We start from the raw sequence: 56,039 nt of genomic DNA, 5'->3' as shown, positions 1-56,039 counted from the left end.
TCGATATGCTCGGCGCCATTGACGGCGTTACCTGCCCGACCCCCGAGGGCGCGTTTTATGTCTATCCGTCGATCTCGGGTCTGATCGGCAAGACCACCCCTGCCGGAACCGTCATCGAAAACGATGAGGCTTTCGCAACCGCACTGCTGGAAGAGGCCGACGTGGCCGTGGTGTTTGGCGCAGCCTTCGGCCTGTCGCCCAATTTCCGCGTCAGCTATGCGACCTCGGACGAGGCACTGAAAGAGGCCTGCACCCGCATCCAACGCTTCTGCGCCGCCCTGACCTGACCGGAGCCGCAGATGTCCACCGAGTTGCCCGAATACTATTTCCGCGTGCGTGAGAACGGGGCCGCAGTGTTCCGGATCGACACCGAAAACCGGTTTCGGCGCATCGAGATGGACCAGATTGCCGTCATCAACATCCGCAATGGCGAGGTCAAGCCCCATGGTCAGCGCACGCTGACCGAGGCGGACAAGGCCGAGATCGCCCGCTGGATGGAAGACCGCAAGGCGCTTTTGGCGCAGCGGGATATCGACGATATTCACCGCGCGGTCGACTACTTGAACCTGACCACGCAATGGGCGCAGTCCAAAGCCTCGGACGCTCAGCTCGAGGACGTGACCGACCGTTTGCTGATGGCGATGCACGATCTGCGGTCGGTTCTGGTTCGAAAAAAGGCGGACCGGCTGGAGAAAGAATAAGCTCTATTCGGCCGGAACGCCAATTTCCCGCACGGACCGCAGCCAGAAGCGGGCCATCAGCAGCACCGCGGCGAAGGCCAATCCAAGCACAAGACCCATCCAGACGCCGATCCCGTCCATTCCCCGGACGAACCCAAAGTAGTACGAGGCCGGGATACCGATGACCCAATAGCTGAGCGCCGCTATGACCATCGGGATCTTGGCGTCCTGCAATCCGCGCAGCAGCCCCAGCGCAATGACCTGCGCCCCGTCTACCAGTTGGAACAGGGCCGCCAGGGCCAGCAGGCCGGTGCCAATCGCCAATATCTGCGAACGCTGCGGGTCGTCCGGTTCCATGAACAGCGAAATCAACGGCTCGGCGCATGTCAGAAACAATATGATCGTTATCACCGACACCACCAGCGACATCCCGGTGACCGCCACCGCGCCCTTTTCCAGATGGGCACGATCCCTGCGACCCAGCGCATTGCCCGCCCGAATGGTGGCCGCATTGGACAGGCCCAGATGTACCATGAACATGGCAGAGGCCAGGTTCAATGCGATCCCGTGCGCAGCCAGCGGCACTTGCCCCAACCATCCCATCATCACAGCAGAGGTGGCAAACAGCGTAACCTCGGCCAGCGTGGTCAGCCCAATGGGCACACCAAGGCGCAGAACGCTGCCGAACATCTCCCAATCCGGGCGCCAGAAGCGCCGGAACAGGCTGTGTTCAGGCAGGACATAGACCGCATAGATGATCACGGCGATCAACGAGACGAGCTGGGTCACGATCGACGCAATTGCGGCGCCGATGACGCCCAGTTCCGGCGCGCCCCAATTGCCGAAGATCAGCGCATAGTTCGTCACCCCGTTGACCAACGCGGCAACCACCGTGATCCACAAAACGATCTGCGTGCGCTCAAGCGCGGCCAGATAGGATTTCAGGACCATCACCAGCAACGCGGGAATGATGCCCCATCCGGCGACACGCAGATATTCCGACGCGGTTTTGGCGACCTGCGGGTCCTGCTTTGCGGCGATCAGGATCGGATAGGACCACCACAGCAAGGGCAGCACCAGGGCCGCATAGAGCAACGACAGCCACAGCCCCATGCGGGTGGACCGGCGAATGCTGGTTTCATCCTCTTCCGCTGCGGCAGTTGCCACCATTGGCATGACGGCCCAGCCGAATCCTGCGCCAAACAGAAACAGCACAAAGTAAAAGCTGCCGGCCAGCGTCACGGCAGCCAGAGCCTCGACCCCGTACCAGCCCAGCATGATCGTGTCGGTCAGACCGATGGCAAACTGCGCCAGATGCCCGCCGATCAACGGCAGGCCCAGCACGGCAATGGCGCGAAAATGGCCGGGATATGTCATCACTTTCGTCATCGGCACAGCCATATGCGCGGCCCGATGCCGGGACAAGAGGGGAAAGGTAAAATTTCAATATGAGACAAAAGGCCTCCACGCCGGTATCCCCCGGCGTGGGGCAGGTGCCGTGGCCGGTTAGCGCGCTTCCGGATGCAGGGCCGTGCCCAGAATGTGTTCCGAGCGGTGGATCACATGATGCGCCTGCCCGACGATCAGGGGATCGGGTTCGCCCACGACCTGATAATTCTTGCCGGGATAGTCCAGCGTGGACAGGAAGTGGCGCATGCAGTTCAGGCGCGCGCGCTTCTTGTCGTTGGACTTGACGATGGTCCAGGGCGCGTCCGCCGTGTCGGTGTAGAAGAACATCGCTTCTTTGGCTTCGGTATAGTCGTCCCACTTGTTCAGGCTGGCCTTGTCGATCGGAGACAGCTTCCACTGTTTCAGCGGATCGGTCTCGCGGCTCTTGAACCGGCGCTGCTGTTCGTCCTGCGTGACCGAGAACCAGTATTTGTAAAGCTGGATGCCCGACCGCACCAGCATCCGCTCAAGCTCGGGGGTTTGGCGCATGAATTCGAGGTATTCGTTCGGCGTACAGAACCCCATCACCCGCTCGACCCCGGCGCGGTTGTACCAGGAGCGGTCGTAGAACACCATTTCACCAACGGTCGGCAGTTCCTGAACATAGCGCTGGTAGTACCACTGCCCCTTCTCTTCCCAGGTCGGCTTGTTCAGCGCAACGATCCGCGCTTGACGGGGGTTGAGGTGTTCCATGAACCGCTTGATCGTACCGCCCTTGCCGGCGGCGTCGCGGCCCTCGAACAGCAGCACGAAGCGCTGTCCGGTCTCTTGCGACCAAAGCTGAACCTTCAGAAGCTCGGCCTGAAGCTGCGCCTTCTCGGCCTCATAAACGGCGCGGGCCATCTTACGCCCATAGGGGTATTTGCCGCTTTCGAAAGCCTGCCGGATTTTTTCCAGGCTCGGCGGCACGGGCGCGGTTTTTCTGACTGGTTCGGCGTTGATTTTCTGGGATTCTGGCTCGATCTTCGCAACTGCTTCCATGCATGTTCTCCTGGCTTTCACTGTCCTCAGTGACGGCTAGCAGAAATGCCCTGAACGCGCTTTGATTGGCATCAAACCTGAACCTGACACCGACAAAAAAGCGGTGGACCGATCCCACACATCCTCTGTTCAAAAACACCTCGCGAAACGCGAGGGGCCGCCCCTACCGATGCCCCCAATCGTCAGGATTGTCCGAGTTGTTGGGCGACAACCCCAACACATCCCCGTCGGTCGAACACCCCAACCCCAGCACCGTCCGGTTGGCATAGGAAAAATACGCGCAGACCTGATTGATCTCGAGTAACTCTCCGTCGTCCCACCCGGCCTCGCGCAGTGCGATCACGTCCTGTTCCGTCAAATCCGCCGGGGCCTCGGTCAGCTTGCGCGCATAGTGCATCGCCGCGACCTGCGCCGCATCCAACGGGGCCTGCCCGGGTGTGCGCGCCTCAATTGCGGCGCGGATCGCATCCCCGCGCGCGGTGTCGCCCAACAGCCGCTGCAACCCGCTGAAATGATGTTCGACGCAGTAGCCGCAGCGGTTCAGCGAACTGACCCACACGCCCAAAACCTCGAGAAACCACTTTGGCACCCGATTGGCCGAGTGGTGCAGCACAGTCTTGTAAATCGCCATGTGGCCTTCCATCGAATGCGGCCGCAGAGAATGCGCCATCATGATGTTGTCCACATTGTTGTCGGGGCCGGTGACCCGCTCGTACAGCTTTCGCAGCCTGCCGGTGGCCTGGTCGAACGGAATGGTTTTGATCCAGCTCATGAAGTTCCCGCTATTTGTCTCTTTGAGTTGCGATCACTCTAGTTACGATCTCACCCATCCGCGAGACGAAACCGCGCCGTCCCGAACAACTATTGGTGCCCTTGCCTATTTTGGTACGTACAATCAAAGCTATGACGCCGCAGCACAACCGGGTAAGCTTCCAGAAATTGGGGGAGGAACCAAGCCGGTGAACAAAGCGGAAGAGAGAGTCGCGAAATTCTACGCCAACCACCCAATTTCAGCGCCACACATACTGACAAAGCTGGAGCAAAGCCGTGGCTCGCTGAAAGACGTCGAACCGCAGGAACTCTACCCATTCGATCAGGATCACTATGACGGGTTGAACGCGAACGCACGGCTAGCCAAAAACACCGGGATGCACCCCGGTGACAATGTCCTTGATGTGTGTTCCGGCCTGTGCGGACCTGCAAGGTGGTATGCCGTCCAGCGTGGCGTTCAGGTCACAGGAATCGACCTCAGCCCGAACCGCGTGGAAGGCGCTAAGGAACTGAACACTCTTGTCGGACTGCAGGATCAGGTTCACCCGGTTCTGGCCAGTGCCGTGGACATACCCTTTGAGGACGCGCGCTTTGACGCTGCGGTCAGCCAGGAGTCGTTTCTGCATATTCCCGACAAACAAAAGGCGCTTCACGAAGTGTTTCGCGTTCTTCGTCCCGGCGCCCGCTTTGCGCTTACTGATTGGGTGATGCACAGCCCCCTGCCGGTGGAAGAACTGGACCATTACAGACAACGCTTTGCCTGCCAGTCCATGCTGAGCATCCCCCAGTACCAAACCCAATTGGAAAACGCCGGTTTTAACGTGGTGTTAGCAGATGACCTGACGCATTCATGGGGGGACATTCTGGCTCAAAGGCTCAGGATGTATCAAGATCTCGACGCCGAAGCGGAACGCGCCGGGAATCCATCCAAGGGGAACGATTTCCTGATCATGTACGCCAAGTTTGTCGACGATGTTCAGCAGCGCCGTATCGGCGGTGCCCGCTTAACCGCTGAAAAACCAAACTAACCTCTGGGATCAACGTTTTTGCTGATGTGCGACGTGGGCTTATCCGGCATCTGCGCCGTTAAAGACAGAACACAACACCTCGCGCCCCTCTTCCCCCGGACCACATCACCTGCCATAATGGGTCAAACTCAAAAACAAGAGCAGCACCCATGCCCGACGATCTGTTGACGCCCAGCGCCACCACTGCCTATGACGCCTCCTCGATCGAGGTGCTTGAAGGGCTGGAACCGGTCCGCAAACGCCCCGGCATGTATATCGGCGGCACGGATGAGCGCGCTTTGCATCATATGGTCGCTGAAATCCTCGACAACTCGATGGACGAAGCCGTCGCAGGCCACGCCAACCGGATCGAGGTGGAACTGCATTCCGATTACGCCCTGACCGTACGCGACAACGGGCGCGGCATTCCGATTGATCCGCATCCCAAGTTTCCCGACAAATCCGCGCTTGAGGTCATTCTGTGCACCCTGCACGCGGGCGGCAAGTTTTCGGGCAAGGCCTATCAGACCTCGGGCGGTTTGCACGGTGTGGGCGCATCCGTAGTGAACGCGCTGTCGGATTCGATGGTGGTGCAGGTTGCGCGCGACAAACAACTGTTCGAACAACGCTTCTCGCGCGGTATCCCGCTGGGTCCGGTGGAAAAGATCGGCGCGGCCCCGAACCGGCGCGGCACCACGGTCACCTTCCATGCCGACCCGGACATCTTCGGCCATCATCGCTTCAAACCGGCGCGGCTGTTCAAATCCATCCGCTCCAAGGCCTACCTGTTCTCGGGCGTTGAAATCCGCTGGAAATCCGCCATCGACGATGGCGAAACTCCGACCGAGGCCAGCTTCCACTTCCCCGGCGGCCTGTCCGATTACCTGAAGGAAACGATGAACGGCTCGTCCACCTATGCCGAGCAGCCTTTCGCAGGCACCGTGGACTTTACCGAGAAATTCGGCACCCCCGGCAAGGTCGAGTGGGCGATCAACTGGACCCCCTCGCGCGATGGGTTCATCCAGTCCTACTGTAACACCGTCCCCACGCCCGAAGGCGGCACCCATGTGGCGGGGTTCTGGGCGGCGATCCTCAAGGGGATCAAGGCGTATGGAGAGCTGATCAACAACAAGAAGGCCGCGCAGATCACCCGTGACGACCTGATCACCGGTGGCTGCGCGCTGGTGTCGTGCTTCATCCGTGAGCCGGAATTCGTCGGCCAGACCAAAGACCGCCTTGCCACGGTCGAGGCGCAGAGGCTGGTCGAAAACTCGGTCCGCGACCATTTCGACAACTGGCTGGCCGCCGACACCAAGTCCGCAGGCGCAATTCTCGACTTCCTCATTCTGAGGGCCGAGGAACGCCTGCGCCGGCGGGCCGAGAAGGAAACACAACGCAAGTCCGCCACTAAGAAACTCCGTCTGCCCGGCAAGCTGGTGGACTGTTCTAGTTCAACACGCGACGGCACCGAATTATTCATCGTCGAGGGCGACTCGGCGGGCGGCTCGGCCAAAATGGGCCGCGACCGCAAGACACAGGCCTTGCTGCCCCTGCGCGGCAAGATCCTGAACGTGCTGGGCGCGGCCAGTTCGAAACTGGGCACCAATGCCGAGATCAACGACTTGACGCAGGCGCTGGGTGTGGGCCTTGGCACCAAGTTCAACGTCGACGACCTGCGCTATGACAAGATCATCATCATGACCGACGCGGATGTGGACGGGGCGCATATCGCGTCCTTGCTGATGACCTTCTTTTTCACCCAGATGCGGCCGATGATCGACGCGGGCCACCTCTATCTCGCCTGCCCGCCTCTGTATCGCCTGACCCAAGGCGCCAAACGCGTCTACTGTCTGGACGAGGCCGAACGCGACGAGTGGCTTGAGAAAGGTCTGGGCGGCAAGGGCAAGATCGACGTTTCCCGCTTCAAGGGTCTGGGCGAAATGGACGCCAAGGACCTGAAAGAGACCACGATGGACCCAGCCTCCCGCAAACTGATCCGCGTTACGATTGATGAGGACGAACCCGGCGAGACCGGCGACCTGGTCGAGCGCCTGATGGGCAAGAAGCCCGAACTGCGGTTCCAATACATTCAGGAGAACGCGCGGTTTGTGGAGGAGTTGGATGTTTGAGGCAAGGTATTCCAGCCTCAAATCGTGAAATTGCAGAACTTAGCTGAATAATCGACATTTCCCGGGAATTCGTAGCAACAAAACTGCCTATTTTAGTTCCCTTACGATGCGAAATCCGGTGTCATTCTTGCGCCGATGTTCGGGTCTACTCGCGCGAGCCGACGGGCGTAAATAATCCATTCCAGTTGCAAAGCTGCCACCTTTTGCTACCCGCTCACATGTAGATTGTGATTGAGCATTCTTTTGGTACTTGCGATCACTGGATAACCCTAAGTGTTCAGACGACCAGCAAGATAGAGTCAGCTCGTATAAATTCCCGGACATATGCCTCAAACCCCAACCGTTTCCAGAACTTAGGTCATTCACTAAAACAGGTATCCGCCGGTTTGTAAGCTCAGGCATTTCCTTGCCACGCATCTGTTCCGTACCAACACCGGAAAAGTTGGCCTGTTGAGGTGTCAGTTCCTCGCCCTGCCCAAATCTGGCGTCTGACCCACCTCTCGCGGCATATTCCCATTCGGCCTCAGTTGGGAGGCGATACACTTCGCCGCCAACCAAAGAATTTAGCCATGTGACGTATTCCAGCATATCAAGGAAAGAAATGTTGATTGCGGGGTGGCTGTCCTCAAGTGGGACATAATCCAAACGACCGCTATCGAGTTTTGCAAACACACGATGATCCGGACTGTGCGCACATCCACCGGCGTCAACGCACTCATTCCACTGTGCGTATGTGATTTCGTTGCGACCTATTGCGTATGGCACATCCATTTCCACGCGGTGGCGTGGATGTTCATGTGGAATAATGTTTATCGCATCAGGTGCACGCCGCGTCATCGTGGCACCTTCACCAAAAAAATCGAACGGGTTCCGTGACTCTTCTTGTGTAGCACCCATCATAAAGGAACCGAGTGGCACCACGATCATCTCTGGGCACTGATCGCATTCCTTGAAGACGTCCAGCGGGGACAACACCTCCCCATTCGAACTTCGCAACGCTTCAGTAGTTTCGGCTGAGCCTGGATATGAAGGCACTACATACGCCAGCCCGCAAAGCAACCCGAATGCCAATGCGCGTTTCAACCACTGTGGATTTGGGGGCGGGACCTTCGATCTTGCAGTGAAACCTAGACACAACCACATTTTGAAGTTTCCTTTAAGATCACAATCTCAGCGAGCTCAAACTATCTCGTGACAAGTCGAAGTTCTACGACAAAAGCTACCAATTTCCAAATTTTTTCCGTTGCCTAACCCGTTGATCCCGTTCACACTTACCCTCAATCCGTCATCCAAGAACGACATCTGAGGTTCCGGGCCCCAAGACCCAATTCGAACGACAATTTCCGAACGGGAGGACGACATGAAAACACTAACCCTCGGGCTGGCGCTGACGCTGCTTGCCTCGACAGCCACAGCGCAGCAGACGTTAAGCCTCGCCTCACCCATTCCGGACGGCGCGGAGAAGCGGTTTTGCTATTACGAAGGTCTGGCCTATTCCGAGGACTCCTTTGTCCTGCTGACGGGCGACAATACCGTCACCAGTACGGTCAGCACGGTGCAGGAACGCCTGTTGCGCTGTCATCGCGAGAACGACGATACGCTCAAGTGGAAACCGCAAAGCACGTTTTCGACCAATAACTGACGTAGGGCCGGTTTAGCCCAGCTTTTCGTCCAGCCAGTCGGCGATCTGCCCGGCGGGGCCTTCCCAGCCGGGTTCCATGAACAGGAAATGCGCGTGGTTTTCGACCGGCAAAAACGTCGCGCGATCCCCGTAGAGGTTCGCCAGCGCGCGGCAGGTGTTGGGGTTCACGGCCCGGTCCTCGGTGCCTGAGACGATCAGCACCGGGCAGTCGACCTTGTCGATCTCCACCTTCATCGCGTGGTGGTCGTCGAACATCCAAAAGAACATCTCGAACATCACGCGCCCGCTCTCAGCGCCGAGTTGGTCGAACACCTCATGCTGCTGCGCCTCGGGCATCTTGTTCAGCGCGAAGGGGGCCATCAGGTCGAAATCGACGCGCATGGGCTGTTTCCAGAACGCCCCGCCCTCCATCAGCGCGCGGGGTACGGCGCGTTCGTCGTCGGTTTCGGGCAAAGTGCCCCAGGGCGCGTTCGGGTTAATCAGAACGATGGCGCTGGCCAGACCGCGCGCGGCCACCTGCTGGGCGACAACGCCAGCGATGGCATGGCCCAGCAGCACCGGTTTGCTGTCCAGCCCCTGCACGAAATCCGCGATGTCATCCGCGTAATCCGTGACGCTGGTGTCGGTCAGGCCCGGATCGGGCTCGGCCTTTGGATCGCCGCCATGAAAGCGCAGCGCGGGGGTGTGTACCGTCCAGCCCCGGTCGCGAAAGAACCCGGCATAGTCCCGCATGCACCACGGCCCGGCAAAGGCCCCGTGGATCAGAACGATTTCTTTGGTCATGGGCCTCTCCCCCCTCTGCGCGACCCCAGTATGGCCATCCTTCAGCCTGTTACAACTGAACGTGATCACTGTTGCGTCACGGTTTGGACTTCTTACACTTGAGAGCATGAGTTTTGTGACGGACAATCAACTGCCTCTGCTGATCCTGTTCTTTCTGATCGGATCGGTGGGCACCGGTTTTCTGTTCCGCAAACCGGCGGGGCACCGGGCGTGGAAGGTGGCCGATCTGGTCTGGGTCGTGCTGGGCGGCATCGGTGCGCTGGTGGCGGTTCTCGCGGGGCTCTATTCGGCGGACAGTTCGCGGCTGGACCGGCAGATTGACGTGGCCTATGCCGCCTCGCTGGCCTTCGACCGCGACGCGGCCCGGTTCCGGCTGCGGTTCTGCGACCCGGCCTATGATCCCGACACCGCCGTCCTGTGCGACAAGGTCGAATTCCTGTCGGCCTCGACCGCCAGCAATGCCGATCTGCCCCTCTTCATCGCCGTCACGAATGAGGTTGCGCCTCTGCAAGGTCTGCACTTCCTGTTCGGGCGTCAGGCCAAAGATGACATGGAGGAAATCCGCGACATGGCCGCCAAGGCAGACGCGTTCAACATCGATCAGTTTCTGGTCTTTACCTCGCTGGATGAGCCAACGCAGACCGCCATCGACAACATGCGCCGCAAGGTGCCGGCGATTGCGGGCGATTATCTGATCCTGGCGCAGGCCTATGACGATCTGATCGATCAGGTCGGCAAGCTGAAGGATGAATGGGAATACCTGCAGGCCAACGCGCATATTCTGGTGCTGCAGATCATTGCGCTATGTCTGGTCAGTTTCGCGGCCCCCTTCCGGCTGGGTAAATCGCTGGTCGAATTGCGCGGCGCGCGGCTTAGCGCCGGTAGGACTGCGCCAGCGCCTTTGGGTCGGCCCCAAGAAAGTAGCGCAGCAGAGTCCAAAGATTCCGCGCCCCGCGCCGAAACCAGCCCGACCGTTCATAGCGTTCCGAACTCGTGATCGCCTGCGACGCCAGCAAGGTGATGCGGGGCAGTTTGCGGGCCAGTGCCACATCCTCCATAAGCGGTTGGTCGGGGTATCCGCCTGCGGCCAGATAGGTCTGACGGGGCAGCAGAAGGCCCTGATCCCCGTAGGGCAATCCGAAGACGCGGCTGCGCAGGTTGGCCCAGCCCGCTACCCACGCGGGGGCCAAGCCCTTGGCGCGGAAGGTCAGCCGAAAGGCGGCGGGTTTGCCCGTTTGCAGATGGTCCGCGACAGCTTTGGTCCAGCCGTCCTGCAGCACCGTATCGGCGTGCACAACCAGCAGCCAATCGCCCTTGGCCTGCGCGCAGCCTCGGCGCAGCTGACCGCCACGCGATGCCGGACCGGTCAGGAATTCGGCCCCGGCTTCATCCGCGATCTCGGGTGTCTGGTCTGTCGAGCCGCCATCGCTGATCACCAACTCGCGGATCAACCCGGCGTGCAGCCCCTCCATCAGCGCCTGCAGGCAGTCCGGCAAAGCCGCATCCGCGTTCAGGGTCGGGATCACGATGCTGATGGGCGCGGGCACGTCGGATAACCTCTGGTCTTGGCGGCGAGACTTCCTATATCACGAGGCCTGAGGAAATGACGAGGACCAAGCCATGCCCACCCGCCGCATTCTGCGTGTGACCGGCTCGAACGCCGACAGCTTTTTGCAGGACCTGATCACCAATGACATTCGCGGGCTGGACAACGGGCTGGTCTATGCCGCGCTGCTGACGCCGCAGGGCAAGTATCTGGCCGATTTCTTCCTGAAACGCGACGCGGGGGCGATCCTGCTGGACGTGGCCGAAGAACTGGCCGATGGGCTGTTTAAGCGCCTCAGCATGTACAAGTTGCGCGCTGATGTTGCGATTGAGGCAACCGATCTGAACCTGCAACGCGGCACCGGGCCTGCGCCCGACGGGGCCTTGCCCGACCCGCGTCATCCAGATATGGGCTGGCGTTCGTACACGCCCGCTCCCGAAAGCGATGACGGAACCGATTGGGAGGCGATCCGCGTGCGCCACTGCATCCCCGAAAGCGGGATCGAACTGACCCCCGACAGCTATATTCTGGAATCCGGATTTGAAACCTTGAATGGCGTCGATTTCAAGAAGGGCTGCTATGTCGGGCAGGAAGTCACTGCGCGCATGAAACACAAAACCGAACTGCGCAAGGGCCTGCGCCGGGTGAATATCGACGGCAGCGCCCCGGTGGGAACGGCGATTCTGTCCGGCGGGAAACCTGCGGGCACGTTGTTCACTCAGTCCGGGGATCAGGCGATTGCCTATCTGCGCCTCGACCGCACCGGGGACGAGATGCAGGCCGAAGCCGCCAGGATCACCCTGACCGACTAGGCGCAGTTTGTTGCGCGCGCGGCACGCTGGATCTTCGGCGGCGATCCCGACCATTTGAACCGCGCCAGCGGTCCTGTCACAGTGCGGGCACACGAGCAACACGGGTGCCTGCATGTTTCAGTTATACGCCGCCATCTGGCGCGCCAGCGCCGGGCGTCAGATCATCCTGATCCTGCTGTCGCTCGCTGTGGCGGCGCTGGCTGCTGCGCCGCTGGAGTTTCAGCGCAATATCATCAACCAACTGACTTCGGACGACATAGATACAAACCGCCTGTTTTTGATGGGCGCGGGCATGCTGGCGGTTATTCTGCTGAGCCTGGCGCTCAAATGGCTGTTGGGCTACCGCGCCGGAACGCTGGGCGAAGACCTGATCCGGATGATACGGCTGCGGCTGCTGGCGCGCTCGGCCGATATGGGGCAGACCGGCGAGACCGTTCGCAAGGGCACCATGACCACCGCAATCTCGGCCGAGGCGGAAGAGCTGGGCAAGTTCGCAGGCGGCGCCTTTTCCGATCCGGTGGTTCAGATCGGCACACTGATCTCGGTCATTGGCTTCATCACCTCAACGCAACCGGGGCTTGGCCTGATCGCCCTGTCGATGATCGCGCCACAGATCGTCATCGTTCTGGTCTCGCAGCGCAAGGTGAACATCTTTGTTGCCGAGCGTGTTCACATCCTGCGCAGCGCCACCGACACGCTGACCACCGAAGATATCCAGAGCACGGTCGCCGATGTCGAAGCCAAATTCGATGACATCTTCGAGACGCGGCGGCGGATGTTTGTCTGGAAACTGTCCACCAAGTTCCTGCTCAGCGCAATTAACGGCGCCGGCATGGTTGGCGTTCTGATGATGGGCGGCTGGCTGGTTCTGCAGGGCCGCACCGATGTCGGTACCGTGGTGGCGGCCACCAGCGGGCTTGCCCGGATACAAGGGCCAACCGCCTTTCTGATCGCATTCTACCGTCAGGTCAGCGCCAACCGGATCAAGTTCGACCTGATGCGCGGCCTGTTTGGCCCCGATCCCACGCGATACCGCACCTATACCAGACACAAAAAATGACCGCGCAGCCCTGCTGTCACGGTCATTTTGGGACGTTGCACGGCGTTACGCGCGTTCGGAATATTCCATGCTTTCGGTGTTCACCACGATCATCTCATCCTGACCGATGAACGGCGGCACCATCACCTTGACGCCATTGTCCAGAACGGCGGGTTTGAACGAGTTCGCAGCAGTCTGGCCTTTGACCACCGGCTCGGTCTCGACGATCTTGCAGGTAACCTTCTGCGGCAGCGTCGCGTTCAGTGCCTCAGATTCGTAGAACTCGACCACGATGGTCATGCCGTCCTGCAGAAACGGGCGGCGTTCACCCAGCAGGTCAGCGGGCAGTTCGATCTGCTCATAGGTCTCGGCATCCATGAACACCAGCATGCCGTCAGATTCGTACAGGAACTGCTGATCCTTCTGCTCAAGGCGCACGCGTTCGACCTTGTCGGCAGAGCGGAAGCGTTCGTTCAGCTTGGACCCGTTGCGCAGGTTGCGCAGTTCGACCTGTGCAAAAGCGCCGCCTTTACCGGGCTTTACGTGATCGACTTTGACAGCGGCCCACAGCCCGTCGTTATGCTCAAGCACATTGCCGGGGCGAATTTCGTTCCCATTTATCTTGGGCATGACATAAATCCTTCACAAACGGTTGATGCGTCAGTTGCCGTCCCTATATCTGGCGGGACCACACCTGACAAGACAACGACACCTAGTGCTGCACATGCAGAAAGCCATGCAAGTGACGCAACGCAACTATGCATTTTAGCTGTATCCGAATCGCACCTAATAGGTCATAAGGACCGTCACGCCGAAAATGCAAGAGCAAGAACAACAAGGAAGACGAGATGAGAGATTTCGTTGACGGCACTGCCTTTAACAACGAGCAAGGCAATCGTGCACGCAAACTTTTCGCGGCCGTTGTGCTGGCCGCACTAGATGACGCCATCGCCGATGACAAGAAATACGGCAATGGCCCCGAACAGATCGCCCGCTGGGCCCGTTCGCGCGATGGGCGCGAGGTGCTTTCGTGCGCGGGCATCGACCCGAACGAGCGGGTTGTCAGCGGACTGATGGAGTTCGTCGGCCGTGGCGTGCGCACCTCGGTCGCGCTGTCGCGGGAAGAAAGCGAGCGTCGCAATGCCGCTCAGCAGGCAGAAGCCGCCTGATCCAGGGCGACCTCTGAACGAAAAAGCGCGCTCCTCAGCAGGAGCGCGCTTTTCTTTTTGCCCCGCGCTCAGAAGAACAGGAACCACTGCCGCGCGACCCAAAGCTCGGCCAGCACCAGCACGCCAAAGAACGCTTTGGCCCAGACGGACATGCCGCGCTGCCACAGGATGGCATAACACGCGATACAGAGTGCTATCGACACAGGCGCCACCCACAGGGCGTGATGGCTGCTGTCCCAATAGCTGACCGGGCTGTGAAACACCCAGTCGCTGAACGGCCAGAACTGAGGCCGCCCATCCCCCGCATGCAGCAGGAAATCCATCCCAAGGTGCAGCATCCCGGCGGATGCGCCGACGGTCAGAAGTTTCCAGCCGCGCCACAGCCCGATCAGCAGGGCCAGCCCCCACAGAAAAAAGGAATTGTCGATCGCAAATACGGTCTGCCAACTGCCCGAGAAGTAAAGCTGATCGAACACAACATGTTCGGGGATCCCCAGAACAAAAAGCGACGTGCCCGCCATCACGTATAGCGACAGGTCCGGCAGCAGCGATCCGAACAAGGCGGCCCACAGGACCGGTCCTCGGGCCGGGCGGGCAAAGGCGGCGGCTCCGATCAACAGATGCGCTGGTGTATTCAACTTTGGCTTTTCCTTTGCCCGCAAATCAGGTCATCTGAGCGCCAACATAGGAGACGGGGCATGGTTCGGTCCATCATGATTCAGGGCACCGGCAGCAATGTCGGGAAATCGGTTCTTGTGGCCGGTCTGGCGCGGGCCTTTACCCGGCGCGGATTGCGGGTTGCGCCGTTCAAGCCGCAGAACATGTCGAACAACGCCGCCGTCACGAAAAACGGCGGGGAAATCGGCCGGGCACAGGCGCTGCAGGCCCGCGCGGCGCGGCGCGCCACGCATACGGATATGAACCCGATCCTTTTGAAGCCCGAAACCGATACCGGTGCCCAGATCATCGTGCAGGGGCAGCGCGCGGGCACGATGAAGGCGGGCGACTACCGCAAGGACAAATCCAAACTTCTGGCTGCGGCGCTTGAAAGCTTTGATCGCCTGTGCAGCGATGCCGATCTGGTCCTGATCGAAGGCGCGGGCAGCCCGGCGGAAACCAACCTGCGCAAGGGCGACATCGCCAATATGGGCTTTGCCTGTGCCGCCGGAGTTCCCGTGGTACTGGTCGGAGACATTCACCGTGGCGGCGTGATTGCCCAGATCGTGGGAACGCAGGCGGTTTTGGACACGAATGATTTGGCGATGATCCGGGGCTTTGCGGTGAACCGCTTCAAGGGCGACGTATCGCTGTTTGACGAGGGCCGCGACGACATCGCCACGCGCACCGGATGGCCCTGTCTGGGCGTTGTCCCGTGGTTCCACGATGCGTGGAAGCTGCCGGCCGAGGATATGATGGACATCCGCTCTCATACGGGCGGTGCCTGCAAGGTTGTCGTGCCTCAGCTTGAACGGATGGCCAATTTCGACGACCTCGACCCGCTTTCTGCCGAGCCCGGCATCAGCGTTGAGGTCATCCCCGCAGGCCGCCCCCTGCCCGGCGACGCGGACCTTGTGTTGCTGCCCGGCAGCAAGTCCACCATCGGCGATCTGGCCAATTTCCGGGCGCAGGGGTGGGATATCGACCTTTACGCCCATGTGCGCCGGGGCGGGCATGTTCTGGGCCTGTGCGGCGGGTATCAGATGCTGGGCAAAACCATCTCGGACCCGGACGGGGTCGATGGACGGCCCGGCAAGGTCGACGGCTTGGGCCTGCTGGACGTTGACACCGTCATGGCTGGCAAAAAGCACGTTACGCTGACCGAGGCCCGCGCTTTGCCGGGTGGTGAGCCTGTCAGCGGCTATGAAATCCACATGGGCCAAACCGAAGGTCCCGATTGCACCCGCGCCTGGCTTGAGGTCGATGGCCGCCCCGAAGGAGCCGCCAGCCCGAACGGTCGCATTCTGGGCAGCTATCTGCACGGTATCTTTTCGTCGGACGCGTTCCGCGCCAGCTATCTCTCAAAGCTGCGGGTCACGTCGGACAACGCTTATGAGGATGGGGTCGAACAAACACTGGGCGATCTGGCCGACCATCTGGAACAGCACATGGATCTGGATCTGCTGCTGGAACTGGCAAGTAAGCCCCGGCGCGGTTAAGCTTTATTCCAGCTCCTGCGCGGCCAGGGCGCGATGGATTTCGCGACGTACCATTTTGCGGACGTTTCGCGTTATGCGCTCGCCCAAAGCACCCTGCAACTCCTGCCGGACGACATCCGCGATCAATTCCCGCAAGGTATCCTCGTCCATTGGCAGGGCCTGCGTTTCGGACCCATCCGGCGCTGCCCCTTCCGGCTCGGGCGTCTCGGGCGCTGAGACCGACGGGCTTCGAACAAAGGTCGCGGCGGTCTCGGCCTCTTTCACAAAGACGAAGGATTCGGGCTCATCCTGCGTTTCCAGCTTCTCCGCGGCGAAACCTTTTTCGGCGTTCCACGGCAAGGACTGAACCGGCGTACCGGAATAGGCGTCATCACTGTCGCCGTCGGGTTCCCACTGATCTTCGGTGCGGGCGATCGCAGCCTCGAGCGCTTCGATCTTGGCGCTCAGGCTGACGGTCGGATTGTCTTCAGGGGCCGCCGGTTCGCTTTCCGCCACTGGCTTTTCTGCAAACGCCGGTGCCTTGCCATCCCGGTTGGCGGGGGTGCCCGCTCGGACAATGTCGCAGGTCCGCAGCAGCATCGGCTTCGCCGATTTCTCGGCGCTGTATTCCGGTTCAAGTTTCAGCGGTGCTGCATCCCCTTTCGGGGATTTGCCAATGCGCAGGGCATCTGTCAGAACCAGCCGCCCGGGCTTGCGCGCCGCAGCCTTTGAATCCGATCCCGGCTCTTTCCGGGCCTCTTCACTGACAAGACGTTTTACCGAAGACAGGACATCCTCGATACCGGCTTTTACGACATTATCCGTCATTGTTCTCTACCGCTCTATCCTCGGGATCGAGTGTAGCCAAACAATGCAGACCTCACAACAGGTAGTATTGCCCCTTAGTCCCGCCGCAACGCTTTGAGGACGCGATCCAGATCCTTGCTCTGTTTGCTGATCTGAGCCGGCGCTTTCTTGACCAGATTGTAATACAGTGTCGGATCATAGATTTGCACCGCAAGACCCAGACGTTCAGCGGTCAGCAACCCCTGCGCCTGCAACAGCTGATAGGCCGCCAGCGACCGTTCCGTGCGCGAGGCGACCTCGGCCAATTGCGCATCCAGCAAGTCCTGCTGCGCGTTCAGAACGTCCAGCGTGGTCCGGGCGCCCAGCGTGGCTTCCTCACGAATCCCGTCAAACGCGACCTGCGACGCCCGCACACGTTCGGTCGAAGCGGTAAGGCTGGCGGTTGCGGATTCGAAGCGCGCAAACGCATCGGCGACCCCTTGCGTGATGTCCTTTTGCACATTCAGCAGGTTGGCGCGGGATGCATCGCGGGTCGCCATAGCACGGCGCACGGCAGCGGCCAGACGGCCACCGGCATAGATCGACTGATTGAGCGTCAGCGCAACGCCTGCGGTGTTTTGGTAATCGTCATCGTCAAAGTTCTCACGAACACCGGCATTCGCACCAAAGCTCACATTCGGACCCAGATTGGCGCGCTGCTGCTGAACAATCAGGTCCAGAGCCCGAACCTGATGCTGCGCCGACAGGATCGCCGGATGGTTCCGCTGCGCCAGACTGACCGCCTCGGATTGCGAGCGCGGCAGATTGGGCAGGCCCGGCTGACCGGCTGTCCGACCCGGAAGTTTGCCAACCGCATTCACATATTCGGCCTGCGCGGTGCTCAGATCACCCCGCGCATCCGCCAAGTCGGCCCGCGAACTGGCCAACTGCGCTTCGGACAGGGCAACGTCCGTCCGCGTCACCTCACCCACTTCGAACCGGTCGTTCGAGGCGCGCAGTTCCTCGCTGGATACGTCCACGTTGTTCAGGCGAATCTGAACCGTTTCTTCCTGCAGAAGAACGCTCAGATAAGCGGTCGCCGCGCGGAACAGAACCTGCTGTTCGATATCGATCAGCGTTTGCCGGGTCGAAAGAACAGTCTCTTGCGCAGATTGCTTGCCCAACACGGACGCGCCGCCGTCATAGATCAGTTGGGTCAATGTCAGCCCGGTGAAAAACCGCGCCGGGTTCGTTGTTGTCACTGTCGTACCGGTGCGTGTCTTGGTGTATTCCTGGCTGATATCAACCGTCCAGTTGATGATCGGACGCAAAGCCGAAAGGGCGATCGCGACGTCTTCATCCGCTGCACGCAACAGGGCCCGGTTCTGCTCTAGCAGGCCACTGGTGTTATACGCGCCGATGAACGCATCTGTTATATTGTCCGCCCAAGCCGCACGTCCGGGAACTACGCTGATGGCAATGCCAGCGGTCAAAGCCAACACCCTGACCAGCTTACCTGTCGCCGTACCACGCATATCCAAATCCTCTCAAATCGAAATAACGCTGCCTCTCCGGCAGTTTGCGCCTTTGTTTTCAACTAATCAAGGCGGCAAAAATATCTGTCAAATGACTATAGCGAAAATGCACACTTTGCGGAAAAGCTATCTAAAACCGGTGCGCTGGCGTTGAAGGCATCGCGCCAGCTGACCCGTTCGCCGGATTTGCGGCCGATCCGGACGGTGCCCAGATTCCCCTCGACGAACAGGCAGGCAATGCGGCCGTGATCCTTGAGCTGTCCCAGCAGATCGTCCGGTATTTCCTCGACCCCGCCCTGGATCATGATCACGTCATACGGCCCATGTTCAGCCGCGCCCTGTGCCAGAGGCCCCACATGGACAATCGCGTTGTCGGCATTGGCTTCGCTGAGCAGGTTCTGTGCCTCGGACGCCAGGGTTTCATCTTCCTCGACACCCACAACCAACTGCGCCATGCGCGCGGTAACAGCGGTCGAGTAACCAAGCGCCAAACCGATATCCAGCACCGCCTCGTCATTTGAAATATTCAGCGCATCCAGCATCTTAGCCAGAGTGCGCGGCTCGAGCATGCAGCGCCCGTTTCCAAGGTCGATCAGCTCTTCGGCATAAGACGCCTCGCGCTGCGACGCGGGCACAAAGCTTTCCCGCGGAACGTTCAGCATCGCGTCAATGATCGGAAACTTCGTGACGTCCGAGGGCCGAACCTGCGTGTCAACCATCGTGCGGCGCCGGGTGGCGAAATCTGTCATGTGATCTCTCGTCTTGAACCCTTGATTATCTGGCTTGTGCCACATCCCTTGCGCACCGGCAACGGCCCAGATGCCGCAACCCGGGTTTTGTGGCAGGTTTCGTACCGGACCGAGGGCGCTCAATTTACAGGCCGAGCGCCGATTTTGCATTCTTCCCACTGGACGCCCCCAGCGAAAGCTGCTAAAACGCCCTCCACACCACGGCAAGTATTTGATTTTACTTGAAAAGGCGAGTTGGCGGAGTGGTGACGCAGCGGATTGCAAATCCGTGTACACCGGTTCGATTCCGGTACTCGCCTCCATCTCTCTGAAACGCTTCGGTTTTGCGGTCTGGAATGTCCGTTTATTCTGCGGCGCGTCCTTGCGGAATGACTTCATATCCCGGTTCTTCCGGCTCATCGTCTTCCATCTCGGGCGGAAAACCAGGGGCGCGGATGTCGAGGCCGGTGGCGTCTTCCAGCCGCCGGATGATATTCGGCGACAGTTCGCGGTCTCCGTACCGGGCAATGCCGTCTTCGAAAATGCTGATCATCACGGGATTGATCTCTAACGGAACACCGGCGCGGTCGGCAACGTCCTGAAACAGGCCGATGTCCTTTTTCACCAGATCCATGGTGAACGAGATATCGCGCGAGCCGTTCAGGATCACCTGACTTTCGGTTTCATGAACGAATGAGGTGCCCGACGAGATTTTGATCGCCTCATAGGTAGTATTCAGGTCCATGCCCGCTGCCTTGGCCGTCACCAAAGCCTCGGCGCAGGTAATCAGGTTGGCGGTGGCCAGGTAGTTGGTCAGCACTTTCAAAACGGAAGCCGAGCCCAGATCGCCCGTATGCAGGACCCGACGGCCCATCGTGGTCAGGAAGGGCAGAATACGCTCGAACGTCGCGCGGTCGCAGCCTGCGAAGATCGAGATATTGCCAGTCGCCGCCCGGTGGCACCCGCCGGAAACCGGGCAATCCACGGCAGCACCGCCCCGTTCAATGACCATCGCGCCCAGGCGTTTGACCTCGGCCTCGTCGGTGGTCGACATCTCCATCCAGATTTTACCGGGGCTGACCTCGGGCAGCATCTCCTGCATCACCGCGTCCGAGGCGGCAGGGGACGGCAAGCAGGTGATCACCGCATCGCAATCGCGCATCAGCTGGGCCGGATCTTCCGCCGCTTTGGCCCCTTGTGCGACAAAGGCCGCCACCAGATCCGGGTTCAGGTCATGCACGGTCAGATCGATTCCGTTGCGCAGCAGCGACCCAGAAAGCTTGCCGCCCACATTGCCCAGCCCGATAAACCCTACCTTCATACGCCGCACCCTCCTGTTCGCGTGTTGCCGACCATGCGATCACGTCGCAGCGATCGGATCATGCCGCCCAGCGACGCCGACAGGTCGCTTTTTACCCGCTTCCTCACGGATCGGCGCGTTGCGCTTGACAAGCGGGCCGCCGCTGCCGCATGTCCCTTTCGTTGGTGTCTGCGACAGCAGATGAAAAGGGAATGCGTCAGCGGGTTTTTCCGTCAAACGCAGCCGCCCCCGCGACCGTGACCGGAGAGGGTGCCCAAGCCACTGGCGAATGCCGGGAAGGCGGGACATCCGACAGAGGAGAGCTCTGACATCCGCAAGCCGGGAGACCTGCCAACGCCCGAAGATGAAACCGGACGGGGTGTTCCGGTGTGGGGCTCTGATCGGCCCGCATGAAACCCCGTCCCCCACGAAGAGGATTTGGGGGGATGAGAGACATGACCGAGACCGTTCCGGTCGAACTTCTGGTTTGCACGACCTGTCGCCGCGGCCTGCCTGTCGAAGATGATGCACAGCGGCCCGGCACGTTGCTGCACAAGGCGCTGGAACAGGCGGGCCTGCCCGAGGGCATTACCCTGAAAGCCGTCGAATGCCTGTCGAATTGTGATGAAGGCTGTTCGATCGTGCTGCGCGGCGGGCCGGATCGCTGGACCTTTGTCTACGAGCATCTGAACGAAACCGACCATGTCGGCGTGATCGTCGAGGGCGCGACCAAGTACCTCGCCACCGAGGACGGTCTGGTCAAATGGCGCGAGCGCCCCGAACATTTCCGCAAAAACTGTGCGGCCCGCATTCCCCCGATTGGAGCCCTGAAATGAGCAATCTCGAAAAACTTCCCGTCACCGTGATCACCGGCTTTCTGGGCTCGGGCAAGACCACGCTGGTGCGTCACCTGATGCAGAACCCGCAGGGCAAGCGTTTGGCCGTTGTCGTTAACGAATTCGGCGACGTGGGTGTTGATGGCGATATCCTGAAATCCTGCGCCATCCCGGATTGCCCTGCCGAAAACATTATGGAACTGGCGAACGGCTGCATATGCTGCACCGTGGCCGATGATTTCATTCCGACCATCGAGGCGCTGATGGCGCTGGAGCCGCGGCCCGAACATATCCTGATCGAAACCTCCGGCCTCGCCCTGCCCAAACCGCTGCTGAAAGCGTTCGACTGGCCCGATATCCGCTCGAAAATCACTGTGGACGGCGTGATCGCTCTGGCCGATGCCGAGGCCGTCGCCGCCGGTCGCTTTGCACCGAATGTCGAGGCGGTGGATGCCCAGCGGCTGGCCGATGACTCGATCGATCACGAAACGCCCCTGTCCGAGGTGTTCGAGGATCAGATCTCCTGCGCCGACATTATCCTGCTGACCAAACCCGATCTGGCTGGCCCGGAAGGTGTGGCGAAGGCCAAGGAAGTCATCGCAGCCGAGGCCCCCCGCCCCCTGCCCGTGGTCGAAGTCGCCGAGGGCGTGGTGGATGTGCGCGTCGTTTTGGGCCTCGAGGCCGCAGCCGAAGACGACATGGACGCCCGCCCCAGCCATCATGACGGCCATGACGACCACGAGCATGACGATTTCGAAAGCATCATCGTCGAACTGCCCGAACAGACCGACCCCGCCGATCTGGTCGCCAGGATCGAACGTCTGGCGACCGAGCTGAACATCCTGCGGGTCAAAGGTTACGCCGCTGTTCAGGGCAAACCGATGCGCCTGTTGGTTCAGGCCGTCGGTGCGCGCGTCCGTCATCAGTATGACCGTCCGTGGGAACCGGGCGTAGAGCGCCGTTCGCGCCTTGTGGTGATCGCCGAGCATGACGATATCAAAGAGGCCGAAATCCGCGATATCCTTGTGGGCTTGAAAGAGGCCGCCGAGTAAACCATGCACGTCGTCTTCCGCGAAAGCCACGGGCTCGAAGAGACCGAGACCCCCACCGATCTGGGCCAGAGCCCGGCGGATCTGGTGGTGCTGTCCTTCTCGGACAGTGACCTTGGCGCTTTCGCGGCAGGCTGGCATCGCGGTGGCGGGCCCGAGGGGCGGATGCCGACCTTGCGGCTGGCCAACTTGACAGCGCTGAAACACCCTCTGTCTGTCGACACCTATGTGGAACAGACGCTGGAAGGCGCGAAGGGCATCCTGATCCGCTTGATCGGCGGCGTTCCCTATTGGTCCTACGGCTTGCAGCAGGTTCTGGCGCTGGCGCAGACCAAAGGCATTGCGCTGGCTGTCTTGCCCGCCGATGGGCGTGAGGATACACGGCTGGATGAGTATTCCACCCTGCCCGTCTCGACCCTGCGGCGGCTGGCGCATCTGTGCGACACCGGCGGAGAGGTTGCGGCGCAGGCGGCACTGGCTCAGATGGCGCTGGCGGCGGGGCTGTATGCCGGGCCGGTGATGGGGGCGAAAACCATCCCCGATTGCGGCGCATGGTGCCCGGATCGCGGCGTGATCCCGGTGGATACCGCGTTCGACGGGGATGGCAAACGCATCCTCGTGACCTTCTACCGCGCCTATTTGACCTCAGCCGACACCGCCCCGGTCGCCGCTTTGATTCGCAGGCTGCGAGAACGCGGGTTCGAGGCCGTGGGTCTTTTTGCCCCCTCGCTGAAAGCCCCCGCAGCGGCCGACTGGCTACGCGAGCAGATGGCTACCCTTGAGCCCTCGGCGATCATCAACGCCACCTCTTTCTCGGGCAAAGGCGCGTCGGGCACTTCGCCTCTGGACGCCGCGAATGTCCCGGTGTTTCAGGTCGCCCTCGCCACCTCGCGCCGCAAAGCCTGGGCCGAGGCGGAACGCGGGCTGTCCCCCGCCGACCTCGCCATGCATGTGGTGCTGCCCGAGGTGGACGGGCGCATCTCGGCAGGCATCGCGTCGTTCAAGGAACCGGGCAAACGCGACCCGCATCTGGAATATTCCCGCTTTGCCCACAGGGCCGAACCCGAACGGATCGAAGCCATCATCGACCGCGTCACCGGTTGGCTGACACTGCATGACAAGCCCAAGGCGGATCAGGTCCCGGCGCTGGTGCTGTCCACCTATCCCGGCAAGGACTGGCAGATGGCTCATGCGGTGGGTCTCGATGCGCTGGCCTCGGCTGAGGCGATGCTGTCTGATTTACAGGCTGAGGGCTATGATTCGGCCCCGGCTGAGCCGATCGCCGAGACACTTCTGGACGCCCGCCCCTCATGGCCGCTGGACGATTACCTGACCGCGCTGGCGGACCTGCCCGAGAAATTGCGGACCGATCTGCAAACCGTCTGGGGCGAACCGGAAGACGACCCCTCTTTCACCGACGGCGCATTCCACTTCACCGCCATGCGCCGGGGCAACGCTCTGGTCGCCCTGCAACCCGAACGCGGCACGCCCGAGCTGCGGGACGATGACTACCACGACCTGTCGCGCACCCCACGCCACAGCTATGTCGCCTTTTACCTCTGGCTGCGCAAAGGCCTGCGCGCGGATGCGCTGATCCATATCGGCGCGCATGGCACGCTGGAATGGCTGCCGGGCAAATCCGTCGCTCTGTCCCATGAATGCTGGCCCGAGGCGCTGATCCGCGACCTGCCCGTCATCTACCCCTTCATCGTCAACGATCCCGGCGAAGCCGCGCAGGCCAAGCGCCGGATCGGGGCCGTCACGCTGGGCCACATCCCGCCCCCGATGAAGGAAAGCGGCACCCCGGACCGGATGGTGCGGCTGGAATCTCTGCTGGACGAATTCTCGAACGCCGACGGTCTGGACCCAAAGCGCCGCGACCGGCTGCAGGAAGACATCCGGGATGAGGCGCAGGCCATCGGTCTGGAAAGCGATCTGGGTCTGGATCAGGCCACCTGTACGGCTGAAGCGATTACCCGCATCGACCGCTTTGTCTGCGATATCAAGGAAAGCCAGTTCGGCGACGGGCTGCATGTCTTTGGCCGCGTGCCCGAGGTCACCGGCACTTTCGACCCCGCCCCCTCGGCCCATGCCGAACGCAGCGCCCTGATCGACGCGCTGGCGGGGAAACGGATCGAGGCCGGGCCGTCGGGCTCCCCGTACCGGGGCCGCTCGGATGTGCTGCCCACCGGACGCAACCTCTATACCACCGACCCGCGCTCGGTCCCGACCCGCGCCGCCTATGCGCAAGGCGTGAAACTGGCCGAGGAACTGGTGCGCCGCCACTTGCAGGAAGAGGGCGACTACCCCAAGGGGCTGATCGTTGACCTTTGGGGCTCGGCCACCATGCGCACCGCAGGCGAAGAATTCGCCATGGCGCTGCATCTGCTGGGGGTAAAACCGGTCTGGGATAAAGGGTCCGAACGGGTGTCGGGCATCGAGGTGCTGCCGATCACCGACCTCAGCCGCCCGCGTCTGGACGTGACGCTGCGCGTCTCAGGCCTGTTCCGCGATGTGTTCCCGACGCTGTCGGCGCTTTTCGGTCAGGCCGTTCGGGCATTGTCGGCCCGGGATGAGGCACCGGACTGGAACCCCTATGCCGGTCAGAAACCTGCCGCGCGCGTCTATGGCCCCGCCCCGGGCAGCTATGGCGTGAACATGACGCAACTGTCCGAAATCTATACCGATGAAGCCCGCGCGCAGGCCGGTGAAGCGTGGCTGGATGCCAGTTCCTTCGCGCTGGAAGGCGAGCATATCGCGCAGGACAAGGACGGCATCACCCAGCGCGTCGCAATGGCCGACAGCTTTGTGCACCTGCAGGACCTGACCGAGACCGATCTGCTGCTGGCCAACGACTACGCCACGCATGAGGCCGGTTTTGCCGCCGCCAAGACGGTGACCGGCGGCAAGGCGCAGCTCTACCATCTGGACAACACCAACCCCGACACCCCGCGCGCCCGCACCCTGCCCGAGGAAATCAGCCGCGTGGTCCATGCCCGCGCTGCCAATCCGGGCTGGATCGCGGGGATGCAGCGGCACGGATTCCGGGGTGCCGCCGAGATCGCGGCGACTTTGGATCACATGGCCTCATTCGCGCATCTGTCGGGCACGGTCGCGCCGCATCTGTTCGACCTCTACCATGATGCCACGCTGGGTGATCCGCATGTCGATGCCTTCCTGCATGAGGCCAATCCGCAAGCGCATCAGGCCATGCAGGACCGGTTCCGCGCCCTGCTCGAGGCGGGGCTGTGGGAGACCCGCAGGAACTCGATCCGCGCCGATCTGGAGGGGCTGGGATGAGCGCCGCCTCTTCAAAACCGGTCGTTCAGGGTTGGTGCCCCGGAGCCCACCGGCCGATGATGTCGGGCGACGGATTGGTGGTGCGGGTGCGCCCTCGTCTGGCGCGTCTGAGTGCGGCGCAGGCGGTGGGGCTGTGTGAACTGGCCGAGCGGTTCGGCAATGGCACCATCGATCTGACAAACCGGGCCAATCTGCAATTGAGGGGCGTGGCCGAGGCGGATCATCAGGCCCTGCTGTCGGAACTGGCCGCGCTGAACCTTTTGGATGCCGAGCCCGGCATTGAAGTGCGCCGCAACATTCTGGTCTCACCATTGTATCGGGCGGGGGATCTGACCGCGCGGTTAACGCAGGAGCTGATCGACCGGCTGAGCGAACTGCCCAGCCTTCCCGCCAAGTTCGGCTTTGCCATCGATACCGGCTCTGAGCGCCTGCTGGCGTCGGATTCGGCGGATCTCCGGTTGGAGCGCGGCCCGGACGGCCTAATCCTGCGCGCCGACGGGGCCGAGACCGGACGGGCGGTGACCGAGGCAGAGGCCATCAATCAGGTGATCGCTCTGGCAGGCTGGTTCGCCGCGCATTTCACCCCCGAAAAACGCCGCATGGCACGGGTGGTGGCCGCAGAAGGATTGCCTGAAACATGGCAAGGCAGCGCGCCCGGAGTAATTGGCGCAACACCACAACCCGGTGCTTCCGATCTGGGAACGCTGTACGGCGCAGCCTTCGGCCAACTGCCCGCGCGCCCGTTGCAGGACCTGATCAAGACCAGCGGCGCATCCGCCCTGCGGGTCACCCCGTGGCGGCTCTTCTTGCTGGAAGGCGGGTCGGCGATACCTGCCCCGGGTTTTGTCACGGATGGCACCGACCCGCTGATGACCACCGACGCCTGCCCCGGCGCGCCATACTGCCCGCAGGCGCAGGTGGAAACGCGCGATGTTGCCCGTGCCCTGGCCCCATTGGTGACCGGCAGCCTGCATGTCTCGGGCTGCGCCAAAGGGTGCGCGCGGATGGGGCCTGCCGATGTCACTCTGGTCGGCGACAACGGACGATTTGATCTTGTCAAACAAGGCCGCGCAGGGGATGAGCCCTGCCAGCGCGGCCTGACCACCGAAACACTCATGACCATGGACTTCACCTGATGCCCTATGAATACGAAACCGATGGCGCGGCGATCTATAAACAAAGCTTTGCCACGATCCGGTCCGAGGCCGATCTTGCCCGGTTTGACTCAGACGAGGAACAGGTCGCCGTCCGTATGATCCATGCCGCCGGAATGGTCGGGCTGGAAGAGTTCGTGCATTTCTCGCCCGGTTTTGTCACGGCTGCCCGCAGCGCGCTGGAAAGCGGCGCGCCGATCCTGTGCGACGCGCGTATGGTCAGCGAAGGCGTGACCCGGTTCCGCCTGCCTGCCGAGAATGAGGTGATCTGTACCCTGCATGACGAACGCGTACGCCCCCTGGCCGCTGAGATGAGCAACACGCGTTCTGCCGCCGCGCTGGAGCTGTGGCGCCCGCATCTGGCGGGCGCTGTCGTTGCCATCGGCAATGCACCCACCGCCCTTTTCCACCTGCTTAACATGCTGGAAGACCCCGCCTGCCCGCGCCCCGCCGCGATCATCGGCTGCCCGGTGGGCTTCGTCGGCGCGGTCGAATCCAAGGATGCGCTGTGGGCGGCGCAGCCGGTGCCTTCGTGCATCGTCAAGGGCCGTCTGGGCGGCAGCGCCATCACCGTCGCCGCCATCAACGCCATCGCGAGCCGCGCCGAATGAGCGCGGGTAAGATATACGGCGTGGGCCTCGGCCCCGGCGATCCGGACCTGATGAGCGTCCGGGCCGACCGCCTGCTGCGCAACGCGCGGCATGTGGCGTTCTTCCGCAAACCGGGCCGCAGCGGTCAGGCGCGCAAGATCGTTAATGGGATGATCCCCGAAGGCGCGGTGGAATTCCCGATGGAATACCCGGTGACAACCGAAATACCCCTGACCGATCCACGCTATAACGAGCTTCTCTCGGCCTTCTATAAGGACTGCGCCGCACATCTGAAAGCGCTTGCCGCGCAGGGTGAAGATGTGGTGGTGCTGTGCGAGGGTGATCCGTTTTTCTACGGCTCTTTCATGCATCTTTACAATCGCTTGCGGGATGATGCTGATGTGGAGGTTGTACCCGCCATCACCGGCATGTCCGGCGCGTGGACAGCAACTGGCGATCCGATCACCTGGGGCGACGACGTACTGACGGTGCTGGTTGGCACCTTGCCCGAGGACACGCTGGCTGAGCGTATGGCCCAAACCGATGCGTTGGTGGTGATGAAAATCGGGCGCAATATCGACAAGGTAAAGCGCGCACTGAAAACCGCAGGTCTGTATGACCGCGCGTGGATTGTGGAATTCGCGCAGATGCCGAACCAGACGGTGACCAAACTGTCCGACGCCTGTGACAAGATCACCCCGTATTTCTCGATCATTCTCGTCCACGGGCAAGGGCGGCGGCCATGACTGGCTGGGTCAAAATCGCAGGGCTGGGGCCGGGTGACGAAGCCCTTGTGACGCCCGAAGTGACCGCCGCTTTGGCCGAGGCAACCGACGTTGTAGGCTACATCCCCTATGTCGCCCGCGTGGCCGAACGCGAAGGGCTGACCCTGCACGCCAGCGACAACCGGGTTGAAATCGACCGGTCGCAACACGCACTGCAGATGGCAGCCGAGGGCAAGCGTGTGGTGGTGGTGTCCTCGGGCGATCCCGGTGTGTTCGCCATGGCCGCCGCGGTGTTCGAAGCGCTGGAAAACGGGCCGCTTGAATGGCGCGACATTCCCATTGACGTGCTGCCGGGGATCACCGCGATGCTGGCGGCGTCGGCCCGGGCCGGGGCGCCCTTGGGGCATGATTTCTGCGCCATCAACCTCAGCGACAATCTCAAGCCCTGGGCCTTGATCGAAAAACGCCTGCGACTGGCGGCGCAGGGTGATTTTGCCATGGGATTCTACAACCCGCGCTCGAAGTCCCGCCCGGAAGGCTTTGTAAAAACGCTGGAAATCCTGCGTGAGGAATGTGAACCCGAACGGCTGATCCTGTTCGCCCGCGCGGTCTCGCGCGCGGATGAGGCGATCCGGATTTCAACGCTGGCCGAGGCGACACCCGATATGGCCGACATGCAGACGGTCGTCATCGTCGGCTCATCCCTGACCCGGGTGATCGAGCGCGATGGTCCCCCGATCGTCTATACCCCGAGGTTCACACCGGAATGAGCGAGCCAGTCCAGAACCTGCGCCACGCTTTCCAGTTCGGTCCGCAGCGGCACTGCCGGGCGGTCGATCATGAGCACCGGTGTACCCAACGCCCGCGCCGCGTCCAGCTTGGCGCGCGCACCGGTCCCGCCCGCGTTCTTGGACACGACCAGTTGCGTTCCGTGGCTCTGCATCAGCGCGCGATCCCCGGCCTCGGTGAACGGGCCGCGCGAAACAACGACCTCGCAGTCCGGCAAGGGCAGAGCGGTTGGCTCATCCACCAGCCGCAACAGATAGTGGTGTTGGGGCTGGGCCGCGAAATCCTCAAGATGCATCCGACCCACGGCCAGAAGCACGCGGCGCGGCGCACCGGCCAGCGCCTGCACCGCCGCTGCGATATCGGGGACGTGCTGCCAATCGTCACCCCGCTGCGCGACCCAGCGCGGCCGGGTCAACGCAGCCAGCGGCACACCTGTTTGGCGGCAGGCCTGAACCGCGTTGCGGCTCATCTGCGCGGCGAAGGGGTGCGTTGCGTCGATCACATGGGTAATCTGGTGCTCGCTGATATGGCGGGCCAGCCCGTCGACCCCGCCAAAGCCGCCGACCCGCACCGGAACGGGTTGCGCGCGCGGAGTGTCGACCCGACCCGCGTAGGAATAGGTCGCCGCTACACCGCGCTCTGCCACAGCCCGGGCAAAGGCATTGGCCTCGGTCGTGCCACCAAGGATCAGGAGGTGAGACATGCGTGAAGCTCCGTGGCTGACCGTTCTGGGTTTGGGCGAAGATGGGCTTGATGGCCTGTCGCCTGCAAGCCGTCAAGTGCTGGACCGGGCCGAGGTCATCATGGGTCCGCCCCGCCACCTGTCGCTGATCCCCGAAGGCGAGGCGGAGCGCATCGAATGGCCCGTTCCCTTTGCTGATGGCCTGCCCATCCTGACAGGGTTGCGGGGGCGGCGGACTGTGGTGCTGGCGTCGGGCGATCCGTTCTGGTTCGGCGCAGGGTCTGTTATCGCGCGCAACTTCGATGCCGCCGAGTGGAGCGCCCTGCCCGGGCAGTCCACCTTTTCGCTGGCCGCGGCCCGGTTGGGCTGGCCGCTTGAAACCACGCTGACCTTCGGGTTGCACGCTGCCCCCCTGACGCGGCTGCGACCGCACCTGTCCCCGGGCCTGCACGCCATTTTGCTGCTGCGCGATGGCAAAGCCGTGGCCGAGCTTGCAACCTATCTGACCGAGACCGGCTTTACCGACAGCGCGCTGCACGTCATGGAAGCCCTCGGCGGACCGCGCGAACATACGCGCAGCGTGTCGCTGACCGAGGCCCTGTTGGGAACGTTCGCGCACCCCGTCTGCGTCGGGCTTGAGGTCCGGGGCAGCGGGCGGCCTGTGCCCAAGGCCTCGGGCAAGCCTGACGAGATTTTTGAGACCGACGGCCAGATCACCAAACGCCCGATCCGCGCGCTGACCCTGTCGGCGCTCGCCCCGAGGCGGGGGGAGCATCTGTGGGATATCGGCGGCGGCACCGGCTCGATCAGTATCGAATGGCTGATGTGCGACTCGACCCTGACAGCAACAACCATCGAACCGCTGGCAGAGCGTGCGGATCGTATCCGCCGCAATGCCGACGCGCTGGGACAGGATCGGCTGGATGTCGTGCACGGCACCGCGCCCGATGCGCTGCCCGGTCTGCCCTTGCCGGATGTGGTTTTCATCGGCGGCGGGCTGAGTACGGATTTGCTGGGCTGGCTGCACACCAACCTGCCCGCATGCACCCGGCTTGTTGCAAATGCGGTAACGCTGGAAAGCGAAGTCTTGCTGGCGCAATGGCAAGACAAACTGGGCGGTGACCTGCTGCGCATCGAACTGGCGCATTCGGCCCCGCTTGGCCCTCGGCGCGGCTGGAAATCCGCTTACCCGGTTGTTCAGTGGAGCGTGAACCTATGATCGTCGCCGGGCTCGGATTTTCCTCGGCGGCCACCGCCAACAGCCTGCGGGCGGCGTTTGATCTGGCCTGCGCAGGGCATCAGGTGGACGCGCTGGCCACCGTGGCCGACAAGCGGGGCCACGCCGGTCTTGCCGCCTTCGCCGAAGGTGCCGCCCTGCCCCTGCACTATGTCGCGCCGGGCGATCTGGCCGGGCAGCGCACGCTCACCTGCTCGCCCCGCAGCCGCGCCACCCATGGCACTGGCAGCGTGGCCGAAGCATCCGCCCTTGCTGCCGCCGGACCCGGTGCCCGGCTGCTTACCCCCAGACAGATTTCGGACGACCGGCTTGCCACCTGCGCCGTCGCCATCGGAGGACAGACATGACCGTTCATTTCATCGGCGCCGGACCCGGCGCCGCCGACCTGCTGACCTTACGCGGGCGCGATATCATCGCCGCCTGCCCGGTATGCCTGTATGCCGGTTCGCTGGTGCCGGATGAGATTCTGGGCCATTGCCCTGATGGCGCAAAAATCGTCAACACTGCGCCTATGGATCTGGATCAGATCATGGCCGAGATCAAAGCCGCCCATGACGCAGGCCAAGACGTTGCGCGCCTGCATTCCGGTGACCTGTCGGTGTGGTCTGCGATGGGCGAGCAGATTCGGCGGCTGAAAGAGATGGGTATTCCCGTCAGCGTCACCCCCGGCGTGCCCTCCTTTGCGGCGGCTGCGGCAACGCTGGGCGCCGAACTGACCCTGCCCGGCCTCGCGCAGTCGGTGGTTCTGACCAGAACGCCGGGGCGCGCCTCGTCAATGCCCGAGGGTGAGACGCTGGAGAATTTCGCCAAAACCGGAGCGACACTGGCGATCCATCTGTCGATCGGCAATCTGGACAAGGTGATCGCCGATCTGACTCCGGCCTATGGCGCGGACTGCCCGGTCGCGGTGGTCTACCGCGCCAGTTGGCCGGATGAGCGGGTCATTCGCGCAACGCTGGCCACTCTGAAAGAGGCGCTGGACGACAGTATCTCGCGCACCGCCCTGATCATGGTCGGCCCTGCGCTGGCCGGTGAGGGGTTCGACGAAAGCTGCCTCTATTCCAAAACCTACGACCGCCGTTACCGCCCGCAAAGCGCGGACAGTCCATGGTCAAGCTGGAGCCATGGCGATGACTGAGGTGATGGCGAATCCTCCGGGCGTTCTGATCTCGGCCCCTTCGTCCGGCACCGGGAAAACGACAGTCATGCTGGGCCTGCTGCGCGCCCTGGCCGAGGATGGCCTGACCGTGCAGCCGTTCAAAAGCGGCCCGGACTATATTGACCCGGCCTTTCACCGGGCGGCGGCGGGGCGGGCCTCGTTCAATCTGGACAGTTGGGCGATGGGTGAGCCTTTGCTGGGCGCGATTTCAGTGCAGGCCCGGGGCGCGGATATTGTGGTCGCCGAGGGTTCGATGGGTCTGTTTGATGGCGTCGCAAAGCCCGGAGAGCTGGGGCACGGCTCCAGCGCCGAGACCGCGTTACGCATGGGCTGGCCGGTGGTGCTGGTTCTGGATGTGGGCGGACAGGCGCAATCGGCTGCGGCAACGGCGCTGGGGTTTCGGATGTATAACCCGGACCTGCCTTTTGCAGGTGTGATCCTGAACCGCTGCGCCAGCCCGCGTCACGAACGCCTGACCCGGTTGGGGATGGAACGCGCAGGCTTGCCGGTTCTGGGCGTGCTGCCGCGCCGGGGCGATCTGACGCTTCCGGAACGCCATCTGGGCCTGATACAGGCGGTCGAACATCCCGATCTGGAAAGCGCCATTGCCGGATATGCGGCGTTTCTGCGCGAACATGTGGACCTTGAGGCGATCAAGCGGGCGGCCTCCTCAGGCCCTGTTGGGCCATCGTCAGCCGCGCTGCCGCGGCCTCCGGCCCAGCGGATCGCCTTGGCTCGGGATGAGGCGTTTTCATTTACCTATCCGCATTTGCTGGAAGGCTGGCGCGCAGCCGGGGCGGACATTCTGCCGTTTTCGCCCTTGGCGGACGAGGCTCCGGCCACGGACGCCGATCTGGTCTGGTTGCCCGGTGGCTACCCGGAACTGCATGCCGGAAAATTGGCCGCAGCCGAGACCTTTCTGACCGGGCTGCGCAAACACGCCGAAACCAAACCCGTACACGGCGAATGCGGTGGCTATATGGCCTTGGGCGAAGGGCTAATCGACAAGGACGGCACCCGGCACGCGATGGCCGGGCTTCTGGGCCTTGTGACATCTTATGAAAAGCGCAAGTTCAACCTCGGCTATCGGCGGGCAGAATTGCTGGCCCCGATGCCGGGCCTTGCGGCAGGCACCGCGTTGCGGGGGCATGAGTTCCATTATTCCTCGATCATCGACCAGCCGGATGCCCCATTGGCGCGGGTGTTTGACGCCGAGGGGACCGAAGGGCCGCAAACCGGCTCGGTCCGTGGCAATGTGACTGGCACGTTCTTTCACCTGATCGCCGAGGCCTCGGCATGAGCGGGTTCGTGTCGTTCATCGGTTCCGGTCCCGGCGACCCCGAGCTATTGACGCTGAAGGCCGTCGATCGGATGCAAAAGGCCGATGCGGTGCTGTTTGACGATCTGAGCAGCGGCCCGATCCTGACCCATGCGCGCGACGATGCCGATCTGGTCGGCGTCGGCAAACGGGCCGGTCGCCCCTCACCCAAGCAGGATCATGTCAGCCGGTTGCTGGTGGAATACGCCCAGACCGGGCAGCGTGTCGTGCGGCTGAAATCGGGCGATGGCGGGTTGTTCGGACGGCTTGAGGAAGAGCTGGTGGCCCTGCGCGCCGCCGGGATCGAATATGAGATCATTCCGGGCATCCCCTCAGCCGTTGCGGCGGCTGCCGCGGCAGGCATTCCGCTGACCCGCCGCCTGACCGCGCGGCGGGTGCAGTTCGTCACCGGCCACGATGTCAGCGGCAAGCTGCCAAAGGACCTGAACCTGCCCGCCCTCGCCGACCCCGGCGCGACGACGGTTGTGTTCATGGGCAAACGCACCTTCCCTTTGCTGGTCGAGGCGCTGCATGCCCACGGTCTGCCGTTGGACACGCCCGCGCTGATGGCCGAGTCGGTTTCGACGCCCGAGCAATCCCTGCAGCGCTCCACCATCGGCGCGCTGTCAGACCAGTTGCAGTCCGAGATCGGAACCGCCCCGGCCCTGATCCTGTACGGCCCGCTGGCAGAGTTCGACGATGTATGACCTGACCCTGATCGGCATCGGCACGGGCAATCCTGATCACGTGACATTTCAGGGCGCGAAGGCGATCCGTGCGGCGGACCTGATCCTGATCCCGCGCAAAGGTGAGAATAAGGCCGATCTGGCCGGACTGCGTGAGGAAATCATCGCGCAGGTGTCCGAGACGCCCCCCAACATCGCCTATTTCGACATTCCCAAACGCCGTTCCGAGGATGGCTACCTGCGCGGCGTGGATGAGTGGCACGACGCCATCGCCCTGCGCTGGCAAGAGGCGATCGCGGAGCATCCCGAGGCGCGCAGCGTCGCGCTGCTGATCTGGGGCGATCCGTCGCTCTATGACAGTTCTTTGCGAATCGCGTCGCGGCTGGACCCGCACCCTTCGACAAAGGTAATCCCCGGCATCACCGCTTTGCAGGCGCTGACTGCCGCTCATGCGATCCCGATCAACGATATTGGTGCGCCCTATGTTGTCACCACCGGGCGGCGCATCCGGGATGAGGGCTGGCCCGAGGCAGGATCGAAAGTGGCCGTGATGCTGGATGGCGAATGCTCGTTCCAAAGCCTCGAGATGGCAGATTACGATATCTGGTGGGGTGCCTATGTTGGCATGAAAGAGGAAATCCTGATCCGCGGCCCGCTGGCCGAGGTCGCACAGCGGATACTCGACACCCGCGCCCGGGCCCGCGCCGATCATGGCTGGATCATGGATATCTATTTGCTGAAAAAGCGCGGGATCTGACGCAAAAGGTCGCAAATGGCGATTGCGCCGCCCCAGACATCGCGGCTAAATGAATGCGTCTGGTCCCGCCGGAGACTTCCGGATGCTAAGAGGGAATTTGGTGCGGTTTCGCCAGAAGCCCAAGCCAAAGCCGCCCCCGCGACTGTAAGCGGTGAGCCCCTGTTCAACCAGCCACTCCCGATCACTCGGGGGGAAGGCGAACAGAGGCACCGACCCGCAAGCCAGGAGACCTGCCAGGCGACAAATGAAACACCAGCCGTCGGGTGCGGCGGCTTTGGAGGACAAGAAATGACAACACAAACGCAAACGGCTTCTGCCGCCAAGACAGGTCTCCTGCCGGTACTGTTCGCCGTGGCTCTGGGTTTTGGGGTGATCACCCTGACCGGCCATGTTCAGGCATCCGGCCTGCATGACGCCGCCCACGATGTGCGCCACGCGACCGGTTTCCCCTGCCACTAAGCCGATGTTCAGTCGCATTCTGACCAGCGCGTTGTTCGCTGGTGCTGCAGCGGGGCTGATTGCCGCCTTGCTGCAGCTTATTTTCGTGCAACCCGTGCTGTTGCATGCCGAGCTTTATGAATCCGGGGAGTTGATCCATTTCGGAGCCGAGGCCGTTTCGGCACATCCCGAACTGCCCGGCATGTTCTCGGACCTGACCCGCGACGCGCTAAGCGTCATATTCACGATGCTGACCTATACCGGCTACGCGCTGATTCTGGTCGCGCTGATGTCGGTCGCCGAAGGTCAGGGGCACAAGGTCGATGGCCGCACCGGCGTGCTGTGGGGCCTTGCGGGTTTCGTCGCGTTCCACTTCGCGCCGGGCTTCACACTCGCCCCCGAGGTGCCGGGCGTTGCGGCGGCGGATGTCGGCGCACGTCAGCTCTGGTGGTTTGCGACCGTGGCCTCCGCAGGTGTCGCCATGTGGCTGATCGCGTTTGGCGGCAACCTTGTCAGCTATGTCATCGCAGCCGTCCTGCTGATGGCCCCGCACCTGATCGGCGCGCCCGAGCCTGATGTCTTTACCGGCCCCGTGCCGACCGAGATCGGTGCCCTTTTCGCGGCGCGGGCCTTTGGCATCGGTCTGGTTGCCTGGGTGTTGGTGGGGTCTTTCTCCGGGTATTTCTGGCAGAAAGAAGCCAGCCACGCCGAAGCCAACGCGTGATCGGCCAACCCGATAACCCGCCGGGCGCAACCCCGGCGGGACTTTCTGTTTCCCAAGGAAAACAAATGTCTCGCCCCCTTGCTTTGTTTGCGATTGGTCTGGTCTTTGGCGGCGGCGCGGGGTTCGTGCTTGCGGCGGCCAATGGTGTTACCTTCGACGGCCACGATCACGCCGACCCGGCCCATCACGGCAGCCACAATGCCGAAGCCGCTGCGCATGACCATTCCGCAACGATCAACCTGCCGGCAGGGCCGGACGCCCCGGCCGTTGAAATTGCCATTGTCAAAGACCCGATGGCCGGTTGGAACCTGCATGTCATGCCGCAGAACTTTCGGTTTGCGCCGGAAAACGCCTCGGCCACCGACCAGCCCGGCGAAGGGCATGCCCATGTCTATGCGAACGGGGTGAAACTGGCGCGGCTCTATGGCAACTGGATGCACATCGCCGATCTGCCCAAGGGCGAGGTTGAAATCGAAGTGTCCCTGAACGCCAACAGCCACAGCCAGTTGATGGTCGACAACGTTCCGGTCCGCGCCTCGACGACGGTTCAGGTAGACTAGCAAGCCGGAACACGCGCCCGCAGACACAACCGAAGTCGCCCGCAGGGCCGGGCGTCTTCGATCCACCCTGCCGGGCTGTTCAGGTAGGTCTGGCAGGTCGCGGCAATGTCCTCGGCATCCGCCACAACATCGATCCCGGAAAAAACGTATGAGGCCAAGCCCTGCCCCTGAAGGGCCAGCACGGTTGGCTGATCGCACCCGCTGAAACATTCGTGCTCGGCCACGTCCACCTGCGTGTCCAAACCGGCCTGCTTCAGTGCCTCTTGCACGGCCTGCCGTTCCCCGTCGCGGTCGCGGGTGCCAACGCAACTGCTGCAGATCAAAATACGCGCCCGTGCCAAATCGCCCCTGCCTTTCCGTGCGCCAGTTCTGCGGGTTTCCCGACCGCAGCGCAAGCTCATCGCGCCGCGCCGGACACAAGAATGTGAGTGCGCATCCCGCCGCTTTCTGGCATCAATCACGCACCCTTAGCCGAGGAGGTTGCCCGATGAAAGCGCTCTGGTCGATGTTATGTATTCTGGCCCTGCCCGCCAGCGCCGAGATTGCCGAGCCGCCCGCCGGCTGGGCCGTCTATCCCTCGGGCAAAAGCTATGCGCAACTGGTCGATGACACCAAAGCAGCGGTCAAAGGGAACGGGCTGATCGTGGTCACTCAGGCCGGGCCGACCAAGGCCGCCGCCGCGCGGGGCATCGCCATTCCGGGCAATCTGGTTATCGGGGCATTCAACAACGATTACGCCGTGCGCGTTCTGGAAACCTCGACCGCCGCGATGATCGAAGCGCCGATCCGGTTCTATGTGACTGAAAACGCGGACGGCACGGCCACGCTGTCCTACAAAACGCCGACATTTGTCTTTGCCCCCTATGTTTACGAAGGCGGCGAAGCGCTGAGCGATATCGCCCTGGAACTGGACGAAAAGTTTCAGGCGGTGGCAGAAAGCGCAGCTAAATAGTCACACTGACGTGATCCGACTTGCTTCCGGGGGCATCCTCCGCAATCTGCTTTGAAATAACGAATTCGGAGCACGATTGATGCAGGACATGCCCCCCCGCGCCGCTGATCTTCTGGCACAACGACTGTACGAGGCCGGATGCCGCCACGCGTTCGGCATGCCGGGGGGCGAGGTTCTGACGCTGGTGGATGCGCTGGAACAGGCGGGGATCACCTTTCATCTGGCCAAACACGAAAATTCCGCCGGGTTCATGGCCGAGGCCGTGCATCACCGCGATGGCGCGCCTGCCATTCTGGTGGCAACGCTTGGCCCCGGCGCGATGAACGGGATCAATGTGGTCGCCAACGCGCTGCAGGACCGGGTGCCGATGATCGTGCTGACCGGCTGCGTCGACGCGGATGAGGCGCTGACCTACACCCATCAGGTGATGGATCACGCGCAGGTCTATCGCTCGATCACCAAGGGCACGTTCCTGATGACGGCTGAGGGCGCGGATATTGTCGCCGACAAGGCGGTCACGCTGGTCAACCAGCCCCGCCCCGGTCCGGTGCATATCGACGTGCCGATTTCGGTTGCCGATACACGGGTGCCGGGCGCAAAGCGCCGCCGCCGCGCCAAGATCGCCGCAGTCGCGCCCGAGGGGAACTGCGTGGAAAAAGCCCGCCGCTGGGTGGCCGAGGCCGAGCGGCCCATCGCCATTGTCGGTCTGGACGTGCTCTATGACAACTCGCGCAATTTGGTACAGGCGTTTCTGGAACATTTCGGCATTCCCTTCGTGACCAGCTACAAGGCCAAGGGTGTGGTGCCCGAGGATCATCCGCTGTGCCTTGGTGGCGCAGGCCTGTCGCCGCTGGCGGACAAACATCTGGTGCCGCTGGTCGAACAGGCCGATCTGGTGCTGTGCCTGGGCTATGACCCCATCGAAATGCGCCCCGGCTGGCGCGAAATCTGGGACCCCGAGGAAAAGCGCGTCATCGACATCTCGGCTGTGCCCAACGACCACTACATGCATCAGGCCGGGCTGAATCTGGTTGCCGATACCGGGGCCACGCTGGAAGCCGTCGCCAAAGGCAACCCCGCGCGCCAGACATGGCCCGGCGGGGAACCTGCGCAGGTCAAGGCCGCGCTGGCGCAGGCCTTCCCGACCGATGATGACTGGGGTCCGGCGGGGGTGATCGCCGAAACCCGTGCCGTCCTTCCGCCGGAAACGCTGGCGACTGCCGATAGTGGCGCGCATCGCATCCTGCTGAGCCAGATGTGGAACTGCACGGAAGAGCGCGGTCTGATCCAGTCCTCGGCGCTGTGCACGATGGGATGTGCCGTGCCGATGGCCATCGGCCTGAAACTGGCCGAACCCGACCGCCCCGTGATCAGCTTTTCCGGTGACGCCGGGTTCCTGATGGTCGCCGGAGAGTTGTCGACCGCTGCCGAGATGGGCGGCAACCCGATCTTTCTGGTCTTCGTCGATGCCAGCCTTGCGCTGATCGAGTTGAAACAGCGCCAGCGCCAGATGGGCAACCGTGGCGTGGACTTCGACCATCATGACTTCGCCGCTATGGGCCGGGCCTTTGGCGGCTACGGACATACTGTGCGCAACCGCGCAGAACTGCGGGACGCCCTGAATGATGCCTTGAAAGCCGACCGCTTCACCGTTATCGCCGCCGAGATTGACCGCGGAGGATATGATGGCCGGATCTGAAGGACCACTGAAAGGCGTCAAGGTTCTGGACCTGTCCCGCATTCTGGCCGGCCCGACCTGCACCCAGCTTCTGGGCGATCTGGGCGCCAGAGTCATCAAGGTCGAGAACCCGGCCACCGGGGGGGACGACACCCGCCAATGGGGCCCGCCTTACGTGGAAGATGCCGATGGCAACCACTCAGACCTAAGCGCGTATTTCATGTCGGCCAACCGCAACAAGAAATCCGTCGCCATCGACATCGCAACGCCCGAAGGACAGGCGGAGATCAAACGGCTGGCCTCGCATGCCGACATTCTGATCGAGAACTTCAAACCCGGCGGGCTGGCGAAATACGGGCTGGATTACGCGACCCTGTCGCAGGACCTGCCCGGTCTCGTTTACTGCTCGATCTCGGGCTACGGACAGTCCGGCCCCAACTCTGCGAAACCGGGCTACGACCTGATGGCGCAGGGCTATGGCGGGATCATGTCCCTGACCGGCGACCCGGACGGCATGCCGATGAAAGTCGGCGTCGGCATCGCCGATGTCATGTGCGGCATGTATGCGGCCGTGGGTATTCTGGCCGCGCTGCGCCATCGCGACCTGACCGGAGAGGGTCAGCAGATCGATCTGGCCCTTGTGGACGCGCAGGTCGCGTGGCTGATCAATGAAGGGGTGAACTATCTGACCTCGGGCAGCGTTCCCCAAAGGCGCGGCAACGGGCATCCCAATATTGTCCCGTACGAGGTCTATGAAACCTCGGATGGACACGTGATTCTGGCCGTTGGAAATGACAACCAGTTCAAACGGTTCTGCGGCTTCATTCAGATGCCTGAACTTGCCGAGGACACTCGTTTTGCCACCAACCCGGCCCGGCTGGAACACCGCGACGCGCTGAACGATGTGCTGCGCCCGGCGTTGCGGGCGCTGACGACGAAAACGGTGATCTCGCAGTTGGAAGCCGTCAAGGTTCCGGTTGGTCCGGTGCAATCGCTGGATCAGGTCTTTGCCACCGATCAGGTCGCAGCAAGACAGATGCAGATTGCCATGCAGGCCGACCCCGGCGAGGTGCAGTTGATCGGGAATCCGCTGAACCTGTCGCGCACGCCTGTAACATATCGGCAGGCACCCCCGGTCTTTGGGGCCGATACAGACGCTATTTTGGGCGCTGAAAATCCGTTCGAAGACTGAAACACTTGCCTTTTTCGGCAGCATGTCGCTGAAACATGCCCTTGAATCGGCGGTTTTTTTCGCTTTTTGCGCACACGGGTTTTCACCAATTCGAGAGCAGGGTCGATACTGATACGACGCATCCGCACACTCTGATAAATCGAACAGTGTAAAGTGTCGCAATCAGATTGGACCCAAGTATGAAACAAGACGTTTTTGGACAAATGAACACCCTGACCCAGCCGGCCAGTGTCGATGCCTGGAATGGTGTTCTGCTTGGGTTCATGGCGCATGCGGCGATCACCCCTCAGCATCTGGGCAAAGTGCTTGAGCTTGAGCCGGATTTTGCGCTGGGTCACGCCACCAAGGGCCTGTTCATGGTTCTGCTGGGCCGCCGCGAAATGATTCAGGTCGCCGTCGATGCGCTGAACGCGGCCAAATCCGCGATGGAGCGTCAGCCGGTTTCGGCGCGTGAACGGCTGTATGTCGAAGCGCTCGAGATGTATCTGGCCGACCTGCCCTCGCAGGCCATTCAGAAATTCGAAGAGGTTTTGCGCGCCCATCCCGAAGACTCGCTGGCGATGAAGCTCAGCCACGCGACCCGTTTCGTTCTGGGGGATTCCCAGGGCATGCGCCGCTCGATCGAACGGGTTCTGCCTGCGTATGCGCCCGATCATCCCGGACGCGGCTATCTGCTGGGTTGCCATTCCTTCGCGCTTGAGGAAACCGGGGCCTATGAAAAGGCCGAGATTGCCGGTCGTCAGGCGCTGTGGATGGTGTCGGACGATGCCTGGGGCCTGCATGCCGTGGCCCATGTACACGAGATGACGGGCAACGCGCAGCTGGGTCTGGACTGGCTGGCCGGGCGCGAAGACGCCTGGGCACATTGCAACAACTTCCGCTATCACGTCTGGTGGCACAAGGCGCTGATGCATCTGGATCTGGGTCAGGTGGATCGCGTGATGGAGCTGTATGACGAACACATCCGCAAGGACAAAACCGACGATTACCGCGATATCTCGAACGCAACCTCGCTGCTGTCACGGCTGGAGCTTGAGGGCGTCAATGTCGGCAACCGCTGGGAAGAACTGGCCGACCTCAGCGCCACCCGGACCGAGGATGGCTGCCTGATCTTCGCCGACCTCCACTATCTGCTGGCCCTGACCGGCGACAACCGCACCGAGGCGACAAGCCAGATGCTGCAGCGTATCCAGAAAGACGCGCAGCGCAATCAGGGCGACACTCCGATCCGCATGTCCGATCCGGGCATCGCCGCAGCCAAGGGGTTGGAAGCCTTTGGCGAGGGGCTCTATGGCCAAGCCTTTGATTTCCTGTCAAATGCACGCGACGGAATGCAACTGGCAGGTGGCAGCCACGCCCAACGTGATGTATTCGAGCGCATCACAATTGATTCCGGCCTGCGCGCTGGCCGTCTGGATGCGGTTGAGCGCATTCTGGACGACCGCCGCGCCAAGCGGGACGGAGGCGAGGACAATTACGCCCTGGCGCGCCGCGCATTGATCGACGCGGCCCGCGACAACGGAGACGCACAAAGCGTCCCGGCTGAATAACAAAAAGACCAAGAAGGACAGAAACCGTATGGCGACAGTATCGCCCGCTTCTGATTTTGCGCAGGTTGCGGCTTCGGCCGCAGCCCCGGTTGCGCGCACCCGCGATCCGCGATTGGATTTCTATCGCGGCATCGCGATGTTCATTATCCTGATCGCGCATATTCCCAACGATCCCTGGGCCAACTGGATTCCGGCGCGCTTCGGGTTCTCGGACGCGACCGAGATTTTTGTGTTTTGTTCCGGCATGGCCTCGGCCATAGCCTTTGGCGGTGCTTTTGCGCGCAGGGGCTGGTGGATGGGCACGGCACGGGTCGCGTTCCGAATTTGGCAGGTCTATTGGGCCCATATCGCGCTGTTCTTCTTTGTCGCCATGTCGATGGCCGCGCTGGATCAATCCGGGCTGTTCGAGAAAACTTACATCTCGTCCCTGAACCTGCAGCATTTCTTCAACGATCCCGCACCTCAGATCATTGGATTGTTCACCCTGACCTATGTGCCGAACTACTTTGACATCCTGCCGATGTATCTGGTGGTTCTGGCGATGATGCCTTTGTTCATGGGCCTCTCGCGGATCGGGTTCTGGGCGGTTGCCGCCACGTCGATCGTCATTTGGCTGGTCGCGCAGTTCGGCGTTCTGGCCCTGCCCGCCGAGCCGTGGTCGGAGCGCCAGTGGTTCTTCAACCCCTTCGGCTGGCAACTGCTGTTCTTCACCGGCTTTGCCTTCATGCGCGGCTGGATACCGGCCCCGCCCGTCTCGAAAACGCTGATCTGGGCCGCTGCGCTGTTCCTGATCCTGTCCATGCCCTTCGGGTCGTGGAAGGTGTTCACCTGGATCAACGCCGCATTTCCCGATCTGGCCGAAGAAATCCGTAAGGTCTGGCCGATCACCAAAGAGCTTCGCAACAAGACCGAGTTCGGCCTGTTCCGTTACATCCATTTCCTGTCGCTGGCCTATCTGGGCTGGGTTGTGGCGGGGGAACATGGCCACCGCCTGATCGCCTCGGGGCACAGCGCCGGTGCGCGGGTCTGGCAGGTGGTGCTGACCCTGATCACCAAGGTTGGTCAGCAATCGCTTGCGGTTTTTGTTTTCTCGATGGCTGCGGCCCGTCTGATCGGCGTGGTTCTGGACCAGACCGGGCGGGATGTTGCCAGTGTGTTTGCGGCCAACATGATTGGCTTTGCCATGATCATCGGTGTGGCCTATCTGGCCGCTTGGTTTAAGTCCCAACCCTGGAAATCGAAAAAATGAATTTCACCCGTCGCGCATTTCTGGCATCGACTTCGGCACTCGCCTTTGCCCCGGCCACCTTTGCCGTGGGCGGGGATGTGCCCTTTGACCGCAACGACGTGATCGCACTGGCGCGCGAGATGGCCAGCCGCCCCTATGCGGAACGCGAGATGGTCCCGCAGGAATGGCAGGACCTGACCTACCAGCAATACCGCTCGATCCGGTTCCGGCTGGACCGCGCGCTGTGGTACGAGACCGAGACGCCTTTTAACGTCGATTTCTTCACCCCCGGCCTGTATTTCCCGCGCACCGTCAAGGTCTCGACGGTCGAGGACGGGATGACCACCCCGGTCGCCTTCGATCTGGGAATGTTCGACAAGTCCGAGGATGTGCCGACCCTGCCCATCGACGACACGCTGGGCTTTTCCGGCCTGCGCCTGCGCACCGAGATGCACCGCCCCGGCAAGACCGACGAATTCTGCGTCTGGCAGGGGGCCAGCTATTTCCGCGCCATTGGTCTGCACGAGGTCTATGGCCTGTCCGCCCGTGGTCTGGCCCTGAAAACCGGCGACCCGGATGGTGAGGAGTTCCCCGAATTCATCCGTTTCTGGCTGGAACGCCCCAAGCCCGGCCAGCGCAACATGGTCGTCCATGCCCTGATGGACAGCCCCAGCGTGACCGGGGCCTATCGCTTCGACGTCACCGCTGGTGCCGACTGCATCATGGACGTCGAGGCCACGCTTTTCCCGCGTGAGGAACTGCCCCATGTGGGCATCGCCCCCGGCACCTCGATGTTCCTGTTCGACCAGACCAACCACAGCCGGTTTGATGATTTTCGCCCTGCCGTGCATGACAGCGACGGTCTGCTGATCCGCAACGGCGCCGGAGAGGTGCTGTGGCGGCCTTTGGCCAACCCGACCCGGCTGCAGATTTCGTCCTTCGTGGATATGAACCCGCGCGGGTTCGGCCTGATGCAACGTAAGCGCAAATTCTCGGACTATGCCGATCTTGAGGCGAACTACCACAAACGCCCCGGCCTGTGGGTCGAGCCCAATGGCGATTGGGGCAAGGGCACCGTCACGCTGGTCGAAATTCCTGCGGATCAGGAGATCTACGACAACATCGTCGCCTACTGGCGCCCGATGGAGCCCTACGCCGCAGGCAGTCAGGTTGACCTGTCCTACCGCCTGATCTGGGGTGAGGAACCCCAGCGCACGCCGATGCCGCGTGTGATCAACACGGCAATGGGTGAAAATACCTTTGGCGAGGGCCGTCTGGCCGTAATCGACTTTGAAGAAAGCGAGCTGTTCGACGAACCCGAGGCGATGACGATCTTTGTGAACTCGCCCCATGCCGAAACCTCGGACGGCGTTCTGCAGCGCAACCCCGACACGGGCGGCCTGCGGCTGGCGTTTTCGTTCCAGCCGGGTGATCGCAATCACGTGGAACTGCGCGCGCAGTTGCTGAAAGACAAACAGCCGGCCTCGGAAGTCTGGCTTTACCGTTGGACCACATGAGCCGCGATCTGCATATCATGCCGTCCGAGGCCCCTCTGGCGATGCCGGCGCAGGATTTCAGCGCGGGTTTCCGGGATGCGCAGGTGCCGCAGGGCAAGCGCACCTCGGCCGGGTTCTGGCGTGCCTTGGCGTTTTCGCCCGCAATGGCAGCGACGCTGGGCCTGTTGTGGGTCATGAGCGACTGGTTCGGGGCCGAGGGGATCAATCTGGTCGAAGGCATCCTGCTGACGCTGATCTCGTTCAACTTCTTCTGGATCACTTTCACGGTCTGTACCGTGCTGCTGGGCATGGCATCGCTGTCACGGCAGGAGCAGCCCAAACGGCAGGGCCGCCCGCAGTCCCTGCGCGTGGCACTACTGATGCCGGTTTACAACGAAGTGCCGTGGAACGTTCTGGGCAACGCCCGCACGATGCTGGAAGACCTGCGTGCGCGGGGCGGTCAGCACCATTATGCGATGTTCATCCTGTCCGACACCCGCGACCCCGAAATCGCAGCGCAGGAACAGGCCAGTATCGAGGCGTTGCGCACCACCCTCGCCCCCGGTTTGGAACTGTATTACCGCCGCCGCCCGCAAAACACGGACCGCAAGGTCGGCAACATCGCCGATTGGGTCAGCCGCTGGGGCGCCGATTGGGATGCGATGCTGGTGCTGGACGCCGACAGCCTGATGACCGGGCGGGCAATCACCCGCCTGACCGATGCGCTGGCACGCGATTCCGGCGCGGGCCTGATTCAAAGCTACCCGCAGCTGATCGGCGCGCAGTCGGTCTTTGCCCGGATGCAGCAGTTTGCCAACGGCGTCTACGGCATAGCCTTTGCCGAAGGTCTGGCCCGCTGGTGCGGGCAGGAGGGCAATTATTGGGGCCATAACGCCATCATCCGCACGCGGGCCTTTGCCTCGAGCGCGGGCCTGCCGAAACTGCGCGGGTTCAACGGTCAAGACAAGCTGATCATGAGCCACGATTTCGTCGAAGCCGGCCTGCTGCGCCGCGCCGGATGGGGCGTGCGCTTCCTGCCGCGCATCCGCGGTTCCTATGAAGAGACACCGCCCACCCTGATCGACCACGCCCTGCGCGACAGGCGCTGGTGTCAGGGCAACCTGCAACACCTGAAACTGCTGGGCTCGGCGGGTTTCCGTGCCGTATCGCGGTTCCACATGTTCCACGGCGCGGTGGGTTACCTGATGTCGCCGCTGTGGTTTGCCCTGCTGGTGATGTGGGCGCTGATCGGTCAGGGCGAGGATGCCTCGGTCCTGCATTATTTCAGCCCCGACAACCCGCTGTTCCCGCAATGGCCCGAGATGTCGGAAACCCGGCATGTGCTGATCATTCTGGTGATGTACGCGATGCTGCTGGCCCCCAAGGTGCTGGGCGTGCTGGCCCTGCCGCTGAGCGGGGTGCGCTATTCCGAATTCGGCGGCGGGCGCAAATTCCTAACATCCTTCCTGGCCGAGGTCGTGCTGTCGATCCTCTACGCACCGATCCTGATGGTTCAGCAGATGATCGCGGTGATACGAACTACCTTTGGCATCCAGAAAGGCTGGACACCGCAGGCGCGCGATGGCGGCAGGTATAACCTGCGCACGCTGATCCTGTGCCACTCATTGGAAACCATCAGCGGCGTGGCGCTGAGCGCCGGCATTCTGGCCGGGCTGGTCTCGGTCTGGCTGGCCCCGATTGCTATCAGTCTGGCGTTTGCGATCCCGCTATCCGCGCTGAGCGGTGTGTCTGCGGGTGCGGCGCGGCGGATGGTCGGCATGCGTGAGGATGTGCGTGAACCGGCGATCACCCGTTCGGCCCGCCGTCACCGCGATGAGTTGAAGCGCCTGATCGAGGGCAAGGGTACCATGACCCCGGCGGAATGATCAGCCGCCGGGCAGCCCTTCGTACCAGTCCACCATCATGTCCGCCCAGCCTTTGGGAACGGTATGCCCACCGGGGAACAGGGCAAATTCCAGCGCGCCGCCGTCTGCGCAGCCGGTCCAATAGCGGCGCATGAACTGGTCCGTGGTGGAAAACCCGCTGGGCTTGGTATCGACGCAGCCATTGGCGACGCGCCAGATTTCCAGCCCGGCAAAGATATCGCCCTGATGGAATCTGCCACCGCCCAGAAGCCGCCCCTCGAGCGGTACGACATTGTCGGTCCAGCCATGGGTGTGGAACAAACGCACCGGGCCATCGCAGGATTCGGGGTGCGGTCGCCAGAATCCGCCGGACACGGGGACATAGGCCGAGAACGTATCGGGCGCGGCGCAGGCGAGGTAATAGACCATGAACGCCCCCGCCGAGAACCCGCCCAGAACGACCCGCTCAGAATCGACACCGAACCTGTCTGCGGCGTCCTGAACAACCTCGGTCAGAAAGGCGGTTTCGTCCCGGTCGCCAAAACCCGGATAGAAATTCCAGCTTTTGACCCCGGGCCGGTTTTCCCGCTCCAGCCCTTCGGGGGCCATCACCGCGTATCCCCGCGCCAGCAGAGGGTCGACCATGCCGCGATTTTTCATCGTCCCGGTGCCGCTGCCGCCATAGCCATGCAGAAAGATCACCAGCGGCGGGTTCTCGGCCTCGGGCAGTTCTATGAAATACCCGCCGGATGCGGTTTCGCACATCTCATCCGCGCCGCCGCAAGCGGCCAAAGCCGTCTGGCCAGTGATCGCAAGGCACAGGGCCAACCCGTATTTCACGCTCATCCTGTTTCCTCTGTAAATGCCTCAACCGGTAATCCGGCACGCACCCAGCCGGGGCCTGCCGCTGATCCCAACATGCCCTCGGGCACGTCAATAATATTGGTAAACCCGGCCTGTGTCAGTTGATTGCTCAAACGAGCCGAGCGGACACCGCGCGCGCAGATCAGCGCCACAGGCGCGCTTTGATCTCCGCCCACAAGCTGCGTCAGGGCCACCACAAAATCGTCGCGCCGCATGTCCAGCGGGTGGGCCCCTTGGCCTACACCCGTCGCCCGCCATTCCCGCGGCGTTCGGATATCCACCAGCACAATCTCACCGGCCAGGGCCTGCCGATGGGCCCAGGCAACCTCAAGCTGGCCGCCCCCGTAGGCTTCTGGGATCAGGCGATATTCCCGGATCGCAAAGCCCGCGGCAATGGCGGCGCAACTGCCCAGCACCACCCATCTGCGGGTTTTGATTCCTGTGTTCGCCATGCCGCATTCTCCAAAGCCGACAGGCCGGTTTTACCACAGCAAAGGCGGCATTGCCGCGTTGAAATCAGGCCCGCGGATCAAGTTCACGTCATTTTTTCAGATTGGGCTGAAACGCGTGTTCTGCACCCAGAACTCTGTGAATTGCTTGCAAATTCTGGACAGCCAATAAATTATCCTTAGAAAATCGACAGAACGCAGACCGCCAAGACCGGAGTATCGCACTTGTCCCTATTCCTTATCGCGGCCCTTCCCTTTCTCGGAGCTGTCTTTCCAGCCCTCCTGATCCGGGCAGGACGAAACGCAGCAGCTTCGGCGGCGGGATTGACCACATTCCTCGCGCTTATGGGCCTGCTGATCCATATCCCTGCCGTCATGAGGGGTGAGGTCGTCACCGCCCGTTTCGACTGGATACCGGGGCTGGGGCTGAACGCGAATTTCATGCTGGACGGGCTTGGGTTTCTATTCGCCCTTCTGATCCTTGGCATTGGCCTGCTGATCATCCTTTATGCCCGTTTCTACCTGTCGCGCGAAGACCCGATGGGGCAGTTCTATACCTATCTGCTGCTGTTTCAGGGCGCGATGGTCGGGATCGTTCTGTCCGACAACATCCTGCTTTTGCTGGTTTTCTGGGAGCTTACATCGCTTAGCTCATTCCTGCTGATCGGGTACTGGAAGCACCTGCCCGAAGGGCGGCAGGGCGCGCGGATGGCACTGGCGGTCACCGGTGGCGGCGGGCTGGCGATGATTGCAGGGATGCTGATCCTCGGCAATATCGTGGGGTCCTATGATTTAAGCGTCATTCTGCAGAACAAGGAACTGATCCAGGCCTCGCCCCGCTACATGCCAGCGCTGATCCTGATCCTGCTCGGCTGTTTCACCAAATCGGCGCAGTTCCCGTTCCATTTCTGGCTGCCTCATGCCATGGCCGCGCCCACACCGGTTTCGGCCTATCTGCACTCGGCCACGATGGTTAAGGCCGGGCTGTTCCTGATGGCGCGCATGTGGCCGGTGCTGGCGGGGACCGAGGCGTGGTTCTACATCGTTGCAACCACCGGGCTGGTGACGATGCTGATCGGGGCGGTGATTGCCCTGTTCAAGGACGACCTGAAGGCGCTGCTGGCCTTTTCCACCGTGTCCCACCTTGGGCTCGTGACCATGCTACTGGGCTTCGGCACCAAATTCGCAGCCGTCGCTGCCATGTTCCACATAATCAACCACGCGACCTTCAAGGCGGCGCTTTTCATGACCGCCGGGATCGTGGATCACGAGACCGGAACGCGCGACGTCAAACGGCTGGGCGGTCTGCGCCACCTGATGCCGATCACTTTCACCATCGGCACCATTGCCGCGCTGTCGATGGCGGGCCTGCCGCCGCTGAACGGCTTCCTGTCGAAAGAGATGATGCTCGAGGAAACGGTCCACACCACATGGCTGCACTCGCACTATCTGGTGCCGGGTCTGGCAGTGCTGGCGGCCCTGTTCTCGGCCGCTTATTCCTTCCGATTTATCGGCCATGTCTTTCTGGGGCCGAAGCGCGACGACTATCCCGCGCATCCTCATGACCCGCCGGTCGGGCAGTGGCTGGCACCTGCGTTCCTTGTCATTCTGGTAATCCTGATCGGGCTTTATTCCGCCGCCATCGTCGGGCCGCTGGTCGCGGTCGTGTCCAGCGCGGTGATCGGGGGAGAAAAGCTGCCATACTACTCGCTGAAACTGTGGCACGGATTCACGCCTGCGCTGTTCATGTCAGCCGCCGCAACGGTGGGCGGTCTGGCCCTGCTGGCCGTGCACAAGCGGGGCGAACAGATTTGGAACGCCCTGCCCCGTCCCGAAGCCAAGGTTATCTTCGAGGCGATCATCCTCGCTTTCACCCGGCTCAGCCGCTGGATCACGGACGAGCTGCATAACGGTGTCCTCAGCCGCTATGCCATCATCTTTGTCGCTTTCACGGTCGGGCTGGGATACTACGCCTATTCGACCGGAACCATCGGAGTTGAAACCCGGGTTCCGCTTCCGGCACAGATCATTCCGATCATCGGCTGGATTTGTCTGGTCGGCGCGACGCTGGGCATCATGTGGTTCCACCGCAACCGCCTGCTGTCACTGGTGCTGATCGGTGTCGTCGGCCTGATCGTTTCGGTCGCGTTCAACTACCTTTCGGCCCCCGACCTTGCGCTGACTCAGATCTCGGTCGAGGTGGTGACGATGATCCTGCTGCTGCTGTCGCTGAACTTCCTGCCCACCCAAACGCCCTGGGACAGTTCCGCCGCGCGGCGCTGGCGCGATGCGGCTATTTCAGTGGTGGCCGGGCTGGGCACCGGGGCGCTGATCTACGCGATCATGATGCGCGACTTTGCGTTTCCGACGATCTCCGACTTCCACCTCGCGAACTCGTACAAGGGCGGAGGCGGCACCAACGTGGTCAATGTGATCCTGGTGGACTTCCGGGGCTTTGATACCTTTGGCGAGATCATCGTGCTGGGCATCGCCGCCCTGATTATCTTTGCCCTGACCGAGGCGGTGCTGAGCACCAATGTCCGCGGCTACCTGCTGAACCGCAAGCCGCATTGGCCGCAGTCTGGCGACTCGCATCCGCTGATGATGGTGGTCGTGACCCGTGTGATGATGCCCATCGCGCTGATGGTGGGGGCCTACATCTTCTTCCGCGGTCACAACCAGCCCGGCGGCGGGTTCATTGCCGGTCTGATCGTCGCCATCGCCTATCTGATGCAATACATGGCCAGCGGCTACACCTGGGCCATCGAACGGCAGCGGTTCTATTACCACGGCACCATCGGCTGGGGCGTTCTGATCGCCGCCGCCACCGGTCTGGGCGCGTGGTTCAACGAGCGCCCCTTCCTGACCAGCGACTTCGGCTACATCAACTGGCCGCCACTGGAAGAGTTCGAATGGGCCACCGCCATGCTGTTTGACACCGGCGTGTTCCTTGCGGTGCTGGGCGCGGTGATGCTGGCGCTGGACAGCCTGTCGCGCTTTGCATGGCAACCGGGTATGGCGCAGGAATTCCCGATGGATATCAACCCGCTGCGGGATGATCCGCCGGAAGAAGAAACTGAGAAGGAGCAGGCCTGATGGAAGCGCTCGTAGCCTCTGCCGTTGGCATTATGACCGCTGCCGGGATATTCCTGATCCTGCGCCGACGGACCTTTCCGGTCATTCTGGGCCTGTCCCTGATCACCTATGCAGTGAACGTGTTCCTGTTCGCCACCGGGCGGCTGGCGCTGAACGCCCCGGCGGTTCTGAACAAGTACAAAGAGGTCCCCTATACCGACCCGCTGCCGCAGGCGCTGGTGCTGACGGCCATCGTGATCTCGTTCGGGATGACGGCGGTGATCGTTATGATCGCGCTGTCCGCCTACCTGTCGTCAAAGGATGACCACATCGACATGACCGCGCAGGACAGCGTGGACGGCGCGGGAGAAGACGCATGAACCACTGGATCGTTGCGCCGATCGTCCTGCCCGCGATCCTGGCCCCGTTCATCATCATGGTCCTGCGATACCATCTGGACCTGCAGCGCATTTTCTCGGTCGCGGGTGTCGTCGCGCTGCTTGGGATTGCCCTGACAATCACCGCGCAGGCCGCCGGAGGGGACATCCAGATCTACGAACTGGGCAACTGGCCCGCGCCGTTCGGCATCGTGATGGTGCTGGACCGGCTGTCCGCCATGATGGTACTGCTGACCGCGCTGCTAGCCTTGCCTATCGTGCTTTACGCCATTGCATCGGGGTGGGACGAGCGCGGGAAACATTTCCACGCACTGTTCCATTTCCAACTGATGGGCGTCTGCGGTGCCTTCCTGACCGGCGATGCCTTCAACCTGTTCGTGTTCTTCGAGGTGCTGCTGATCGCCTCGTACGGTCTGATGACCCATGGGGGCGGCTCGGTGCGGCTGAAGGCGGGGGTCCAGTATGTGGCCTATAACCTGCTGGGCTCGACCCTGTTTCTGTTTGCGCTGGGCACGCTCTATGCGGTGACCGGCACGCTGAACATGGCGGATATCGCCGTGCGGGTGGCCGAGATACCGCCCGAGGATACCGCCCTGCTGCGGGTCGGTGCTGCGCTTCTGCTGCTGGTCTTCTGCATCAAGGCCGCCGTTCTGCCACTGCATTTCTGGCTGCCTGCCAGCTATGCCAACGCGCCCCTGCCGGTGGCTGCGCTGTTTGCGATCATGACCAAGGTCGGGGCTTACTCGATCCTGCGGATGTACACGCTGGCCTTCGGCCCCGAGGTTGAGGCGACCCAGGGGCTGGTCGGGGCCTGGCTGCAACCGGCAGCGCTGGTGACACTGGCGGTTGGGGCCGTCGGCATTCTGGGCTCGCAACATATCGCCCGGATGGTGGCGTTCTGCGCCATCACCTCGATGGGCACGTTGCTGATTGCGATTTCGCAATTCACACCGGGCGCGACGGCGGCGGCGCTGTATTATGTGTTCCACTCGACGCTGGCGACCGCGCTGCTGTTTCTGGTGGCCGATCTGGTCATGGAACGCCGCGGCGGGGCAATCCAGCCGACCCGCCCGATGGCGCAAAGCGGCCTGATCGCGGGGCTGTTCTTTGTCGGCGCAATCGCCATGGCCGGGATGCCGCCCTTGTCCGGCTTCATCGGCAAGCTGCTGGTTCTGGACGCCTCACGCGGTGCGCCGGACGCACATTGGGTCTGGGCCGTGATCCTGATCGGGTCCTTCGTAACCATCGTCGGGCTGGCGCGGGCCGGATCGCTGATCTTCTGGAAAAGCCACGCGGCTGAATATAGCGGCGATCCTGACACGGAACACATACCAACTGCGCCAGAGCCCAAACCGGGCCTCGCCTTCACTTCGGTGTTTGTCGTCGTGGCCGGTCTGATCCTGCTGACGCTGTTTGCAGGCCCGGCGCTTGAATACTCAAGCAACACGGCCGAGCAATTGTTCACGCCCGATCAGTACATCTCGGCCGTTTTGGGAAGGGAAGAGTAATGAAACTGCTGCACCGGATATTCCCGCACCCGCATCTGACCTTTCTGCTGACGCTGGTCTGGGTGTTGCTGGCGAACAAACCGTCGCTCAATTCTCTGGTCTTCGGTCTGATACTGGGGATCATCATCCCCTTTGTCACGCAGCCCTACTGGCCTGACCGGCCAAAGCTGCGCAACTGGCCGATGGTCGCCGAGTATATGCTTGTGGTGCTCTGGGATATCGTGATGGCCAACATCACCGTCGCCCGAATCATTCTGTTCAAACGGAACGACGACCGGCATCCCAACTGGGTCTGCATCCCGCTGGACCTGCGCACGCCCGAGGCGATCACAGTGCTGGCCGGCACCATCACGATGACGCCCGGCACGGTCAGTTGCGATCTGTCAGCGCAGGGTCACAACCTGCTGGTCCATTGCCTGGACGCCCCGGACACGGATGCGGTGCGCGACCAGATCAAGCACCGCTACGAACGCCGCCTGAAGGAGATCTTCGAATGATGGACTACGCGATTTACTTTGCATTTGCCTGTTTCGGCGCGGCGATCATGATGTGCCTGTGGCGGATCATCACCGCCGATGGCGTCGGCACCCGCGTGCTGGCGCTGGATACGATGGTCATCAACACAATCGCCCTGATGATCCTGTACGGCCTGTCTCAGAGCACCGAGATTTTCTTCGAGGCCGCCATGATCATCGCCATGCTGGGCTTTGTCTCAACCGTGGCCTACGCACGCTTCATGCTGCGTGGCAACATCATCGAGTGAGGGCAGCATGGAATTTCTGTTTGAACTTCTGATTGCCTTCTTCCTGATCGTCTCGGGCATCTTCGGCTTTGTCGGGTCGTTCGGGATGATCAAGCTGAAGGACCCGATGTCCCGCCTGCATGCGCCGACCAAGGCGACAACGCTGGGTGTGGGCGGCGTGCTGCTGGCTTCGATCGCGCATTCGGCTTTGATCGAAGGGTTCCTGTCGATGCATGAGCTGCTGATCACCCTGTTCCTGTTCCTGACCGCCCCGATCACGGCGCTGTTTATTGCCAAATGGCATATTCACCGCCATGAACAGCCCAGCGATCTGCCGGACGCGGGCGAGGATGAGATGTGGGCCACCCACGCGGTCGAGCAGGTCGAAGACGTTCCTGATCACAGTACGAACTAAGTCCGATGCATACACCTCCGCTGCCCCTGACCCGCGATCTGGTTCTGATTGGCGGGGGCCACACCCATGCGCTGCTGCTGCGCAAATGGGGGATGAACCCGCTGCCCGGCGCGCGGGTCACGGTGATCAATCCCGGCCCCACCGCGCCCTATTCCGGCATGTTGCCGGGATTCGTGGCCGGGCATTACGAACGCGGAGAGCTGGATATCGATCTGGTGCGGCTGGCAAGGTTCGCCGGAGCGCGCATCATTCTCGGGTCGGTAAACGGGATCGACACGGACCGGCGCGCGGTGCACGTGCCCGGACGCCCGCCGGTCGCGTTCGATGTGGCCTCGATCAACGTGGGGATCACCTCGGACATGCCGTCGATGCCCGGCTTTGCCGAACATGCGGTTCCGGCCAAGCCACTCGGGCCATTTGCAGCGCGCTGGTCGGCTTATCTGGCGGGCGATGGCCCAGCCTCGGTCGCCGTCATTGGCGGCGGGGTTGCCGGGGTGGAACTGGTGATGGCGATGGCGCACGCGCTAAGGACCAGGGCGCGCGCGGCGCAGGTGACGCTGATCGACAATGCGCAGGCCCTTACAGCGACGAACCCCAAGGCTGCCGCCACCATTCGGCAGGTGATGCGCGATCTTGGCGTCGAGATCGTCGAAAACGCCAAAATCACGCAGGTTGCCGATGATCACGTGGAACTAGAGGATGGCCGCACCATCCCGGCTGAGTTCGTGACCGGAGCCGCCGGGGCGCGCCCGTATGATTGGATATCGCAAACCGGCTTGGCGCTTCACGATGGGTTCGTGAAGGTCGACGGGCATCTGCAGACCAGCGACCCGGCGATATTCGCCGCCGGGGACTGCGCGCATCTTACGGAAAACCCACGTCCCATGGCCGGTGTCTACGCGGTACGCGAGGCCCCCGTGCTGTACCAAAACCTGCGGGCGGCATTGGGCGCGGGGCGCGTGCGGCGTTATGTGCCGCAGAAAGATTACCTGAAACTGATCTCGCTGGGCGGCAAATCCGCCCTGGCCGAGCGGTTCGGGACATCGCTCAGCGGCCCGCTGATGTGGAGGTGGAAGAACCACATCGACCAGTCCTTCATGAACAAGTTTCGCGACTTACCGCAGATGAAACCGTCGGCGCTGCCGCGCGATCACGCAGCAGGTCTGCGTCAGGCGTTGGGCGAGAAACCCATGTGCGGCGGCTGCGGTGCCAAGGTGGGCCGAGGCGCATTGCGCGATGCATTGGACGGGCTGCCCGGCCCCGACCGGCCCGATATTACCCCCCTGCCCGGCGATGATGCGGCCTTGCTGACAACCGGCGGTGCGAAACAGGTGATCACCTCGGACCACTTGCGGGCCTTCATCAACGATCCTGCCCTGATGATCCGCATCGCCGCCGTGCACGCACTGGGGGATATCTGGGCGATGGGTGCCAGACCGCAGGCCGCGACGGCCACCATCATCCTGCCCCGCATGTCACCTGCGCTGCAGCAGCGCACGATGGCCGAAATCATGACAATCGCCACCGAAGTCATGCGCGAGGCCGGTGCCGAAATCGTCGGCGGCCACAGTTCGATGGGGGATGAGATGACGCTCGGCTTCACCCTGACCGGCCTGTGCGACCGGGAGCCGATCACCCTGTCCGGTGGCAAGCCCGGAGACGCCCTGATCCTGACCAAACCCTTGGGCAGCGGCGTGATGATGGCCGCGGAAATGGCCGGTCAGGCAAAGGGCGCAGACGTTGCCGCCGCGTTGCGCCAGATGTGCCAGCCACAAGGCGAGGCCGCGCGCATTCTGGCGGATGCCCATGCGATGACGGACGTCACCGGATTTGGCCTTTCCGGTCATTTGCTTGGCCTCTGCGAAGCCTCCGGTTGCGGCGCGATCCTGCATCTGGATGCGGTGCCGGTGATGGACGGAGCGCTTGAACTGAGCGATCAGGGTGTCAGATCAACGATCTACCCGGACAACCGGTCCATCGCGCCCGAATTGCCATCCGGCGGCAAGACCGATCTGCTGTTCGATCCGCAAACCGCTGGCGGTTTGCTGGCCGCTGTCGGCGCAGAAGACGCCGAGGCGCTGCTAGATGCACTGCAAAAGGCAGACTACCCCGCTGCGATCATTGGTCAGTT

The 56,039-nt window shown here is 62.3% G+C and carries 55 protein-coding genes, 1 tRNA gene, 1 pseudogene and 2 riboswitches (2 of these 59 only partly in view); of the genes and pseudogenes, 41 read left to right on the top strand and 16 right to left on the bottom strand.

Annotated features, from left to right (window positions below; all coding sequences use genetic code 11):
• Together ACR0EZ_RS12695 and ACR0EZ_RS12690 are read left to right on the top strand one after the other, a co-directional pair.
• A protein-coding gene (locus tag ACR0EZ_RS12695; protein ID WP_480613525.1) for a pyridoxal phosphate-dependent aminotransferase crosses the window boundary here: on the top strand, positions 1-287 show its final stretch. 916 nt of this gene lie to the left of the window's left edge; 287 of the gene's 1,203 nt are visible here — the last part of the coding sequence; the start codon falls outside the window, past its left edge; the stop codon is at positions 285-287.
• Positions 288-299: 12 nt separating this feature from the next.
• Positions 300-701: a hypothetical protein gene (locus tag ACR0EZ_RS12690; RefSeq protein WP_480613524.1), complete on the top strand. Its 402-nt coding sequence runs from the start codon at positions 300-302 to the stop codon at positions 699-701.
• A gap of 3 nt (positions 702-704) precedes the next feature.
• Here ACR0EZ_RS12690 and ACR0EZ_RS12685 read toward each other — a convergent pair whose 3' ends face one another.
• The 3 genes from ACR0EZ_RS12685 to ACR0EZ_RS12675 all read right to left on the bottom strand — a co-directional run bounded on the left by ACR0EZ_RS12685 (position 705) and on the right by ACR0EZ_RS12675 (position 3,882).
• On the bottom strand, positions 705-2,069 hold the full coding sequence (locus ACR0EZ_RS12685; RefSeq protein WP_480613522.1) for an MATE family efflux transporter: 1,365 nt from the start codon (positions 2,067-2,069) through the stop codon (positions 705-707).
• 117 nt (positions 2,070-2,186) lie between these two features.
• Positions 2,187-3,110 (bottom strand): polyphosphate kinase 2, encoded by a 924-nt coding sequence (gene ppk2 / locus ACR0EZ_RS12680; RefSeq protein WP_480613520.1) that lies wholly within the window; start codon positions 3,108-3,110, stop codon positions 2,187-2,189.
• Between the two features lie 163 nt (positions 3,111-3,273).
• Positions 3,274-3,882, bottom strand: a complete 609-nt coding sequence (locus ACR0EZ_RS12675) for a carboxymuconolactone decarboxylase family protein (RefSeq protein WP_480613518.1) — start codon at positions 3,880-3,882, stop codon at positions 3,274-3,276.
• Here ACR0EZ_RS12675 and ACR0EZ_RS12670 point away from each other — a divergent pair.
• Both ACR0EZ_RS12670 and parE read left to right on the top strand, forming a co-directional pair.
• A complete protein-coding gene (locus ACR0EZ_RS12670; protein WP_480613516.1) occupies positions 3,881-4,909 on the top strand; it encodes a methyltransferase domain-containing protein in 1,029 nt (342 codons plus the stop codon). The genes ACR0EZ_RS12675 and ACR0EZ_RS12670 overlap by 2 nt on opposite strands.
• Positions 4,910-5,058: 149 nt before the next feature.
• Positions 5,059-7,017, top strand: a complete 1,959-nt coding sequence (gene parE / locus ACR0EZ_RS12665; RefSeq protein ID WP_480613514.1) for a DNA topoisomerase IV subunit B — start codon at positions 5,059-5,061, stop codon at positions 7,015-7,017.
• Positions 7,018-7,104: 87 nt separating this feature from the next.
• Here the strand turns inward: parE and ACR0EZ_RS12660 are convergent, their stop codons facing one another.
• Positions 7,105-7,989, bottom strand: a complete 885-nt coding sequence (locus ACR0EZ_RS12660) for a formylglycine-generating enzyme family protein (protein ID WP_480613512.1) — start codon at positions 7,987-7,989, stop codon at positions 7,105-7,107.
• A gap of 388 nt (positions 7,990-8,377) precedes the next feature.
• On the opposite strand from ACR0EZ_RS12660, the gene ACR0EZ_RS12655 reads away from it, so the two are divergent.
• Entirely contained in the window at positions 8,378-8,659 is a 282-nt protein-coding gene (locus ACR0EZ_RS12655) for a hypothetical protein (RefSeq protein ID WP_480613510.1), read from the top strand.
• A gap of 12 nt (positions 8,660-8,671) precedes the next feature.
• Here ACR0EZ_RS12655 and ACR0EZ_RS12650 read toward each other — a convergent pair whose 3' ends face one another.
• Positions 8,672-9,442 (bottom strand): alpha/beta hydrolase, encoded by a 771-nt coding sequence (locus ACR0EZ_RS12650; RefSeq protein WP_480613508.1) that lies wholly within the window; start codon positions 9,440-9,442, stop codon positions 8,672-8,674.
• Positions 9,443-9,548: 106 nt separating this feature from the next.
• On the opposite strand from ACR0EZ_RS12650, the pseudogene ACR0EZ_RS12645 reads away from it, so the two are divergent.
• Positions 9,549-10,304 (top strand): annotated as a pseudogene (locus ACR0EZ_RS12645) (hypothetical protein); the annotation flags it as partial.
• 10 nt (positions 10,305-10,314) lie between these two features.
• On the opposite strand, the gene ACR0EZ_RS12640 reads toward ACR0EZ_RS12645, so the two are convergent.
• A complete protein-coding gene (locus ACR0EZ_RS12640) occupies positions 10,315-10,989 on the bottom strand; it encodes a TIGR04283 family arsenosugar biosynthesis glycosyltransferase (RefSeq protein WP_480613506.1) in 675 nt (224 codons plus the stop codon).
• Between the two features lie 73 nt (positions 10,990-11,062).
• Between ACR0EZ_RS12640 and ygfZ the strand changes: the two genes are divergently transcribed.
• Positions 11,063-11,800, top strand: coding sequence for a CAF17-like 4Fe-4S cluster assembly/insertion protein YgfZ (ygfZ, locus tag ACR0EZ_RS12635; RefSeq protein ID WP_480613504.1), 738 nt, complete (start codon positions 11,063-11,065; stop codon positions 11,798-11,800).
• A 112-nt stretch (positions 11,801-11,912) separates the two neighbouring features.
• A complete protein-coding gene (locus tag ACR0EZ_RS12630) occupies positions 11,913-12,860 on the top strand; it encodes an ABC transporter transmembrane domain-containing protein (protein ID WP_480613502.1) in 948 nt (315 codons plus the stop codon).
• 45 nt (positions 12,861-12,905) lie between these two features.
• Here the strand turns inward: ACR0EZ_RS12630 and efp are convergent, their stop codons facing one another.
• Entirely contained in the window at positions 12,906-13,469 is a 564-nt protein-coding gene (efp, locus tag ACR0EZ_RS12625; RefSeq protein ID WP_480613500.1) for an elongation factor P, read from the bottom strand.
• A gap of 218 nt (positions 13,470-13,687) precedes the next feature.
• Here efp and ACR0EZ_RS12620 point away from each other — a divergent pair, with 218 nt between their 5' ends.
• Positions 13,688-14,008 carry a DUF6280 family protein gene (locus tag ACR0EZ_RS12620; protein ID WP_037310273.1) on the top strand — a complete coding sequence of 107 codons (321 nt, stop codon included), beginning with the start codon at positions 13,688-13,690 and terminating at the stop codon, positions 14,006-14,008.
• A 68-nt stretch (positions 14,009-14,076) separates the two neighbouring features.
• Here ACR0EZ_RS12620 and ACR0EZ_RS12615 read toward each other — a convergent pair whose 3' ends face one another.
• The gene (locus ACR0EZ_RS12615) at positions 14,077-14,646 is read right to left on the bottom strand and encodes a cobalamin biosynthesis protein CobQ (RefSeq protein ID WP_480613498.1); all 570 of its coding nucleotides are present in this window, start codon (positions 14,644-14,646) and stop codon (positions 14,077-14,079) included.
• Between the two features lie 60 nt (positions 14,647-14,706).
• Here ACR0EZ_RS12615 and ACR0EZ_RS12610 point away from each other — a divergent pair, with 60 nt between their 5' ends.
• Positions 14,707-16,164 carry a cobyric acid synthase gene (locus tag ACR0EZ_RS12610; RefSeq protein WP_480613496.1) on the top strand — a complete coding sequence of 486 codons (1,458 nt, stop codon included), beginning with the start codon at positions 14,707-14,709 and terminating at the stop codon, positions 16,162-16,164.
• A gap of 3 nt (positions 16,165-16,167) precedes the next feature.
• On the opposite strand, the gene ACR0EZ_RS12605 is transcribed toward ACR0EZ_RS12610, so the two are convergent.
• From ACR0EZ_RS12605 to ACR0EZ_RS12595, 3 genes are all read right to left on the bottom strand, one after another.
• Positions 16,168-16,971 (bottom strand): hypothetical protein, encoded by an 804-nt coding sequence (locus tag ACR0EZ_RS12605; RefSeq protein WP_480613494.1) that lies wholly within the window; start codon positions 16,969-16,971, stop codon positions 16,168-16,170.
• Between the two features lie 74 nt (positions 16,972-17,045).
• Positions 17,046-18,464, bottom strand: a complete 1,419-nt coding sequence (locus ACR0EZ_RS12600) for a TolC family outer membrane protein (RefSeq protein WP_480613492.1) — start codon at positions 18,462-18,464, stop codon at positions 17,046-17,048.
• A gap of 95 nt (positions 18,465-18,559) precedes the next feature.
• The gene (locus ACR0EZ_RS12595; RefSeq protein ID WP_480613490.1) at positions 18,560-19,213 is read right to left on the bottom strand and encodes a protein-L-isoaspartate O-methyltransferase family protein; all 654 of its coding nucleotides are present in this window, start codon (positions 19,211-19,213) and stop codon (positions 18,560-18,562) included.
• 228 nt (positions 19,214-19,441) lie between these two features.
• Between ACR0EZ_RS12595 and ACR0EZ_RS12590 the strand changes: the two genes are divergently transcribed.
• Positions 19,442-19,515: transfer RNA gene (locus tag ACR0EZ_RS12590), tRNA-Cys, on the top strand.
• 41 nt (positions 19,516-19,556) lie between these two features.
• Here ACR0EZ_RS12590 and ACR0EZ_RS12585 read toward each other — a convergent pair.
• Positions 19,557-20,522, bottom strand: a complete 966-nt coding sequence (locus ACR0EZ_RS12585) for an NAD(P)-dependent oxidoreductase (protein WP_480613489.1) — start codon at positions 20,520-20,522, stop codon at positions 19,557-19,559.
• A gap of 136 nt (positions 20,523-20,658) precedes the next feature.
• Positions 20,659-20,862: riboswitch (cobalamin riboswitch) on the top strand.
• An 85-nt stretch (positions 20,863-20,947) separates the two neighbouring features.
• On the opposite strand from ACR0EZ_RS12585, the gene ACR0EZ_RS12580 reads away from it, so the two are divergent.
• From ACR0EZ_RS12580 to cobJ, 7 genes are read left to right on the top strand one after another with little or no spacing between them, the layout of a single operon-like run.
• On the top strand, positions 20,948-21,328 hold the full coding sequence (locus tag ACR0EZ_RS12580; RefSeq protein WP_480613487.1) for a DUF1636 family protein: 381 nt from the start codon (positions 20,948-20,950) through the stop codon (positions 21,326-21,328).
• On the top strand, positions 21,325-22,380 hold the full coding sequence (cobW, locus tag ACR0EZ_RS12575; protein WP_480613485.1) for a cobalamin biosynthesis protein CobW: 1,056 nt from the start codon (positions 21,325-21,327) through the stop codon (positions 22,378-22,380). The genes ACR0EZ_RS12580 and cobW overlap by 4 nt, the downstream gene beginning before the upstream one ends.
• A gap of 3 nt (positions 22,381-22,383) precedes the next feature.
• The gene (gene cobN / locus ACR0EZ_RS12570; RefSeq protein WP_480613484.1) at positions 22,384-25,677 is read left to right on the top strand and encodes a cobaltochelatase subunit CobN; all 3,294 of its coding nucleotides are present in this window, start codon (positions 22,384-22,386) and stop codon (positions 25,675-25,677) included.
• On the top strand, positions 25,674-26,813 hold the full coding sequence (cobG, locus tag ACR0EZ_RS12565) for a precorrin-3B synthase (RefSeq protein WP_480613482.1): 1,140 nt from the start codon (positions 25,674-25,676) through the stop codon (positions 26,811-26,813). Before cobN ends, cobG begins: the two co-directional genes overlap by 4 nt.
• On the top strand, positions 26,813-27,442 hold the full coding sequence (locus tag ACR0EZ_RS12560) for a precorrin-8X methylmutase (RefSeq protein ID WP_480613480.1): 630 nt from the start codon (positions 26,813-26,815) through the stop codon (positions 27,440-27,442). Before cobG ends, ACR0EZ_RS12560 begins: the two co-directional genes overlap by 1 nt.
• Complete coding sequence (locus tag ACR0EZ_RS12555) at positions 27,439-28,167, top strand: precorrin-2 C(20)-methyltransferase (protein WP_480613478.1); 729 nt, start codon at positions 27,439-27,441, stop codon at positions 28,165-28,167. The genes ACR0EZ_RS12560 and ACR0EZ_RS12555 overlap by 4 nt, the downstream gene beginning before the upstream one ends.
• Complete coding sequence (cobJ, locus tag ACR0EZ_RS12550; protein WP_480613476.1) at positions 28,164-28,916, top strand: precorrin-3B C(17)-methyltransferase; 753 nt, start codon at positions 28,164-28,166, stop codon at positions 28,914-28,916. The genes ACR0EZ_RS12555 and cobJ overlap by 4 nt, the downstream gene beginning before the upstream one ends.
• Here cobJ and ACR0EZ_RS12545 read toward each other — a convergent pair.
• Positions 28,889-29,638, bottom strand: coding sequence for a cobalt-precorrin-6A reductase (locus tag ACR0EZ_RS12545; protein ID WP_480613474.1), 750 nt, complete (start codon positions 29,636-29,638; stop codon positions 28,889-28,891). The genes cobJ and ACR0EZ_RS12545 overlap by 28 nt on opposite strands.
• On the opposite strand from ACR0EZ_RS12545, the gene cbiE reads away from it, so the two are divergent.
• From cbiE to ACR0EZ_RS12500, 9 genes are all read left to right on the top strand, one after another.
• A complete protein-coding gene (gene cbiE, locus ACR0EZ_RS12540) occupies positions 29,637-30,836 on the top strand; it encodes a precorrin-6y C5,15-methyltransferase (decarboxylating) subunit CbiE (RefSeq protein ID WP_480613472.1) in 1,200 nt (399 codons plus the stop codon). The genes ACR0EZ_RS12545 and cbiE overlap by 2 nt on opposite strands.
• Positions 30,833-31,201: a cobalamin biosynthesis protein gene (locus tag ACR0EZ_RS12535; RefSeq protein ID WP_480613930.1), complete on the top strand. Its 369-nt coding sequence runs from the start codon at positions 30,833-30,835 to the stop codon at positions 31,199-31,201. The genes cbiE and ACR0EZ_RS12535 overlap by 4 nt, the downstream gene beginning before the upstream one ends.
• Positions 31,198-31,992, top strand: a complete 795-nt coding sequence (gene cobM / locus ACR0EZ_RS12530; protein WP_480613470.1) for a precorrin-4 C(11)-methyltransferase — start codon at positions 31,198-31,200, stop codon at positions 31,990-31,992. The genes ACR0EZ_RS12535 and cobM overlap by 4 nt, the downstream gene beginning before the upstream one ends.
• Positions 31,985-33,313: a cobyrinic acid a,c-diamide synthase CobB gene (locus ACR0EZ_RS12525; protein WP_480613468.1), complete on the top strand. Its 1,329-nt coding sequence runs from the start codon at positions 31,985-31,987 to the stop codon at positions 33,311-33,313. Before cobM ends, ACR0EZ_RS12525 begins: the two co-directional genes overlap by 8 nt.
• Complete coding sequence (gene cobA / locus ACR0EZ_RS12520) at positions 33,310-34,038, top strand: uroporphyrinogen-III C-methyltransferase (protein WP_480613467.1); 729 nt, start codon at positions 33,310-33,312, stop codon at positions 34,036-34,038. Before ACR0EZ_RS12525 ends, cobA begins: the two co-directional genes overlap by 4 nt.
• Entirely contained in the window at positions 34,031-34,774 is a 744-nt protein-coding gene (gene cobF, locus ACR0EZ_RS12515; protein ID WP_480613465.1) for a precorrin-6A synthase (deacetylating), read from the top strand. Before cobA ends, cobF begins: the two co-directional genes overlap by 8 nt.
• Positions 34,775-34,817: 43 nt before the next feature.
• Positions 34,818-35,026: riboswitch (cobalamin riboswitch) on the top strand.
• Between the two features lie 36 nt (positions 35,027-35,062).
• Positions 35,063-35,233, top strand: a complete 171-nt coding sequence (locus tag ACR0EZ_RS12510) for a CbtB domain-containing protein (RefSeq protein ID WP_480613463.1) — start codon at positions 35,063-35,065, stop codon at positions 35,231-35,233.
• A 4-nt stretch (positions 35,234-35,237) separates the two neighbouring features.
• On the top strand, positions 35,238-35,936 hold the full coding sequence (locus ACR0EZ_RS12505; RefSeq protein WP_480613461.1) for a CbtA family protein: 699 nt from the start codon (positions 35,238-35,240) through the stop codon (positions 35,934-35,936).
• Positions 35,937-36,001: 65 nt separating this feature from the next.
• Positions 36,002-36,496: a hypothetical protein gene (locus tag ACR0EZ_RS12500; RefSeq protein ID WP_480613459.1), complete on the top strand. Its 495-nt coding sequence runs from the start codon at positions 36,002-36,004 to the stop codon at positions 36,494-36,496.
• Here ACR0EZ_RS12500 and ACR0EZ_RS12495 read toward each other — a convergent pair.
• Positions 36,493-36,819, bottom strand: a complete 327-nt coding sequence (locus ACR0EZ_RS12495) for a DUF1636 family protein (RefSeq protein ID WP_480613457.1) — start codon at positions 36,817-36,819, stop codon at positions 36,493-36,495. The two genes, ACR0EZ_RS12500 and ACR0EZ_RS12495, sit on opposite strands and share 4 nt — an antisense overlap.
• A 164-nt stretch (positions 36,820-36,983) precedes the next feature.
• Here ACR0EZ_RS12495 and ACR0EZ_RS12490 point away from each other — a divergent pair, with 164 nt between their 5' ends.
• From ACR0EZ_RS12490 to mdoH, 7 genes are all read left to right on the top strand, one after another.
• Positions 36,984-37,448 (top strand): DUF302 domain-containing protein, encoded by a 465-nt coding sequence (locus tag ACR0EZ_RS12490; RefSeq protein WP_480613456.1) that lies wholly within the window; start codon positions 36,984-36,986, stop codon positions 37,446-37,448.
• 79 nt (positions 37,449-37,527) lie between these two features.
• On the top strand, positions 37,528-39,147 hold the full coding sequence (locus ACR0EZ_RS12485; RefSeq protein WP_480613454.1) for a thiamine pyrophosphate-binding protein: 1,620 nt from the start codon (positions 37,528-37,530) through the stop codon (positions 39,145-39,147).
• Positions 39,134-40,318, top strand: coding sequence for a CaiB/BaiF CoA transferase family protein (locus ACR0EZ_RS12480; RefSeq protein ID WP_480613453.1), 1,185 nt, complete (start codon positions 39,134-39,136; stop codon positions 40,316-40,318). The genes ACR0EZ_RS12485 and ACR0EZ_RS12480 overlap by 14 nt, the downstream gene beginning before the upstream one ends.
• A gap of 179 nt (positions 40,319-40,497) precedes the next feature.
• On the top strand, positions 40,498-41,868 hold the full coding sequence (locus ACR0EZ_RS12475; protein WP_480613451.1) for a tetratricopeptide repeat protein: 1,371 nt from the start codon (positions 40,498-40,500) through the stop codon (positions 41,866-41,868).
• Positions 41,869-41,896: 28 nt separating this feature from the next.
• Complete coding sequence (locus ACR0EZ_RS12470) at positions 41,897-43,117, top strand: OpgC family protein (RefSeq protein WP_480613449.1); 1,221 nt, start codon at positions 41,897-41,899, stop codon at positions 43,115-43,117.
• Positions 43,114-44,613 carry an OpgD/OpgG family glucan biosynthesis protein gene (locus tag ACR0EZ_RS12465; protein ID WP_480613447.1) on the top strand — a complete coding sequence of 500 codons (1,500 nt, stop codon included), beginning with the start codon at positions 43,114-43,116 and terminating at the stop codon, positions 44,611-44,613. Before ACR0EZ_RS12470 ends, ACR0EZ_RS12465 begins: the two co-directional genes overlap by 4 nt.
• Positions 44,610-46,478 carry a glucans biosynthesis glucosyltransferase MdoH gene (gene mdoH, locus ACR0EZ_RS12460; RefSeq protein ID WP_480613445.1) on the top strand — a complete coding sequence of 623 codons (1,869 nt, stop codon included), beginning with the start codon at positions 44,610-44,612 and terminating at the stop codon, positions 46,476-46,478. Before ACR0EZ_RS12465 ends, mdoH begins: the two co-directional genes overlap by 4 nt.
• Here mdoH and ACR0EZ_RS12455 read toward each other — a convergent pair whose 3' ends face one another.
• Positions 46,479-47,303, bottom strand: a complete 825-nt coding sequence (locus ACR0EZ_RS12455) for a CE1 family esterase (protein WP_480613443.1) — start codon at positions 47,301-47,303, stop codon at positions 46,479-46,481.
• Complete coding sequence (locus tag ACR0EZ_RS12450; protein ID WP_480613441.1) at positions 47,300-47,773, bottom strand: rhodanese-like domain-containing protein; 474 nt, start codon at positions 47,771-47,773, stop codon at positions 47,300-47,302. Before ACR0EZ_RS12450 ends, ACR0EZ_RS12455 begins: the two co-directional genes overlap by 4 nt.
• Before the next feature lie 222 nt (positions 47,774-47,995).
• Here ACR0EZ_RS12450 and ACR0EZ_RS12445 point away from each other — a divergent pair, with 222 nt between their 5' ends.
• The 7 genes in view from ACR0EZ_RS12445 to selD are tightly spaced (at most 7 nt apart) and all read left to right on the top strand, a layout consistent with a single transcriptional unit that may run on beyond the window.
• Positions 47,996-50,866 (top strand): monovalent cation/H+ antiporter subunit A, encoded by a 2,871-nt coding sequence (locus ACR0EZ_RS12445; protein WP_480613439.1) that lies wholly within the window; start codon positions 47,996-47,998, stop codon positions 50,864-50,866.
• Positions 50,866-51,225: a Na+/H+ antiporter subunit C gene (locus ACR0EZ_RS12440; protein ID WP_480613437.1), complete on the top strand. Its 360-nt coding sequence runs from the start codon at positions 50,866-50,868 to the stop codon at positions 51,223-51,225. Before ACR0EZ_RS12445 ends, ACR0EZ_RS12440 begins: the two co-directional genes overlap by 1 nt.
• Entirely contained in the window at positions 51,222-52,751 is a 1,530-nt protein-coding gene (locus ACR0EZ_RS12435; RefSeq protein WP_480613436.1) for a monovalent cation/H+ antiporter subunit D, read from the top strand. The genes ACR0EZ_RS12440 and ACR0EZ_RS12435 overlap by 4 nt, the downstream gene beginning before the upstream one ends.
• A complete protein-coding gene (locus ACR0EZ_RS12430) occupies positions 52,751-53,248 on the top strand; it encodes a Na+/H+ antiporter subunit E (RefSeq protein WP_480613434.1) in 498 nt (165 codons plus the stop codon). The genes ACR0EZ_RS12435 and ACR0EZ_RS12430 overlap by 1 nt, the downstream gene beginning before the upstream one ends.
• Positions 53,245-53,514, top strand: a complete 270-nt coding sequence (locus ACR0EZ_RS12425; RefSeq protein WP_480613432.1) for a K+/H+ antiporter subunit F — start codon at positions 53,245-53,247, stop codon at positions 53,512-53,514. The genes ACR0EZ_RS12430 and ACR0EZ_RS12425 overlap by 4 nt, the downstream gene beginning before the upstream one ends.
• Positions 53,515-53,521: 7 nt before the next feature.
• Positions 53,522-53,908 carry a Na+/H+ antiporter subunit G gene (locus ACR0EZ_RS12420; protein ID WP_480613430.1) on the top strand — a complete coding sequence of 129 codons (387 nt, stop codon included), beginning with the start codon at positions 53,522-53,524 and terminating at the stop codon, positions 53,906-53,908.
• Between the two features lie 5 nt (positions 53,909-53,913).
• Positions 53,914-56,039 carry the 5' portion of a selenide, water dikinase SelD gene (gene selD / locus ACR0EZ_RS12415; protein WP_480613428.1) on the top strand. It continues 34 nt past the right edge of the window, so 2,126 of the gene's 2,160 nt are visible here — the first part of the coding sequence; it begins with the start codon at positions 53,914-53,916; its stop codon lies off the right edge, out of view.

Source organism: Ruegeria sp. AK4 (assembly GCF_056541025.1).
This window is presented reverse-complemented; position numbering and strand designations above follow the sequence as displayed.

Coding starts and splice junctions, on each gene's coding strand:
- ACR0EZ_RS12690 (WP_480613524.1), top strand. CDS start 300: ATGTCCACCGAGTTGCCCGAATACTATTTCCGCGTGCGTGAGAACGGG.
- ACR0EZ_RS12685 (WP_480613522.1), bottom strand. CDS start 2,069: ATGACGAAAGTGATGACATATCCCGGCCATTTTCGCGCCATTGCCGTG.
- ppk2 (WP_480613520.1), bottom strand. CDS start 3,110: ATGGAAGCAGTTGCGAAGATCGAGCCAGAATCCCAGAAAATCAACGCC.
- ACR0EZ_RS12670 (WP_480613516.1), top strand. CDS start 3,881: ATGAAGTTCCCGCTATTTGTCTCTTTGAGTTGCGATCACTCTAGTTAC.
- ACR0EZ_RS12675 (WP_480613518.1), bottom strand. CDS start 3,882: ATGAGCTGGATCAAAACCATTCCGTTCGACCAGGCCACCGGCAGGCTG.
- parE (WP_480613514.1), top strand. CDS start 5,059: ATGCCCGACGATCTGTTGACGCCCAGCGCCACCACTGCCTATGACGCC.
- ACR0EZ_RS12655 (WP_480613510.1), top strand. CDS start 8,378: ATGAAAACACTAACCCTCGGGCTGGCGCTGACGCTGCTTGCCTCGACA.
- ACR0EZ_RS12650 (WP_480613508.1), bottom strand. CDS start 9,442: ATGACCAAAGAAATCGTTCTGATCCACGGGGCCTTTGCCGGGCCGTGG.
- ygfZ (WP_480613504.1), top strand. CDS start 11,063: ATGCCCACCCGCCGCATTCTGCGTGTGACCGGCTCGAACGCCGACAGC.
- ACR0EZ_RS12630 (WP_480613502.1), top strand. CDS start 11,913: ATGTTTCAGTTATACGCCGCCATCTGGCGCGCCAGCGCCGGGCGTCAG.
- efp (WP_480613500.1), bottom strand. CDS start 13,469: ATGCCCAAGATAAATGGGAACGAAATTCGCCCCGGCAATGTGCTTGAG.
- ACR0EZ_RS12620 (WP_037310273.1), top strand. CDS start 13,688: ATGAGAGATTTCGTTGACGGCACTGCCTTTAACAACGAGCAAGGCAAT.
- ACR0EZ_RS12610 (WP_480613496.1), top strand. CDS start 14,707: ATGGTTCGGTCCATCATGATTCAGGGCACCGGCAGCAATGTCGGGAAA.
- ACR0EZ_RS12605 (WP_480613494.1), bottom strand. CDS start 16,971: ATGACGGATAATGTCGTAAAAGCCGGTATCGAGGATGTCCTGTCTTCG.
- ACR0EZ_RS12600 (WP_480613492.1), bottom strand. CDS start 18,464: ATGCGTGGTACGGCGACAGGTAAGCTGGTCAGGGTGTTGGCTTTGACC.
- ACR0EZ_RS12595 (WP_480613490.1), bottom strand. CDS start 19,213: ATGACAGATTTCGCCACCCGGCGCCGCACGATGGTTGACACGCAGGTT.
- ACR0EZ_RS12580 (WP_480613487.1), top strand. CDS start 20,948: ATGACCGAGACCGTTCCGGTCGAACTTCTGGTTTGCACGACCTGTCGC.
- cobW (WP_480613485.1), top strand. CDS start 21,325: ATGAGCAATCTCGAAAAACTTCCCGTCACCGTGATCACCGGCTTTCTG.
- cobN (WP_480613484.1), top strand. CDS start 22,384: ATGCACGTCGTCTTCCGCGAAAGCCACGGGCTCGAAGAGACCGAGACC.
- cobG (WP_480613482.1), top strand. CDS start 25,674: ATGAGCGCCGCCTCTTCAAAACCGGTCGTTCAGGGTTGGTGCCCCGGA.
- ACR0EZ_RS12560 (WP_480613480.1), top strand. CDS start 26,813: ATGCCCTATGAATACGAAACCGATGGCGCGGCGATCTATAAACAAAGC.
- ACR0EZ_RS12555 (WP_480613478.1), top strand. CDS start 27,439: ATGAGCGCGGGTAAGATATACGGCGTGGGCCTCGGCCCCGGCGATCCG.
- cobJ (WP_480613476.1), top strand. CDS start 28,164: ATGACTGGCTGGGTCAAAATCGCAGGGCTGGGGCCGGGTGACGAAGCC.
- cbiE (WP_480613472.1), top strand. CDS start 29,637: ATGCGTGAAGCTCCGTGGCTGACCGTTCTGGGTTTGGGCGAAGATGGG.
- ACR0EZ_RS12545 (WP_480613474.1), bottom strand. CDS start 29,638: ATGTCTCACCTCCTGATCCTTGGTGGCACGACCGAGGCCAATGCCTTT.
- ACR0EZ_RS12535 (WP_480613930.1), top strand. CDS start 30,833: ATGATCGTCGCCGGGCTCGGATTTTCCTCGGCGGCCACCGCCAACAGC.
- cobM (WP_480613470.1), top strand. CDS start 31,198: ATGACCGTTCATTTCATCGGCGCCGGACCCGGCGCCGCCGACCTGCTG.
- ACR0EZ_RS12525 (WP_480613468.1), top strand. CDS start 31,985: ATGACTGAGGTGATGGCGAATCCTCCGGGCGTTCTGATCTCGGCCCCT.
- cobA (WP_480613467.1), top strand. CDS start 33,310: ATGAGCGGGTTCGTGTCGTTCATCGGTTCCGGTCCCGGCGACCCCGAG.
- cobF (WP_480613465.1), top strand. CDS start 34,031: ATGTATGACCTGACCCTGATCGGCATCGGCACGGGCAATCCTGATCAC.
- ACR0EZ_RS12510 (WP_480613463.1), top strand. CDS start 35,063: ATGACAACACAAACGCAAACGGCTTCTGCCGCCAAGACAGGTCTCCTG.
- ACR0EZ_RS12505 (WP_480613461.1), top strand. CDS start 35,238: ATGTTCAGTCGCATTCTGACCAGCGCGTTGTTCGCTGGTGCTGCAGCG.
- ACR0EZ_RS12500 (WP_480613459.1), top strand. CDS start 36,002: ATGTCTCGCCCCCTTGCTTTGTTTGCGATTGGTCTGGTCTTTGGCGGC.
- ACR0EZ_RS12490 (WP_480613456.1), top strand. CDS start 36,984: ATGAAAGCGCTCTGGTCGATGTTATGTATTCTGGCCCTGCCCGCCAGC.
- ACR0EZ_RS12485 (WP_480613454.1), top strand. CDS start 37,528: ATGCAGGACATGCCCCCCCGCGCCGCTGATCTTCTGGCACAACGACTG.
- ACR0EZ_RS12480 (WP_480613453.1), top strand. CDS start 39,134: ATGGCCGGATCTGAAGGACCACTGAAAGGCGTCAAGGTTCTGGACCTG.
- ACR0EZ_RS12475 (WP_480613451.1), top strand. CDS start 40,498: ATGAAACAAGACGTTTTTGGACAAATGAACACCCTGACCCAGCCGGCC.
- ACR0EZ_RS12470 (WP_480613449.1), top strand. CDS start 41,897: ATGGCGACAGTATCGCCCGCTTCTGATTTTGCGCAGGTTGCGGCTTCG.
- ACR0EZ_RS12465 (WP_480613447.1), top strand. CDS start 43,114: ATGAATTTCACCCGTCGCGCATTTCTGGCATCGACTTCGGCACTCGCC.
- mdoH (WP_480613445.1), top strand. CDS start 44,610: ATGAGCCGCGATCTGCATATCATGCCGTCCGAGGCCCCTCTGGCGATG.
- ACR0EZ_RS12455 (WP_480613443.1), bottom strand. CDS start 47,303: ATGAGCGTGAAATACGGGTTGGCCCTGTGCCTTGCGATCACTGGCCAG.
- ACR0EZ_RS12450 (WP_480613441.1), bottom strand. CDS start 47,773: ATGGCGAACACAGGAATCAAAACCCGCAGATGGGTGGTGCTGGGCAGT.
- ACR0EZ_RS12440 (WP_480613437.1), top strand. CDS start 50,866: ATGGAAGCGCTCGTAGCCTCTGCCGTTGGCATTATGACCGCTGCCGGG.
- ACR0EZ_RS12435 (WP_480613436.1), top strand. CDS start 51,222: ATGAACCACTGGATCGTTGCGCCGATCGTCCTGCCCGCGATCCTGGCC.
- ACR0EZ_RS12430 (WP_480613434.1), top strand. CDS start 52,751: ATGAAACTGCTGCACCGGATATTCCCGCACCCGCATCTGACCTTTCTG.
- ACR0EZ_RS12425 (WP_480613432.1), top strand. CDS start 53,245: ATGATGGACTACGCGATTTACTTTGCATTTGCCTGTTTCGGCGCGGCG.
- ACR0EZ_RS12420 (WP_480613430.1), top strand. CDS start 53,522: ATGGAATTTCTGTTTGAACTTCTGATTGCCTTCTTCCTGATCGTCTCG.